Origin of the sequence: Streptomyces sp. NPDC001787 (assembly GCF_040297465.1) — a bacterium.
Taxonomy (GTDB): Bacteria; Actinomycetota; Actinomycetes; order Streptomycetales; family Streptomycetaceae; genus Streptomyces.
This window is the reverse complement of record NZ_JBEOZE010000032.1, coordinates 42,810-91,900: the sequence shown is the minus strand read 5'-3', so window position 1 is coordinate 91,900 and position 49,091 is coordinate 42,810. Positions and strand designations below refer to the sequence as shown.

Genomic DNA, 49,091 nt, shown 5'->3' with positions numbered 1-49,091 from the left:
GACTCTTTCGTGTCCGATTCCCGGTCGAAGCGGGTCAAACTTTTTTCGCTTTCCAGTTCTTCGCTTTCGCGTTTCCCTTTCCGGCGAGTCCGACTCTATCAGATCCTTTCGGGCCTGATTCCCAGTCAGCAGGGTTTGTCTTCCCGGCTGTTGGGCCGTTCCGACGCTCAAACTCTAGCGGATTCTCCCGGCGACTCATAATCGAGCCTCGAAATGAATTCCGGCATGCCGAAATCTTCCCGAGTGGGAGATCGTGCTGAGTTTTGGTTGCCGCGTTCGCGGCGGGATCGGCTGTCGCAGAACCGTTCCGGCCCCGTGACAACTCGAAGAACCTTACGGATCGGGTGGGGTCGTGTCAACCCCGCCCACGCGCACCGCCGGCGCCCCTCAGTCCAGGTCCGTGAGGCGACCGCCCGCGTCCGGCTGGGCGTGCTCCACGCGGCGCAGGAGGCGGATCAGCATCTCGCCCAGCACTCCGCGCTCGTCGCCGGAGAGGTCCTGGAGGAGGTCCTCCTCGAAGTCGGAGGCCATTCGCATCGCCTCCAGCCACTTCGTACGGCCCTCGTCGGTCAGCTCGACGATGACGCGGACCCGGTTGTTCTCGTCCCTGTCCCTCGTGACCAGGCCCTCGCCGGCCATGCGGTCGATCCGGTGGGTCATGGCCGCCGGGGTGAGGCCCAGGCGCTTCGCGAGTTCGCCGGGGCCCAGGCGGTAGGGCGTGCCGGCCAGGACGAGGGTCTTGAGGACCTCCCACTCCGCGTTGCTGATGCCGAGGGCGGCGACCTGTCGTCCGTACGCGACGTTCATACGCCGGTTCAGTCGGCCGAGGGCCGAGACGACCTGTTCGACCTGGGGGTCCAGGTCGCCGAACTCGCGCTGGTAGGCGGCGATCTGCTCGTCGAGGCTCGGCTCCTGGGGGCCGGGCTGCTCGGTGGTGTCAGACATGGCGGGCAGTATGGCATGCCCTTCATCACCATCGAAGTCCTTCAATCTACATTGTTAAGGTTCTAACTTTAGTGCTAAAGTCTTCGAGTCTGATTCCTTCAAGATCTTGAGGTAGGTGAGTGTGACCAGGGAGATGGGCGCAGCGCTGCGGCGGATCCAGGTGGGGAGCGCGCTGAGCGCGTTCGGCCTCGGGTTCACCGTTCCGTATCTGTACGTCTACGTGGCGCAGGTGCGGGATCTGGGTGCCGGTACGGCGGGAGTCGTGCTGGCGGTCTTCGCCATGGCAGCACTGGCCGTACTGCCATTCACCGGGCGGGCCATAGACCGGCGCGGGCCGCTGCCCGTACTGGTCCTCGCCTCCGGTGTGGCGTCCGTGGGTGCCGTCGCGCTGGGCTTCTCCAGCAGTGTCACCACCGCCGTACTGTCGGCGGCGATCCTCGGTGCGGGCACGGCGGTCATGCAGCCGGCGCTCGCCACCATGCTGGTCTGGTGCTCCAGCACCGCCACCCGTACCCGCGCCTTCGCCATGCAGTTCTTCCTGCAGAACCTGGGCCTCGGCCTCGGCGGACTCGTCGGCGGGCAGATCGTCGACACGAGCAGGCCCGCGAGCTTCACGCTGCTGTTCGGGATCGAGGCCGTGATGTTCGTCGTGCTCGGCGTCGTCGCGGGAACCGTGCGGATGGCCCGTCCCGCTTCGCTCTCCGGCGTCCGGCCGGGTGACGGGACCGCCGCCGCCAAGGGCGGGCTGCGGGCACTGCTCTCGCACCGGGCGATGGTCCAGCTGTGCGTGCTGGGCTTCGTGCTGTTCTTCGCCTGCTACGGACAGTTCGAGTCCGGGCTCGCGGCGTACGGGACCGAGGCCGCTGGGATCGAGCCCTCGACGCTGGGCATCGCGCTGGCCGCCAACACCGCCGTCATCGTCGTGGCGCAGTTCGTCGTGCTGCGGCTGGTGGAGCGTCGGCGGCGCAGCCGGGTGATCGCCTGGGTCGGGCTCATCTGGGCGTTCGCCTGGATCGTGGCGGGCTACGCCGGGCTGGGGCACGGCAGCCAGACCATGGCGACGGCCGCGTTCATCTCGACGTACGCCCTGTTCGGGCTGGGCGAGGCGATGCTGTCGCCGACCGTGGCCCCGCTGGTCGCCGATCTGGCCCCGGAGTCGATGGTCGGGCAGTACAACTCGGCGTTCGCCCTGTGCAAGCAGCTCGCGCTGGCGGTCGGTCCGGCGGTGGGCGGGCCGATGGGGGCGGCCCTGCACGGTCCGTACATCGTGACGTTCGTGCTGTTCTCGCTGGGCATCACCGCGCTGGCACTGCGGCTGGGCCGTCGGCTCACCCCCGTACAGGACCAGCCCTGGCTCGCCGCGGTGCCCTCACGGGTGGTGGCCGTGTCCGTGCCGGAGACCGAGCCCGCCGTGGCTCCCGCCGCCGCTCACTGAGGCAGCGCGAACTCGCACCAGACCGCCTTGCCGCCGCCCGGTGTGCGGCGGCTGCCCCACGACGAGGCGATCGTCGCGACGATCGAGATGCCGCGTCCCGCCTCGTCGGCCGGTTCGGCCCGGCGGCGGCGCGGCAGGTGGTCGTCACCGTCCGTCACCTCGATGATCAGCCGGCGGTCCGTGCGGCGCAGGCCCAGGCGCATCGGCGGGGTCCCGTGCTGGAGCGAGTTCGCGACGAGTTCGCTCGCGGCGAGAACGCCCAGGTCGCACAGTTCGACCGGGAAGCGCCAGGACGTCAGGACTCCGGTGGCGAAGGCGCGGGCCCGCGGGGCCGCCTCTATGCCGCCGAGCAGGTCGAGCGCGGCGTTGTGGAACAGCTCCGCGTTCGACCCGGTGCGGGCGGGGTGCTGGACCACCAGGACCGCCACGTCGTCGTCATGCTCCGCGGTCACGCCCAGGGAGCGGATCAGGCGGTCGCAGACCACCTGCGGCGAGCCCTTGGCGCCGGACAGCGCCCGTGCCAGAGCGGCTACTCCTTCGTCGATGTCCTCGCTGCGCCGCTCGACCAGACCGTCGGTGTAGAGGACCGCGGTGGAGCCGGGCGGCAGCGCGATCGTGTCCGACGTATGGACCCAGCCGCCGGTGCCGAGCGGCGGTCCGGTGGGGTCCGCCGCCCGGTGGACCGTGCCGTCCTCGTCGCACACCAGGATCGGGAGATGGCCCGCGGAGGCGTAGACGAGCCGGCCCTCGTTGGGGTCGTGGACCGCGTAGACGCAGGTCGCGATCTGGCTGGCGTCGATCTCCGCGGCGAGTCCGTCGAGGAGCTGGAGAACCTCGTGGGGCGGGAGGTCCAGGCGCGCGTACGCCCGTACGGCTGTGCGCAGCTGGCCCATGACGGCGGCGGCGCGGACCCCGCGGCCCATCACGTCCCCGATCACCAGAGCGGTGCGGCCGGCGCCCAGGGTGATGACGTCGTACCAGTCGCCGCCGACGGCCGCGTCCGTGCCGCCGGGCTGGTACGTGGCGGCGATCCGCAGGTCGTCGGGCTGCTCCAGCTCCTGCGGGAGCAGGGAGCGCTGGAGTGTGACGGCTGTTTCGCGGTGGCGGCGCTCGCTGGTGCGGAGCCGTTCGGCGGCCTCGGCGTGGTCGGTGACATCGGCGGCATACACCAGCACGCCTCCCACGCCCTTGCCCGCGCCGTCCTTCTCCTTCGCCCGCTCCTTCTCCTTCGCCCGCTCGTCCGTCCTCGGCTGCTCCTTCGCCTTCTTCCTCTCTCCCGCTGCGCCCTCTTCCGTGCTCTCCCCGTCCCGGGCGGCCACCGGGGTGCAGGTCACGGTGTACGAGCCGCCGTCCGCGGTCCTGCGCGACTTGACCGTGCGGGGCGTGCCGCTGCGGAACACCTGGTCCATCAGCGGCAGGACGCCGACCTCGGCGAGCTCGGGCATGGCCTCGGCGGCGGGGACTCCACAGGGGCGGGGGCCGAACGCGGCCTCATAGGCGTCGTTGACGTACACGACGCGGTGGTCGGGGCCGTGGAGGAGGGCGACGGGCGCGGGGAGCCTGCCGAGGATGTCGCGGGCCGACAGATCGTCGAGGGCGAGAGGGTGGGCGGCCCCGGGGGCCGGGGTGCCTTCGCAGGACGGACCGGAGGGCGTGGCGGACCCGCCGGAGGGCGGGGCGGACCGGCTCTCCGGCTGTGCGTACTCGGCTCGGGCCGCGGGCACGGGACTGCGGTCGTCCCGCGCGGCGGCGCGACGCTGCGTTCCGGGAAGGCGGGCGCTCCAACGCGTGAAGTTCACGGAATTTCTGGCCTCGTGTGTCGGTCTGGTCCGCTCGGGCGGGCTGCTTCTTCTGCCTGGGTCGGGGGTACCGGGGGCCGGACCCCCCAGAAGGCGCAGCCGGGCCTCATCGTGCTGCTGGTGCGTCGGTGCTGGTCGCTGTCGCTCTGCCGGCCGGGGTCACTCTGTGCAGGTGTGGGCCCACCTATGGTCACACGTCCAGTGTGACCGACCGTACTGACAGTGGCTGTTCAGCCGGACGTACTCGGCGGTCCGTCGCCCGGGGAAGGGCTGCTTCCGGGGGATGGCGGGTCGGTGCCGCGGGCCGGCGGTCCGGCACCCGGGCGGGGGCGGCTTCCGGTACCGCCCGCCGCGATCTCGAACTCGGCCCGCGGGTGCTCCAGCGAACCGAGGGAGACGATCTCGCGCTTGAAGAGCCCCGCCAGCGTCCATTCGGCGAGAACGCGTGCCTTCCGGTTGAAGGTGGGGATCCGGCTGAGGTGGTACGTGCGGTGCATCAGCCACGCCGGGTAGCCCTTCAGCTTGCGGCCGTAGACATGGGCGACGCCCTTGTGCAGACCCAGCGAGGCGACCGATCCCGCGTTCGCGTGCCGGTACTCCGTGAGCGGCCGGCCGTCGATCGTCGCGAGGACGTTCTCGGCGAGGACCTTGGCCTGGCGCACCGCGTGCTGGGCGTTGGGCGCGGTTTCCGCGCCCGGACCGGCGGCGGTCAGGTCGGGTACGGCGGCGGCGTCGCCCGCGGCCCAGGCGTGTTCGCTGCCCTCGACGCCGAGCGTGGTGGTGCACCGGAGCCTGCCGCGTTCGGTGAGCGGCAGGCCGGTGGCGGCCAGGAGCGGGGCGGGCTTGACGCCTGCGGTCCACACGAGCGTGCGGGTCGGGAAGCGGGAGCCGTCGCTGAGGACGGCGACCCGGTCCTCGCAGGTGTCCAGGCGCGTTTCGAGGCGTACGTCGATGTTGCGGCCGCGCAGTTCGCGGACCGCGTACCCGCCCATCGCCTCGCCGACCTCGGGGAGGATGCGCCCGGAGGCCTCGACCAGGATCCACTTCAGGTCCGTGGCCTTGATGTTGTGGTAGTACCGCGAGGTGTAGCGGGCCATGTCCTCCAGCTCCGCGAGTGCCTCGACGCCCGCGTAGCCGCCGCCGACGAAGACGAAGGTCAGGGCGGCGTCGCGGATGGCGGGGTCACGGGTCGCGGAGGCGATGTCCATCTGTTCGATGACGTGGTTGCGCAGGCCGATGGCCTCCTCGACGGTCTTGAAGCCGATACCGAACTCGGCGAGGCCGGGAACCGGGAGGGTGCGCGATACGGAGCCGGGGGCGATGACGATCTCGTCGTACGGGATCTCCAGTGCTCCGGTGCCGTCCTCCTGCGTGGCGAGCGTGATGACGGTGGCGGTCCGCTCGGTGTGGTCGATGCTCTCGGCCTCACCGATGACGATCCTGCAGTGGTCCAGGACGCGGCGGAGCGGCACGACCACATGGCGCGGTGAGATCGACCCGGCGGCGGCCTCGGGCAGAAAGGGCTGGTACGTCATGTACGGCTCGGGCGTGACGACCACGATCTCCGCGTCGCCGCTCTTCAGTCTCTGCTTCAACTTCCGCTGGAGACGCAGCGCTGTGTACATCCCGACGTAGCCGCCGCCGACGACGAGAATGCGTACACCTGGCCGGGTGCCGGGGGTCGTTCCCCGGGTATCTGGAGCCATCACCACCCCATGACGCAACGGAGACAGGGGTTTGTCCACAGCCCCGGCAAATTGTGTGACCGGAGGATCCTGACGATCCATCGGGCTCGGCGTGCCTCCGGATGCGGCAGCCGCGCAGGTCAGGCCTTGCGGAAGGGGTGCCGGGATGGGGCGGAATCAGGAACCACCCGGCCCTTGCTCCGATCGGGGGGCGCTCCGTGCGGAACTACCCCCTTCTGAATTGACCCGGGCTCAACTATGTTCGTAACCCGTCGGGGTGTCGGGTTCGGATGACGTGTGATCCGCTCCCCGGCTGACACGGCGGGGAAGTCTCCGGGGGGAGACGTCATAACCGGGGGAAGTTATGCACATTCAGGATTCGCATTGGCAGGCTGCTGTCTCGTCCTCGGCCGAGGGCAACGGGCGGCTGAGCGCGGTAGGAGCGGTCGGAACCGTGAGTTCTGCCGGACCGGTCGGACCGGTCGGCTCGGCCGCGGCGGTCTCTTCGTCCGGAGGGACCGGCGTCACGGCGCGCTCGGCGCCGCTCCGCGTGGACGCACAGCGCAATCTGGAACATGTCCTGCGAGCCGCACGCGAAGTGTTCGGCGAGCTGGGGTACGGCGCTCCGATGGAGGACGTGGCACGTCGGGCCAGGGTCGGCGTCGGCACCGTCTACCGGCGGTTCCCGAGCAAGGACGTGCTGGTACGCCGGATAGCCGAGGAGGAGACCTCCCGGCTGACCGAGCAGGCGCGCACCGCTCTGGGGCTGGAGGAGGAGCCGTGGTCGGCTCTCTCCCGCTTCCTGCGGACGTCCGTGGCGTCGGGTGCGGGACGGCTGCTGCCGCCGCAGGTGCTGCGGGTCGGGGTCGACACGGACGAGCCGGGCCCGGCTCCCGTCCTGGGCACGGTGTCCGGTGACGCTGTCGAGGAGAGGCGTGTTCCGCAGCAGCGGCAGAGTGTGGGGCAGCCCGATCTCCGGGTGGTCCCGCAGCGCTCCGCCGCCGTGGACGGTCTCGACGACGACGACACGGGAGCGGCCGAACTGCTGGAGGTCGTGGGCCGTCTGGTCGACCGGGCGCGGGAGTCGGGTGAGCTGCGCGGTGATGTGACGGTGGCCGATGTGCTGCTGGTCATCGCCACGGCCGCCCCTTCGCTGCCCGACGCCGCCCAGCAGGCCGCGGCATCGACACGGCTGCTGGACATCCTGCTGGAGGGGCTGCGGTCCCGCCCGGCGTAAGGAGTACCGGTCCGGTCGGGTCCGCCCGGCGCTCCGTCCGGTCGGCGCTCCGTCCGGTCGGTCCCGTCGGTCCCGTCGGTCCCGTCGGTCGGTCCGAGCGGACTCCTCAATCGGTCCGAGCGGACTCGTCCATCGGTCCGGTCGGTCCCGTCCGGCCGGACCCGTCGGTCGGTCCTTCCGGACGGGCGGACGCTGACAGGTCCGGCCCGCGGCGGCTGAAATCGCCGTGAAGCATTCCCCGAAAGGGGGATGTCTAGTGCTCCCATTCGGGAAAACGCCCCGGATGAGTGGTTGGCGGGACTCAACGTTCGTCGCCTTCGGGCCGTGTGGCACTCTTGCTCGGAGTTCGGTCCGAAGGGTGCATACGGGGGCTTCCGCGATGAGCGGTGACGGGCAACAGGAAGAGTCGCTCGACGGGATCGCCACTGCGGCCGGGGGCACGGAGGCCGGTGGGCCGTCCATGGGGCAGGTGCCGAGCCAGACCCGCCCGGGACGCTCGTCGGACGGCGCCGAGGACAACGCCGAGGGCGGCACCGTCCTGCCCGGCCCGTGGCCCGCGCCGGTGGAGAGCACTCCGTCCGTCGACGACCGGCCCGTGACCGGAGGCCCCGTGACCGGCCCGGACAGCGCCCCCGCGGGTGGTGGTGCCGGGACCGGGTTCGCCGTTCCGCCCCAGCGGGAGGGCCGCGGCGGGGCCGGCGACGCCGGGCAGTCCGACGCCCAGCTGATCGAGGGCATGCGGTCCGGTGACGACCAGGCCTACGAGGAGCTGTTCCGGCGGCACTCGGGCGCGGTGCGCCGCTACGCGCGCAGCTGCTGCCGGGACACGCACACCGCCGACGACCTCACGGCCGAGGTCTTCGCGCGCACCCTCCAGGCGGTGCGCGGCGGCAAGGGACCGCAGGAAGCCGTCCGCGCCTACCTCATGACCGCTGTCCGCCATGTCGCCGCCGCCTGGACGAAGAGCGCGAAGCGGGAGCACCTGGTCGACGACTTCGCGGTGTTCGCCGCGCAGGCCGTACGTACGTCGGAGCTGTCGGACGACGACACCCTCGACCTCGGCGCCGATGTGCTGGCGATGCACGAGGCCGAACAGTCCATGGCCATGCAGGCGTTCCGCAGTCTGCCGGAGCGCTGGCAGGCGGTGCTCTGGCACACCACCGTGGAGGAGGAGTCGCCGAGCGAGATCGCCCCGCTGTTCGGCCTGACCGCCAACGCCACGGCCGTGCTGGCCAGCCGGGCCCGCGAAGGGCTCAAGCAGGCCTACCTCCAGGCGCATGTGAGCCAGGCGCTCGTGACGGGCGGCGACTGCGCCCAGTACGCGGACCGGCTCGGCGCCTACGCCCGGGGCGGGCTGCGGATGCGGGCCGAGCGCGGGCTGCGCAAGCATCTGGACGAGTGCGCGAAGTGCCGGATCGCCGCAGGCGAGCTGGACCATGTGAACGCCGGGATTCCGGCGCTGCTCCCGGTCGCGGTCATCGGATGGTTCGCCGTCGGGTACTCGCTCAAGGCCGCGGGCATCGTGGCGGGCGGTGCGGCGGGCGCGACCGGAGTCGGGGTCGCCGCCGCCGCGACCGGCAATGGCGCGTCCGGAGGTGCGGCCGGGGGTGCTGCGGCGGAAGGGCTCGGAGCACCGGCGAAGGCGGGGATCGCCGCGGCGGTCGCCGTCGCGGCGGCGGCCGGGCTGGCCTGGGCGCTGGTCGGCAACGACCAGCCGAAGCCGGCTCCGAAGCCGGTGGCCAAGCCGCCGGTGGTGGCACCCGCGGTGCCCGCTCCCCCGCCGCCGCCCGAGCCGAAGCCCGAGCCGCCGGCGGCGCCCGTGCCACCGGCACCGGCTCCGCCGCCCGAGCCGAAGCCGACGCCGAAGCCCACTCCGCCTCCGCCTCCGCCTGCGAAGGCCACGCCGAAGCCCGAGCCTCCGGCGCCGAAGCCGCCCGCGCCCACCCCGCCCCCGGCTCCCACTCCGACGCCGCCGCCCCCCGTACCGCCGGCTCCGACCGTCTACCAGGTCAGTGAGCTCGGCTACACCCTGCTCGGGGACCACGTCGATCCGGAGGTGGTGTTCGGCGAGAGCAGCTGGCTCTGGCAGCGCCCGAATCTGTCGATCGCGTCCACCCGGTACGCGCCCGGAGTGACCGTGCACGCCAATTCCTCGGTCACCATCCAGCTGAACCGGGAGTGCACCCGTTACGAGGCGATGGCCGGCATCGACGATCTGACGATGGGGCTCGGTTCGGTGCGCTTCTCCGTCTTCGCCGGGGACGGGGTCCGGCTGTGGCAGTCCCCCGTCATGGAGGGCGGCGATCCCGCCGTTCCCGTGAATGTCGGCATCGGCGGCCAGTCCACGATCCGGCTCGTCGTGGAGGCGCAGTCGCCGTTGGGCGGGGTGGCGCTGGCCGACTGGGCGGAGTCCAGGATCAGTTGCCGCTGAGCCCGGGGCGGTGAACCGGACGGCGTGCGGTCACGGCTGGCGGTCACGGCTGAAGGGTTCGCCCGGAGGGGACCACCCCGCCCGCCACCGCGCGTTGGCGCGGGGCCGCCGTGCCCGTCCAGCAGGTGCCCCGGCGTGCGAGGAGACGGCGCAGCCAGAGTTCCGTGGAGGCCAGGTCGGCCAGGCCGTCCAGGGGAAGGGGCTCCCCCTCGGAGGCGGCGCGCAGCGCCTTGCGCACGACACGGGCCTCGACCAGCCCCGCGTCGGCGAGCAGCGGGGCGTCGAACAGCGCCATCAGTTCGGGGAGCGCGGTGCGCAGGCCGATGCGGGTGGCCGCGGCCGAGGTGGCCTGGGAGGGCACTCCCCAGCCGGGCGGCAGGTCGTGGATGCCCGTGCCCGCCAGGACCCGGCGCAGGATCGCGGCCCGTGCGCCCGGTTGGACGCGGAGGGATTCGGGAAGGGCGCGGGCGGCCCGGACGACCTGGTTGTCGAGGAACGGGGCGTGGATGCGCTGGCTGCGGACCTCGGCGGCCTGCTCCAGGATGCGGTGGCCGGCGGCGCCGCGGGCGAGCGCGGCGCGGGCGCGGGCCTCCCCGGGCCGCTGCGCGGAGTTCGGCCGGATCGCCGCCTCCTGGAGGCGAACCGATACTTCTGCGAGTGCCTCTCCCGTCAGCCAGCGCGCCGCGGGCCCGGGGCGCGACCAGGCGAGGGCGGCGAGGGAGGCGTCGGCGGGGGTGTCGAGGTCGGGGGCGTACCGGTTGGCGTCGGGCAGCAGTCCGGCCGCCGTTTCGAGGCCGGTGCGGTACGACGTACGGGCCAGGCGCCGGGCCGCCCGGTAGAGGGCCAGCGGAACGAACAGGGAGTGCGCCGTGGCGCCTTCGGCCTTGGTGAGGGCGGCGACGGGGCGCAGCAGGTGCCGTCTGCGCCGGTCCATCAGCAGGTCGGCGAGGCGGGCCGGGTGCGCGTCCAGCACCTGCCGGGCGCCATGGCCGACGAGGTGGTCGGCGCTGCCCGCGGCGAGGCGGCGGCGGTGGCGCTCGGAGACGACGAGGGAGGGGGCCGGTTCGTCGGTGATCGGGCCGTTCTCCAGCAGACCGGCGTACGGCAGCGCTTCCTCGCCCGCCGGGACCACCACATGGTGCAGGCGCGGGTTGGCGGCGATGGCGCGGGCGCGTTCGAGTTCGTCCTCGTGGCCGCGGGTGGTGAGGTCGTTGAAGGTGACCGCGAGGAGCCGCTCCCCCGCCTCCGTGCCGTGGCCGAGGAGGGTGCCGGGCAGGCCGGGCAGTCCGGCGGCCAGCAGCGCGAGGGTGGCGGACGCGCTGCCTCCGGAGAGGTCGGCGCCGATGCCGGGCACGGGTGCGCCGCGGGCCGCGCGGCGTTCGGCGGGGCCCATGCCGGGGACCGGGCCGGGGTCGGGCGGCAGGGTCTCGGGGGCGTGGCGCGGGGCCGTGAGCCGGGCGCGTACGGCTTCGACGAGTGCGTCCCGTACGCCCTCCACGGCGTGCACCGGGTCGACCTGGGGTGCCGCGACGGCGAGCGAGGCCACGGCCTCGTATCCGGTGATCTCGCGCGAGCCCTCGCGCAGGATCAGCGCGTGCCCCGGTGGGACCCGCTTCACGCCGACGTACGGGGTGCCCTCGCCCAGCGCCTCCGGTGTCTCGGGGCAGGCGAGCAGCGCGGCCAGGTGTCCGATGTCGAGCTGGGCCTCGATGAGGTCGGCGAGGGGAAGGGCCGCGGTGGCGTAGGCGGTGCCGTTGGCCCAGGGGGTGTGGAAGACGGGGCGGGCTCCGGCCAGGTCCCCGGCCACGGTGATCCTGCGGCCGATCTGGACGACCGCGGTGTAACTGCCCGGCCAGGCGGTGAGATGCCGCATCGCCCCGCCGCGGGCGGCGAGCAGTCCGACGCGCAGCTGTTCGTCGGTGGCCCCGCAGCAACCGAGGACGGCGAGGCGGGTGGTGGGGGCGCCCTCGGGGGTCGGGGCGTTGATGACACGGATCTCGTCGGGCCGCCAGTCGCCCACCGCCCAGAGCGGATCCGGGTCCCCCCACAGGAGTTGGGACCCCACGGGGTGGACCGTGCGCCCCTCTCCGCCGGCACCGACCGCGCCCACGGTGCCGAAGCTCGCGGCGATACTGCTCCACCCCACCAACCAACGCATCGCCGCCTCCACAGGCTGTGGACAAAGCGGCGTACAGGGAGAACGGGACGCCGCTGCGGGACATGCTGCCACGACAACGGCCGGCCGGAGGGGGTACGGGCAGCGCACACCGGAAGGGCATGCGCCCCTGGCAAGGGCCCGGCAGCGCCTCCGGGGCGCGAACTGTGGCGTACCGGCAACGGAACGCGGGCTTCCGGGTGTTGCCGAGCCAGGGCGTCAGCCACGAATGGCCGGTACGGTGTTCCCGCCGCCCGGTTGACCACCCGGGCGGATGGTCGAAATCCAGCCATAGTCGGACCGTTGACCAGAGCCTCACCCGACCGTCGTCATTGAGCCAATCTCGGCGCGCGCCGCAACCGGCGATTGTCCGCTTTCACCCCCGCGCCGAGCGGCTCCACGCACAGCCCGGGAGGTGGGCCTCACCTCCCGGACCGGTCCGCCGCCCGCGGGGAATGGGGCGGCGGCATCCCCCAGCCCACTGAGTCCAGTCCAGCGGGCCGACCCACGCAGCATCCATGGAAGCGCTCCCGCGCCCGGCCGGGCCAGAGCGCACGGCCGGGCGCACGGCCACACACCAGGTGCACGCACGACCACGCCCGGCACACGGCCGGGAATCGAACACCGACCGCCCGCACGGACAACAATCCCGCCATAGGGACGCCCGCCCCTTAACGGTAGGGATGCGGCGAACTACGCTGGGTTTACTGATGTTCCCCGCAGGGCGGCATATTCCTCGGGGCTCGGCCACATGCGTGTGCGGCCGGAGTGACGGGGTTCGAACCTGGGGAGGCATCGGTACGAATGCCGCGCGCCGTCCTCGGTGACGCGGCGGCTGTCTGTGTGTCGAGGGGTGGCGCATGTCCAGGGAGCAACGCGGGCCGAACGAGAAGCTCGGCACGGTTCTCGCCCTCGCGGGAATCAGTAACGCCGGGCTGGCCCGGCGGGTCAACGACCTCGGAGCACAGCGCGGTCTGACACTTCGCTACGACAAGACCTCGGTGGCCCGGTGGGTCGCCAAGGGCATGGTGCCGCAGGGCGCCGCGCCCCATCTCATCGCCGCGGCGATCGGCGCCAAACTCGGCCGGCCGGTCCCGCTGCACGAGATCGGGCTCGCGGACGCCGACCCGGCGCCCGAGGTCGGGCTCGCCTTCCCGCGCGACGTGGGCGAAGCCGTGCGGTCGGCGACCGAGCTGTACCGGCTGGATCTCGCCGGGCGGCGGGGCGGCGGCGGAATCTGGCAATCCCTGGCGGGGTCGTTCGCGGTCAGCGCGTACGCGACCCCTGCCTCCCGATGGCTGATAACCCCCGCCGATCCGTCGGTGGCGCGGGATTCGACGGCCGCCCGTGCCGCGATCCTCGGCACGCAGAGCGCACACGGCGCACAGAGCGCGCAGAGGGCACACGGCTCGACGGCCGCGCCGGGCGTACCCGGCGCGCTGCTCGCGCACGGGGCGCAGGGGCTGTCCGTGCCGGTCGGGTCGGTGCCCGTGCAGCCCGGCCCGGAGTCCGCGGCCGACGCCTCACCGCTGCGGGTCGGCCACAGCGATGTCGCCAAGCTGCGCGAGGCGGCCCAGGACGCGCGCCGCTGGGACTCCAAGTACGGCGGCGGGGACTGGCGTTCCTCGATGGTCCCGGAGTGCTTACGGGTCGACGCCGCGCCCCTGCTCCTCGGTTCGTACACCGACGAGGTGGGCCGTGCCCTCTTCGGCGCCTCGGCCGAACTGACCAGGCTCGCCGGGTGGATGGCCTTCGACACCGGCCAGCAGGAAGCCGCCCAGCGCTATTACATCCAGGCCCTGCGCCTGGCCAGGGCCGCCGCCGATGTTCCGCTCGGCGGATATGTCCTGGTCTCGATGTCCCTCCAGGCGACCTATCGCGGCTTCGCCGACGAGGGGGTCGACCTCGCGCAGGCGGCCGTCGAGCGCAACCGCGGCCTCGCCACCGCCCGCACCATGAGCTTCTTCCGGCTGGTGGAAGCGCGGGCCCATGCGAAGGCGGGCGACGCACCGGCCGCGGGGGCCGCCCTCAAGGCCGCCGAGGGCTGGCTGGAGCGGTCCAGGGCGGGCGACGCCGACCCGTCGTGGCTGGGCTTCTACTCGTACGACAGGTTCGCGGCCGACGCCGCCGAGTGCTACCGCGACCTCAAGGCACCCCGGCAGGTGCGGCGCTTCACCGAGCAGGCCCTGTCCAAACCGACCGAGGAATTCGTCCGCTCGCACGGACTGCGGCTCGTCGTGTCCGCGGTCGCCGAGCTGGAGTCGGGCAATCTGGACGCGGCGTGCGCGGCGGGGACCCGGGCGGTCGAGGTGGCGGGCCGGATCTCCTCGGCGCGGACCACGGAGTACGTACGCGATCTGCTGCACCGGCTCGAACCGTACGGGGACGAGCCGCGCGTCGCTGAGCTGCGCGAACGTGCCCGTCCGCTGCTGGTGGCCCCGGTCTGATCCCGGCCTCCGCCCCGGTCCGCGGTGCGGGATGTGTGCCACGCCCTGCCCGGTCCGGGTTTGAGCCGGTTGTCAGTGGGTCAGTGCACTATCGGGGTGGGAGGTGGCCTGATGATGACGCACGCGGCGTACGACTGCGAAGTGCTGGTGATCGGTGGCGGGATCGTCGGTCTGTCGACCGCGTATGCGATCACGCGGTCCGCTCCGGGCACCCGGGTGACGGTGCTGGAGAAGGAGCCGGGCCCGGCCCGGCACCAGACCGGGCGCAACAGCGGTGTGATCCACAGCGGCGTCTACTACCGACCCGGTTCGCTCAAGGCCCGCTACGCGGTGCGGGGCGCCACCGAGATGGCCGGCTTCTGCGCGGAGCACGGCATCGCGCACGCGGTGACCGGCAAGCTGATCGTGGCGAGCGAGCGGTGCGAGCTGCCCCGGCTGCACGGCCTGGTGCAGCGCGGCCGGGAGCACGGACTGCCGGTGCGGGAGCTGGGCCCGGCGCAGATCGCGGAGTACGAACCGCATGTGCGCGGGCTCGCGGCGATCCGCGTCGGCACGACCGGGGTGTGCGACTTCGGGGCGGTCGCGGCACGGTTCGCGAAGGAGGTCACCGCCGCCGGCGGCATCGTCCGCTACGGGGCGGAGGTCACCGCGATCGACCGGCGTCCCTGGGGTGTGGCGGTGCGGACCGCGAGCGGTCTGGTGGTCCGGGCCCGGGTGCTGGTCAACTGCGCGGGGCTGCACTGCGACCGGGTGGCGCGGCTCGCGGGCGACGACCCCGGTGTGCGGATCGTGCCGTTCCGGGGGGAGTACTACGAGCTGGCCAGGCCGGAGCTGGTGCGCGGGCTGGTCTATCCGGTGCCGGACCCGGCGTTCCCGTTCCTCGGGGTGCATCTGACCCGGGGTGTCGACGGCTCCGTCCACGTCGGGCCGAACGCGGTGCCCGCCCTGGCCCGGGAGGGGTACGGCTGGCCGGTCGTGCGCCCCGGTGAGCTCCTGGAGACGCTGAGCTGGCCGGGGTCCTGGCGGATCGCCCGCAGACACTGGCGGTACGGGGCGGGCGAGGTGCACCGTTCACTGTCGAAGCGGGCGTTCACCCTGGCCGTGCGGAGACTGCTGCCCGAGGTGACCGAGGACGATCTGCGGCCGTCGCCCGCCGGGGTCAGGGCCCAGGCGGTCCTGCGGGACGGCACGCTGGTGGACGATTTCCTGATCCGCGAGGCCCCGCACACCGTGCATGTGCTGAACGCCCCGTCCCCCGCCGCCACGGCCTCGCTGCCCATCGGCAGGGAGGTGGCACGGCGGGCACTGCTGCGGGCACGCGGCACGGGGTGGAAGCCGCCCGCCGTAGAATCGGGTCATTGTGTCTGAGCAGCCTCTGAACCCCACGCCTGATGTCCCCGACGCCCATGACGTCGCGGACGCTCCTGACGTTTCCCGTGCCTCCGACGCGTCGTCCCCTGCGTCCGACGCGCCCCGTGCTCCGGGGGCGGCCGACGACGTGAGTGCGTCCGGCGACGTGAGTGCCGCGGGCGGCGCCAGCGCCACGGACGTCGTGAGTGCCGCGGACGACGTCAGCGCCGCCGACGACGCGGCTGCCCGGCGTGCGGCCTCCTTCGAGCGGCAGCGCAGGCTCCGTCAGGAGCCGCGCTTCCCCGGCGGGCCCGCCGCCGATCCGGCCGGTTCCCACCACGAACGCCGTATCCGCAGCTTCCAGCCGCGCCGCAGCCGGGTCACCACCGGTCAGGAGGAGGCCCTCCAGCGGCTGTGGCCGAAGTGGGGCCTGGACATCGACGGGCTGCGCGTCCTGGACACGGCCGAGCTGTTCGACGGACTGCCGGTCGTCCTGGAGATCGGCTTCGGCATGGGCGAGGCCACGGCGCAGATGGCGGCCGACGACCCGGGCACCGGGATTCTCGCCGTCGATGTGCACACCCCCGGCCAGGGCAATCTGCTCGGGCTCGCGGACCGGGCCGGCCTGTCCAACGTACGGGTGGCCAACGGTGACGCGGTCATCCTGCTGCGCGAGATGCTGAAGCCGGACTCGCTCGACGGGCTCCGGGTGTACTTCCCCGACCCGTGGCCCAAGGCGCGGCACCACAAGCGGCGGCTGATCCAGCCGGAGTTCCTGGACCTGGTGGCCCAGCGGCTCAGGCCGGGCGCCGTGGTCCACTGCGCGACGGACTGGGAGCCGTACGCGGAGCAGATGCTGGACGTCCTCACCGCGCACCCCCTCTTCGAGAACACCCGGGCGGACGGCGGATACGCCCCGCGGCCCGCGTTCCGCCCGCTGACCCGCTTCGAGGGGCAGGGGCTGGACAAGGGGCACGTCGTCCACGACCTGCTGTTCGCCCGCGTCTGAAGCGTCGGCGCCGCCGTGAGCGGCCGGGCGGCCGGACCACGAACCGGCGGCCGGACCACGAACCGGTGGCCGGGCCACGAGCCTGCGGCCGACCACGAACCGGCGGCCTGACCGTCGGCAGCCGGGCGGTGACCGGTGCGAACCGGCCGTGTGCCCCGGCGCGGATGGTCAGGTGTCAGTCCCGGTCGTTAGGGTCATGGGGTGTCCGACGGGTCCGTGCAGCACCAGCAGCCGCAGCCGGCCGTCCCGGTTCTTGAGGAGCGACGGCTCGGCGAGATCCTGGGCGCCGTTCCGGAGCGTGGCCAGTGGCGCTACCGGCCGCGCCGCGTCGGCATGGTGTGGCGGAGCAAGGCATTCCGCGCCGGTGCGGTGATCGTCGCGCTCGCGCTGTGCGGGCTGGTGATCCTGTCCCTGGTCCGTGAGCAGACCGGCTCGGAGGGATTCCTCGTCGGGCTGGGGCTGGCCGTGCTGCCCGTGCCGCTGCTGATGGCGGCCTTCCGCTGGCTGGACCGGGTCGAGCCGGGCCCCTGGCGCAACCTCCTGTTCTCCTTCGCCTGGGGTGCGTGTGCCGCCGCGCTCGTCGCGATCATCGCCAATTCGTTCGCGACGCGCTGGATCGCCACGGCCACCGCCGACCCGGCGGGCGCCGACACCCTCGGCGCCACCGTGATCGCCCCGATCGTCGAGGAGAGCGCCAAGGCCGCCGCCGTACTGCTGATCTTCCTGTTCCGGCGGCGCGAGTTCAGCGGCATCGTCGACGGCATCGTGGTCGCCGGATTCACCGCGACCGGCTTCGCCTTCACCGAGAACATCCTCTATCTGGGCAACGCCTTCGGCGAGGACCAGCAGCTGGGGGTGACGGGGCTCGGCTCGATGACCGCCGGGACGTTCTTCGTCCGGATCGTGATGTCCCCGTTCGCGCATCCCCTGTTCACCGTGCTCACCGGCATCGGCTTCGGCTTCGCCGCCGTGGGCGCGCGCCGCCACCGGGTCCGCCGGATCCTGCTGCCGGCGCTGGGCCTGCTCCTCGCGATGGGGATGCACGCCCTGTGGAACGGCTCCTCCGCCTTCGGCCCGTACGGCTTCTACGCGGTGTACGGGATCTTCATGGTCCCGGCGTTCGGGCTGGTGACCTGGCTGGCCGTCTTCATGCGCCGGCGCGAGCTGCGTACGCTCTCCGCCGAGCTGCCCGCGTACGCGGCGGCGGGCTGGCTGACCCCGGCCGAACCGCTCGCGCTCTCCTCGATGCGGGCACGCGGCATGGCCCGTGATCTGGCCCGCCACTGGCACGGCCACCCCGACCGGGCCCGCGGCCGGGCGGCGGCGCGGGCGGTCGCCGAGTACGAGTCCTTCGCGACGTCCCTGGCCGGGCTGCGCCGCAGGGCCCGCCTGGACTCGGCGGGCCCGGACTTCGCCGGGCGGGAGCGGGAGCTGCTGCACCACCTGTGGCAGCGCCGGGAGATCGCCGGTCCGGCTCTGACGTACGCGGCCCACGCCACCGGCCGACCGCACACGCACCCCCGCCGCCCGGTCGCGCCGTACGGCGGGCAGTTCCCGCAGCAGCAGTACCCGCACGCGTACGCATCTCCGGGCCCGTATCCAGGGCCGGGGCCGTATCCAGGGCCGGGGCCGGGGCCGGGGCCGTACCCGTACCCGGGGCCAGGACCGTACGCGGCGCCGGCTCCGCAGCCGTACGGGCACGCGGGACCGCCGTACGCGGGTCAGTTCCCGCCCCAGCAGTACAGGCCCGCACAGCAGGCGATCCCGCCCCAGCAGTACGACGGCACCAACCCGTATCTGCGTCCCCCGCAGTAGCCGGGCCGCCCCGCGCCCGGCCCGGTCGGCGGGACCGGCCCGCGTGCCGGACCGGTCCCGCCGTGGATCAGGCCGACGCCTCGGTGAGCGCGGCGATTTCCTGGTCCGTCAGGTGCAGGCCGGCCACCGCGACCAGCGCGGGCAGCTGCTCGACCGTGCGGGCGGAGGCGATCGGTGCGGCGACGGTCGGCCGCGCGGCCAGCCAGGCCAGGGCGACCGTGGCGATCTCGGCCTCGCGCTCCCGCGCGATCGTGTCGAGCGCCGCCAGCACCTTGCGGCCCTGCTCCGACTCCAGGTGCCGGCCCGCGCCCTCGGCCCGCGGGCTGTCGACCGACGTACCCGGACGGTACTTTCCGGTGAGGAAGCCCGAGGCCAGCGCGAAGTACGGGACGGCGGCGAGACCGCCGCGGGCCGCGGTGTCCTGGAGGGCACCCTCGTAGGTGTCGCGGGAGACCAGGTTGTAGTGCGGCTGGAGGGCGACATAACGGGCCAGGCCCTCGCGCTCGGAGAAGTCCAGGGACGCCTGGAGCCGCTCCGGGCTGATGTTGGAGGCGGCGATCTCGCGCACCTTGCCGTCCTTCACCAACTGGTCGAGGGCGGTGATGATCTCCTCGACCGGGACGGTCTCGTCATCGAAGTGCGTGTAGTACAGGTCGATGTGGTCGGTACCGAGCCGGCGCAGCGATTCCTCGGCGGCGGACTTGATGGTGGTGGCGGAGAGCCCCTTGTACGCGGGGTGGGCGCCGACCTTGGTGGCGACGACGATGTCGGACCGGTTGGCACGCGAGGCGAGCCACTTGCCGATGACAGTCTCCGACTCGCCGCCCTCGTTGCCGGGGACCCAGGCGGAGTAGGAGTCGGCGGTGTCGATGAAGTTGCCGCCCGCCGCGGCGTACGCGTCCAGCACAGCGAAGGACTGTGCCTCGTCCGCCGTCCAGCCGAAGACATTGCCGCCGAGGGCGAGGGGGAAGACCTGAAGGCCGGAGGAACCGAGCGGGCGCAGAGAAGTCACAGAAGTCATAGAGGGTTCAACGAGAGCACCCGGGGGCGCTATTCCATGACAACGGACCGGCAGCCCTGACGTCGGGGGGTGTGCGTCAGGGCTGCCGGGGTTCGGGGGCGCCCGGTGAGGGCGCGGGGGGAGCGCGGTGCGGGTGCGGGGGCCCGGAGCCTGCCGGGTGACCTCCGCCCGGAGATCACCCAACGGGTTCTCAGACCGTGAGCCCCTTGCTGCGCAGCCAGCTCATCGGGTCGATGGCGGAGCCACCCGGGGTGTGGACCTCCAGGTGGAGGTGGGCGCCGGTGACGTTGCCGGTGGCACCGACACGGCCGATGGTGTCGCCCGTGCTGACCTTCTGACCGGCCGACACGTTCATCGAGGACTGGTGGCAGTACCAGATCTCCGTGCCGTCATCGAGCACCAGGACCGTGCGGTAGCCGTACGCGCCGGAATATCCGGCGGACTTCACGGTGCCGCTGTGCACGGCCTTGACCGGGGTGCCGCTCTGCGCCGCGAAGTCGAGGCCGGTGTGGTGGCCGGAGGACCACATCGTCCCGGACTGACCGTAGGTCGAGGTGATGCTGTACGAGGACGTCGGCAGCGCGTAGCTGGCGGCGAGCTTGGCGAGGCGCTCGGCCTCCGCCTTCTTCTTCGCCGCTTCCTCCGCCTTCTTCTTCTCGGCGGCGGCCTTGGCCTCGGCCTTGTCCTGCTGCTTCTTGGCCTCGGCGGCGGCCTTCTCGGCTGCCGCCCTCTCCTCGGCGGCCTTGGCCTCGGCGTCGGCGCTGGCCTGCTGCTGCTCGGCCTGCTGGAGGATGCGGGCGCGCAGTGCCTCGCCCGGGTCGGTCGTGCCCTGCTCCGCCTCGGCGTCGGTGATGCCCGCGGAGGTGAGCGGTGCGGTCGCGACCGGCTTCTTGTCCTCGTCGTCGGACAGGAAGGAGCCCACACCGGGAAGGGACTTGGCGTCGGGGAGACTGGCCGCGAGGGAATCGGGAAGAGATATGGAGACCGGCGGCTTGCTCTGCGCGGTGGCCATGCCGCCCGCTCCGACGGCCGCGATGACACCGACGCCGAGGACGGTGGAGCTACGGGCGAGTCCCCGCTGCTTGGCTACGCGGTGCCTGCCGCGCACGGGCCGGATGGACTCCTCGGTGGGATTCCATTCCTCCCAGGTCCTGTCCGCGTCACCGAAGTTGCCGGTGGCGAAGGGTGACGGGGCCTCGGGGGCAGGCTTGTTGGACGCCACGTGGGCGCACTCCTTTCCTTCCTTCTCGCCTACCGGGTTAGCTGACGGGTTCGGAGCAGGAAGGTCTCCTACGGGCCCCTCCGTCTCTGACGAGACACAGGTGTCCGATTCACCCCATGTAGGTGGTTCCCCGGTTCCCTTGCGGGATTCGGCGCTCGCGCACGGTGCCGCCTCTTGCGACGACTGGGACGACCGCGCTGCGTTATCGAACGTTAATAGACGGACGGGTCCTATTCCAAGCTCTTCCGAGTGATCGTTCGCGACTTCGGCCTGGACTTACAGGACGCAACCGTCCCGAATCGGACGAGCAGAGCACGATTCGATCACTAGTTGATTTCTGACGTCGCATCAAACGTTATGCGGAGCGGTGTCCTTCGATTACGGACGGTGGTATCGCCCGGCAACCGGAGCGCCCGCACGTCCACATGTCACGCCCGTCCGTCCGCATGTCACGCCGGCGCCTCGCGCCCGCACGTCCCGCTCATTCATCGCCCCGGCCCACGATCCTCACGGTCGTCCGGCGCTCCGGCTGTCCCTCAGCGGGCCTTCCCACCGCGAGAAGTGCCATGTCGTCAGTGGACCGGCCGCCGGTGTGCAGCCGGACATCGTCGGTGAGCGCGGAGAGCAGTTCCTCGGGCCCGGGAAAGATCCGGCCCCGCAGCCTGGCCGCCGGGTCGTAGAAGGCCCCGGAGGCGTCCCGCGCCTCGGAGAGGCCGTCCGTGAACAGCAGCAGGGTCGCCCCGGGCGGCAGTCCCCACTCGTCGGCCCGGTCCGGCCACGCACCCAGGTTCATCCCGAGCGGCAGCGCGGGCACGGTCGGCGACAGCACCTCCAGCGCTCCGTCCGCGTGCAGCAGGATCGGTTCGGGGTGCCCCCGGTTGACGATGCGCAAGGAGAGGGAACCGGGCGGGATCTCGACGAGCACCGCCGTGATGAACCCTTCCATCGCGTCGAGCCCGCCGCGCCGGGTCCCTTCCCGTGCCAGCGCCCGTTCCAGCCGCTGGGCGACCCCCTCCAGCGAACGCTCCTGCTCGGCGGCCTCCCGGAACGCCCCGATGATCACCGCCACCGCCTCGACCGCGTCGAGCCCCTTGCCCCGTACGTCCCCGAGCACCAGGCGTACGCCGTGCGGGGTGTCCGCCACGGCGAACAGGTCACCGCCGACGAACTCGTCCGCCTGGGCCGCCTCGTACCGTGCGGCGACATGCAGTCCGCCGATCCGGTCGTCCGGGGTCGGCAGCACGGCCCGCATGGCGGTCTCCGCGATGAAGCGCGCCGACGCCAGCTGCTCGTTGCCGCGCCGCACGACACCGTTGATGACGAGCGCGAGCACCGAGGCCGTGAGCACGGTGATCAGTTCGGTGACCGGAGCGGCCCGGGTCAGCGTCCCCGCGTACAGGTGCAGTGCGAAGACGGCCAGCACCGAGGCCACGCCGGTCCGCACGGTGCTGGCCAGGCTGAAGAACGGGGCGGCCATCAGGGGTGCCGCCACGAACAGCGGTACGGCGGTGAAGGTCGGCGGGGTCCCGACGTCGAAGAGCAGCCCGCCGCCGATCATCAGGGCGGGCAGCGCGCGTACGAACCGGCGGGCACCGACGCCCCCGGCCGGCCCCCGGTCACCGCGGCGGACCGGGAAACCGAAGGAGGAGACCCCGCGCACCGGGAAGGCCGAACGCCAACGGCTCCGGGCACGGGGCAGCCCGGCAGGTCTCCCGCGCCGCCTGTCCCGCTTCCCCACCTGTGCACTCCTGCCCGGTCCGTCCACGGCTGCGGACGGTACCGCGCCCCGTCCAGGCTTGCCGGAGCCGCGCCGTGCGGCGACTCCTCATCGGCCAAAGGGGGGAGCGTGCGGGGCCGGGGCCTCCGGAGGTCAGTCGGAGAGCCGGTGTTCCGCGTAGATCGTCAGCGCATCCCGTACGAAGGCGGCGGTGCCGTCCCCGTACCGATCGTAGTTCTTCGCGAACCGCGGATCGGCGGCATACATCTCGGCCAGCCCCGTCACATACGTCCTGCTCGGCGCTTCCGCGTCCGCCAGCCAGGCACAGTGCCGCCGCGCGATGTCCTGCACCGCCCCGCTGTCCGCGCCGAGGCCGTCCTCCCTGGCCCGCCCGTAGTCCCGGGCGATGGACTCGTGCACCGCCAGGTGCGCCCTCTGCCCCGCCGCGCCCAGCGAGCGCCACCACCGGTCGCCGCGCTCGTACGCGTCACGGCCCCAGCGCTCGGTCACCTCCTGCTCGTGGACGGTGTGATCGAAGCCGTCGAGCACTTCTTCCGCCATGAGTTCCCTCCCCTCCTCCGTCTTGTGGAGAGTGGTCCGCACCGACGCGATCTGCCGCCCGATGCGCTCCTGTTCCCGCTCCAGCAGCCGCAGATGCGTCCGCAGAGCCACGGCCGTGTCCCGCTGCCCCTCCAGCACGTCCTTGATCGCGGGCAACGGCAGCCCCAGCTGCCTCAGCAGCAGGATGCGCTGGAGCCGGACGAGGGCGCCCTGGTCGTAGTAGCGGTAGCCGTTGCTCCCGACCCTGCTCGGCGTGAGGAGACCGAGGTCCCCGTAATGCCGGAGCGTGCGGCTCGTGGTGCCGGCCTTTCTGGCGATTTCCTGGATGGACCACTCCATGCGGGAAAAGCTAGATCTTTACGTTGCGTCAAGGTCAAGCCGGCGGATTCGGCACACGCGGCCCCCACGACTACGGCGGATCCGGCACACGGTCCGGAAACGACTCGGGCCCGGCACGCTGTATGCGTACCGGGCCCGGTCCTTCAGTAGCGGGGACAGGATTTGAACCTGCGACCTCTGGGTTATGAGCCCAGCGAGCTACCGAGCTGCTCCACCCCGCGTCGTTGAATGCAACTCTACGGCATGCCGGACGCGCTCCTGACCACCTGGCACGTCAGACCTCCAGCACGATGGCGTTCTTGGCCCGGTCGAGAGCTTCCTCGGACGCGGGAGAGCCCGCCTCGCCGCGCCCCTCGACGAGGGCCTGGTTGACCGTGACGAACGGACGCATCCGCTCCTCGTACCGCGCGAACGCGAGCGTGTGGTCACCGTCCGCCCGCGCCAGTTCGTCCGCCAGCACCTGGGCACCGACCAGCGCCAGGCCGGTGCCCTGCCCGGAGAGCACGGACGCCCCGTACCCGGCGTCGCCCAGCAGCACCGCCCGCCCCCGCGACCAGCGGTCCATCCGCACCTGGGCCACGGCGTCGGCGTAGAAGTCGGGCGCCTCGCGCAGCGCCTTGAGCAGCCGGTCGTTCTCCCAGCGCAGCGGCGCCATGCGCGCGGCGACCAGCGCCCGGTACGCCTCCTGGGTCCGGGCCCCCGGCCCGAGCGGCCCGCCCTCGAAGCCGAAGGTGACCCGGAGTTCGGTGTTGTCGCGCACCGGGTAGATGCCGTACCCGGCCGCCCCCTCCCGGAGCCACACCTGCCAGTTGTCGAGGCCCAGGAAGTTGTCCGCGCCGAAGATGGCGATGTGCATGTCCAGGTGATGGATGAACCGCTCCTCGGCGCCGAAGGCCAGCCGCCGCACCCCCGAGTGCAGCCCGTCGGCCCCCACCACCAGGTCGAAGGTGCGTGGAGCGGCGCGCTCGAAGGTGACGCGCACCCCTTCCTCGGCGTCCTCCAGCGCGGTGATGCTGTCCCCGTAGAGGAACTCCGCCCCGTCCCCGACGCGTTCGTGCAGCATCCGTACGAAGTCCTCCCGGAGCACCTCGATGTCGCCGTTGCCGAGCCGGCCGCTGCTGAAGGTGGACTCCGTGGAGCGGTGTATCTCGTTGCCGTCCCCGTCGAGGACGGACATGCCCCGCATCCTGGTGCGGGCACCGCGCGCCCGGTCCAGCAGCCCGAGCCGCCCGACGACATCGAGGGCGACGCCGCGGATGTCGATGGCCTGACCGCCCCGGCGCGGAGCGGGGGCGCGCTCCACGACGGTCACGGTGCGGCCCTGCTCGCCCAGCAGCCGGGCGAGCGCCGAGCCGCCGATACCGCTGCCGGAGATGAGGACGTTCTTCACGGTGGAACCCCTTCGGTCGTGTGGCTGTTCGCACCACCGGTTCGTACGGTGTACGCGCCCTGAATGTACGGCGTACGCGCACGCCTGCCAAGTGCACTTTTCCGCACCTGAACTAGTGCAGGGACGACGCCCTCCGTCTTCTCCCCTGCTAGTCTCTGCACTAGTACAGATCCAGTGCCCGAGAAAAGAACAACGCCACCTGCGAGAGATACGAGAGACAGAGGAGGAGCAGGGCATGACCGCGGACACCCAGCCCCCGTACCGGCGCATCGTCGGTGAGATCCGCCGCCGCATCACCACCGGCGAACTCGCCCCGGGCGACCGGGTGCCCTCGACCCGGCAGATCGCCAAGGACTGGGGCGTCGCCCTGGCCACCGCGACGAAGGTGCTCACCACGCTGCGTCTGGAGGGGTACGTGGAGACCCGCCCCCGGATCGGCACGGTGGTGGCCGCGGGGCACGCGCCCGCGACCGCTTCCCCTTCCCCTTCCCTTTCTCCTCCCGCGTCCCTCCCGAGTGCCCCCGGCGCCCCCTCCGTCTCCGTCTCCGTCTCCCCCTCCCCCTCCCCCTCCCCCGACCATGAGCTGACACGCGAGCGCATCGTGCGCGCGGCCATGCACATCGCCGACACCGAGGGCCTGTCCGCGCTCTCCATGCGCGGCGTCGCGGCGCGTCTCGGGGTCGCCGCGATGTCCCCGTACCGGTATGTGAAGAGCAAGGACGACCTGGTCCTGCTGATGGCCGACGCGGCCTTCGGCGAGGAGACGTACCCCGCGACACCTCCCGAGGGCTGGCGCGCCCGGCTCGAACTGTGCGCCCGGACCCTCTGGACCGTGTACCGCCGGCACCCGTGGCTGGCCCAACTCGCGCCACTTTCGCGCCCGTTGGTGCTGCCCAACCTGATGGTCCACGCGGAGTGCGCGCTCAGCGCTCTGGACGGCCACGGGCTGGAGCCGGCCACCATGATGGACGTCCATGTGCTGCTCTACAGCTATGTCCAGGGCCTCGCCGTCAGCGTGGAGCAGGAGGCCCAGGCCGAGGCGGCCACCGGGCAGAGCGAGGACGAATGGATGGCCGGTCAGGTGGAATCCCTTCGCGCCCTCGCCGGATCGGCCCGCTACCCCGTCTTCGCGAAGGTCTCCACCGCCCTCGCCGACGGCTACGACCTGGACCTGGACCTGCTGTTCGAGTTCGGACTGGGACCGCTGCTCGACGGCTTCGCGGGCATCGTCGAGGGCCACCGCCCGGGGTGATCGGCCGCCCCAGGAGATCGGCGGTACCCAGCAGCTCGGCGGTACCCGGAGGACCGGCCGCGCCCGGGTGATCGGCCGTGCCCGGGGAGCCGGAGAATTGCGGGACCCGTCGTCCGGCGGGAGCCTGGTGATACAGCCTTGCGGTGTCCGACGACGCCCGCGGCTCTCGGGGTGCCGAAGCGCCGGCGTACGACCGACCGGTCACCGACAGACGGCAGGGGGAAGCAGCCGGGTGTGTGTCGCGGTCCGCGCCACCCCGAGGAGAGGGCCATGGACGGTGCCACGCTCGAAACCATGAGAACCGCGTTGCGCGGGCCGGTGATCGGTCCGGAGGACCCGGACTACACGCAGGCACGCACCATCTACAACGCCATGATCGATCGTCGGCCCTCGGCCGTCGTGCGGTGTTCCGACGCGGCCGATGCCATGGCCGCCGTGGACTTCGTACGGGAGCACGGTCTCGAAGTGGCCGTCATGGGCGGCGGTCACAGCGGTGCGGGCCTGTGCCTGGTGGACGACGGGGTCACCATCGACCTGTCGCCGATGCGCGGCGTGCGCGTCGACCCGGCCGCGAGGACGGCAGAGGTCGGCGGTGGCGCCCAGCTCGGCGACCTCGACCACGCCGCCCACGCCTTCGGCCTCGCCACCCCGGCGGGCATCATGTCGACGACCGGCGTCAGCGGCCTCACGCTCGGCGGCGGGCACGGCCACCTCACCCGGGCGTACGGGCTCACCGTGGACAGTCTGCTCTCCGCCGATGTGGTGCTCGCCGACGGCGGCTTCGTCACCGCGAGCGCGACCGAGAACGCCGACCTGTTCTGGGCGCTGCGCGGCGGGGGCGGCAACTTCGGCATCGTCACCTCGTTCCGCTTCCGGCTCCACCCGGTGGACACCGTCGGCGTCGCGATCACGCTGTGGCCGCTCGACCTGATGCCCGAAGTACTGCGGTGGTACCGCGAGTTCCTGCCCGAGGCGCCGGACGAACTGAACGGCTTCTTCGCCACGCTGACCGTCCCGCCGGGCCCGCCCTTCCCCGAGGAGATCCACGGCCTGCCGATGTGCGGTGTCGTCTGGTGCTCGACCGGCGACCCCGACGGTCTCGACGAGGCCCTGGCCGCCGTGAACGAACCGGGCCCGTCCGCCTTCCACTTCACGACACCGATGCCCTACCCCGTGCTCCAGACCATGTTCGACGAGCTGATCCCGAAGGGCCTCCAGTGGTACTGGCGCGGGGCCTTCTTCGACCGGATCACGGAGGAGGCGATCGACGTGCACGCCAAGTACGCCGGGAACCTCCCCACCGACCTGACGACCATGCACCTCTACCCGGTCGACGCGGCGGCCGGCCGGGTCCCCCCGGACGACACCGCGTGGGCCTACCGCGACGCCGTCTGGTCCGGGGTCATCGGCGGCATCGACCCCGACCCGGCCAACGCCTCGGCGATCCGGCAGTGGGCGGTGGACTACTGGGAGGAACTGCACCCGTACTCCATGGGCGGTGCGTACGTGAACTTCATCGGCGCGGGGGAGGGACAGGAGCGCGTGCGGGCCACCTATCGCGACCACTACGACCGGCTGGCCGAGATCAAGCACAGGTATGACCCGCACAACCTGTTCCACGCCAACCAGAACATCGAACCGGCCGGGTGAGCGGGGCACTGTACCGGCCGGGTGAGCCTGGCACCGTACCGGCGGGAGAGCCGGCGGCAGCGGCCGGGTGAGCGGGCGAGAGTACCCGCTCACCCGGCCGTACGCCGGGGCGTCAGCGCGTGCCCGCGTGCGCCGGGGCGGAATCCCGTCCGGCGAAACGGCCCATCAATTCGTCCGCTTTGGCGCGGTACTCCCCGACCGCCGCCATCTTGATGCCCTCGTACCCGCGCACCACGTCGGGCAGTGCCGCGACCTCCACGGCCGACGGAAGATCCGCCGGGCTCAGCGTGCGGCAGATCTCCGTGATCATCGCCTCGTACTCGGTGATCAGCGCCCGCTCCGTACGGCGTACGGAAGCCGCGCCGAACAGGTCGAGCCGGGTGCCCCTGACATGGCGCATCGCGGCGAGGAGCCGGAACGCCGGCTTGAACCACGGGCCGAGCACGATCTTCCGCTCCATGCCCAGCGCCCGGAGCGCCGGCGGGTGAAGGCGGTAGGACATCCGCGCGCCCTCCCCGAAGCGGTCCTTCACCTCCTGCTCCACGGCGGGGTCCAGCGAGAGCCGCGCCACCTCGTACTCGTCCTTGTACGCCATCAGCTTGTACAGGTGCCGGGCCACGGTCCCGGTGAGTTCCGCCGAGCCGGGCACCCTCTCCTCCTCGGCCCGCCGCACCCGCTCGACGAACCGGGTGTAGCGGGTGGCGTAGGCGGCGTTCTGGTACGCGATGAGGTCGGGCACCCGGACGTCGAGCAGCCGGGCCAGCTCCGAGCCCGGCGCCGCGCCGACCTGGGCGATCAGCCCGGCCGCGACGGCGGACACGGACGGCCGGGGAGCCTTCGGCCCCTCCGCCGCCGCCAGGGCCTCGGCGAACCCCGCGGGGTCGGCGATGGCCAGACGGCCGTAGCGGAAGGCCTTCAGGTTCTCCTCGACCTTCACCCCGTTGAGGGTGATCGCCTCCTCGACGGCCTCGGCGGGCAGGGGCAGCGCGCCGGACTGGTGGGCCGCGCCGGTGAGCAGCAGGTTGGCGTACTGGTCCGCCCCGAGCAGGGTGTTGGCCAGGTGCCGGGCGTCGAGGAACACGGCCGTGCGCGTGGCCTCGCGGATACGGTCCCTGATCGGTCCGGCGGCCGGGAACGACGCCTGCGGGTCGATCACCATCTGACCGGTGGGGACCTCCGCCGTGGAGACGACGGCGACCGTACGGGAGGGGGCCGCCGCGGCGAGGTTCCCGGCGTCCGCCGCGACGAGCAGGTCGCAGCCGAGGTAGAGGTCGCACTCCGCCTCGGCCGCCTTGCCGGCCTGCGGGGTGGGCTCGTCGGTGATCTTGATGTCGGAGACGACCGCGCCCCCCTTCTGCGCGAGCCCGGTCTGGTCCAGGGCCCTGACGTGGCGTCCGGCGAGTGCGGCGGCGGTGCTCAGGATCTGCGCCAGGGTGACGACACCGGAACCGCCCACCCCGGTGATCCGTGTGGTGTGCGAAGCGGTGGGCCGGTGCGCGGGCTCCGGCAGGCGGGCGGCGTCGGGCATCGGGACGGTCCGGGCCGCCGGAGCCGCACCGGACTTGCCGGGAGCCGCACCGGACTTGTCTGAGGCCGCACCCGCCTTCCCGGGGGCCGCACCGGACTTCCCCCTGGCCGGGACGACGGTGAGGAACGAGGGGCAGTCGCCGGCCAGGCACGAGAAGTCCTTGTTGCACGAGGACTGGTCGATCCGCGTCTTGCGGCCGAACTCCGTCTCCACGGGCTGGACCGACAGGCAGTTGGACTTACGGCCGCAGTCGCCGCACCCCTCGCACACCCGCTCGTTGATCATGATCCGTTCCACGGGATCGGGGGCGAGCCCGCGCTTGCGCTTGCGGCGCAGCTCGGTGGCGCACTCCTGGTCGTGGATCAGCAGGGTGACGCCGGGGACGGCCGCGAGGGTCTCCTGTGCCTCGGTCAGCCGGTCCCGGTGCCAGACCCGTACCCCCTTGGGGAGCTTCACCTTCCGGTACCGCTTCACATCCTCGGTGGTGATGATGATCCGGGCGACCCCCTCCGCGAGGAGTCCCCCGGCGATGGCGGGCACCGTCATCACACCGGCCGGCTGCTGCCCGCCGGTCATGGCGACCGCCGAGTTGTACAGCAGCTTGTACGTGACGTTCACCCCGGCCGCGACCGCCGCCCGGACGGCAAGGCTCCCGGAGTGGTGGAAGGTGCCGTCGCCGAGGTTCTGGATCAGGTGGTTCCGCTCCAGGAACGGTTCCATGCCGATCCACTGGGCGCCCTCGCCGCCCATCTGCGTCATGCCGATCACCTCTCCGGCCTGGGCCGGGTCCATGAGCGTGACCATGGCGTGGCAGCCGATACCGGCGCCGACGGTCGACCCCTTCGGAGCCTTGGTCGACAGGTTGTGGGGGCAGCCGGAGCAGAAGTACGGGGTGCGGGTCACCAGCGGCAGCAGCGACAGGAGCGCACGCCCGCCCTTGGCGGCCCCGGCTCCCCCGAGCTGCGGGTCCGTGGACCGCGCGCCCCCGGTCCGCACACCGAGGGCCGCCAGCGTGGGTGCGAGCCGTGCGGCGATCGTGTCGGGGTCGAGCTCTCCGTCCAACGGGAACAGGGCGCTGCCGTCCGCGGCCCGCTTCCCGGAAACCGTCGGCATGGCCTCGGAGCCGTAGAGCAGATCCTTGACCGCCGTCTCGATCAGCGGGCGCTTCTCCTCCACCACGACGATGTGGCGCAGCCCGGCCGCGAACCGTTCGACCACCGTCGGTTCGAGGGGATGGATCATGCCGAGGTGCAGCAGGCGGACGCCGTGCCGGGCGAGTCCGGCGTCGTCGAGTCCCATGCCGGTCAGCGCCTGGCGCAGGTCGAGATAGGTCTTGCCGGGGGCGATGATCCCGACGCGGTCGTCCGGACCTGTGCGGGTGATCCGGTTGAGGCCGTTGACGGCGGCGTAGCGCCGGGCGATCTCCAGGCGGGCGCCGTCCCTGCTCCGTTCCAGTTCACCGAGGGCCGGCTGCACCATCCGGGCGGCCACGGCGTGCCGGACCGGGGTGCCGTCGACGTAGAGATCCGGCACCACCGGCGAGACGCGCCCGGCGCCCACGTCGACCGTGCCGGAACCGTCGGCGACCGCGGTCACGATCTTCAGCGCGACCCACAGTCCGCTGACCCGCGACATGGCGACGCCATGGAGCCCGAAGTCGAGCGCCTCCTGCGGATCGGAGGGGTAGAGCGTGGGAATCCCGAGGTCGGCCAGGAGCAGTTCGGAGGCACCGGGCACCGTCGAGGACTTCGCGGCGGGGTCGTCGCCGACCAGGGCGAGCGCACCGCCATCGGGGTGCGTACCCATCAGGTTGTTGTGCCGCAGGGCGTCCGACGCCCGGTCCAGTCCGGGCGACTTGCCGTACCAGATGCCCGTGATGCCGTCGACGCGCTTGTCCGGCTGCATGGCCGCGAGCTGCGTCCCCTGCACCGCCGTGGCCGCCAGTTCCTCGTTGACACCGGGCCGGAGGACGACGTCGTACTCGTCGAGCAGTTCCCGGCAGCGCTCCAGCTCCATGTCGTAGCCGGCCAGGGGCGAGCCCTCGTAGCCGGACACGAAGGCGGCGGTACGGCGCCCGGCCCGGCGGTCCGCCCGGCGCAGGTCGAGGGTCAGCCGGGCGAGCGCCTGGATGCCCGTGAGATGGAGGCTGCCCTCCTCGCGCACGTACCGGTCCTGAAGCGTCGGGCGCGCGGCCTTCGGCGTCTCCGTACGGTCGTCATGGTCGGATCGGTCCGTACGGGCGTCATGGCCGGATCGGTCCGTACGGTCGTCACGGTCGGATGGGTCCGTACGGTCGTCACGGTCCGTACGGTCGCCGAGACCGGCGTGACCCGTGCGGTCGTTGTGGTCCGCGTGGTCTGTGCGGTCCTTCTTGTACTTCTTGTCCTTGTGGTCCATGTGCTTTCCTCCCGCGATGACATCGGCGGTCAACGGCGTACGGGCCGTGCGAGAGGGGGCCCGGCGGACGGCGGACTCACCGCCGGCCGGGCCCCTGTGCACGTGTCGTACCGGAATACAGCTGTGCTGCTGAACGGGCGGCCACCCCGGGCGTCGTCCGGCCCGGCCCGGGTCACGGCCCGCCCGGTCTAGGCGGCGGCCCGGGTCGCGGTCAGCAGCTCGTACAGCGCCGCGCTCAGGGAGTCCTCGCAGGTTCCCTCGGCGCTGCTCCACGCGATGTGTCCGTCGGGCCGGACGAGGACGGCTCCGTCCGCCGGGATACCGAGCTGTTCCAGTCCGGTGCCGTCGGTGCTGACGATGTCCCGGCCGACCACGACGGTGTGCGACGGCACGCTCTCGGCCACCGCCGCGAAGGCGTCGGCCCAGACCCCGCCGGCGGGACCGACGATCAGCGTGAAGCCGGGGATCAGGAGGTCCAGCGTCGACACCCGGGCGTCGGCCCGTTCGACCCAGGCGTGCGGGAGCCGGGCGCCGCGCACCGCGGACGGGCGGAAGTCGGTGGCGGAGGGCGGGGCGTCCGTCGCTTCCGGCCGGCCGGGCCCGTAGACGTAACCGATCTCCTGGTTGAGCGCGTCGAAGTGCGGCCGCTGGACCGGGATGGCCGCCGCGAGCCGCCTGCGCGCTTCGGCCGCCACCTCCGGGTCCGGGCTTTCGAGACGCGCGGCGATGTCGCCGGTGTCCGGTCCGATGCCCGCGTCAGCCATCTTGAGCGCGTTGCCCACGCTGTGGCGTGCGTTGTCCAGGGCGACCGGGCGGCGTTCGCTCTCGTAGCTGTCGAGCAGGTCCTCGGGCGCCCACCCGTTGATCACCGCGGCGAGCTTCCAGGCGAGGTTGTCCGCGTCGGCGAGGCCGGTGTTCATGCCCAGCCCGCCTGTCGGGGGGAACTGGTGCGCGGCATCGCCCGTCAGGAAGACACGGCCGCTGCGGTAGTGCTTCGCGGTCCGCGCCGCCATGGTCCACGGCCCCACGGCCCGGATCTCCACGTCGAGTTCGTCCACGCCGACCGCGTCGCGGATGATCTGCGCGCACCGCTCGGGCGGATAGTCGGCCGGTGACTCGGTGGCCGGGTCGAAGCTCCGCTGGAAGGTCCACCGGCGGTCGCCGTCCATCCCGATGAAGACCCCGGGGGAGACCGAGTTGATCGCCCAGATCAGCAGCGCGGGATCACGGCTCGTCCAGGGGGACAGGTCCGCGTGGAAGTAGATGTTGAGCTGGTGGCCCAGTACCGGCGGCCCTTCGAGCCCGATCCCGAGCGCGTCGCGGATCACGCCGGTCGCACCGTCGGCCGCGACCGCGTAACGCGCCCGGAGCGTCTCCTGCCGCTGCCCGCTCTCCACCGCCACCTCGACGTCGCCGCCCCGGTCGGTCACGTCGAGGACGGTGGTGTCGTAGCGGAGCGTGGCCATGCCCTGGGCGAGCACCGCGTCCAGGAGGTGCTGCTGCACGCGGTCCTGGGCGCAGGAGGTGAGCACCTCGGGGGACGCGTCGATGCGGCGCAGAATGTCCTCGCCGGGGCCGTCGGCCAGGTTGATGCGGCCGAGGTCGCGCCCGGACAGGGTCTGTTTCCACCGGATGTTGTGCGTCCACTCCGGGTCGACCGCGTCCCTGAGCACCGCGTCCGTGACGCCCCAGGCCCTCAGCAGCTCCATGGACCGGGTGTTGACGACGTGGGCCCGGGGGTGCGGGTTGACACCGGAGTACCGCTCGCACACGACGCTGCGTACGCCGTGCCGGCCCAGTACCAGCGCGGTGGCCAGCCCCACGGGGCCGGCACCGACGATGAGTACGGGGGTGTCGGTGACGGTCATGACTGCTTGACCAGTTCCGCGAAGGGCTCACCCGACTCGAAGCGGCGGACCAGTTCGTCCGGATCGAATTCGACCCCGATCGGGTTGTCGGCGAAGGCCCCGGAGCGGAACCACGCGTCGAGCTCCGCCTCCGTGGCGAAGTTGTCGATCTGCAGCTCGATGTGGTTGCCGTCGGGGTCGGCGAAGTACATCGACGTGGTCGGCCCGTGGTTGATGCACCAGAACGGATGGACCCCGTCCGCCTTCAGCCGCCGGTAGGTGCCGAGCAGGTCATCCAGTGTGTCGTAGGTGAAGGCCGCGTGGTGCAGACCGGTGTGCGACTCACCCGGCCGTTCCGAAGCCCCGGTACCCACGAGCGCGATCCGATGGTGCTCGTCGTCGTAGGTGAGGAAGGCGATGAAGCCGTTGGAGAACGTGACGCGGCCTTCGAGGACCCGTACGTACCACTCCGTCATCTCTGGAACCTGACCGGTCCGGAAGACGATGTGGGCGAGTTTGCCTGGAGAAGCCATGACGGCAACCTCCTCATCGAGGGCAGAAACAGCCTTCTTGGCTGCCATACAAGAGGAGCATAGGGACGCTCTTGTGTGGCAGTCAAGAGAACGGGGCGCGGGCCTCCCGTGGCGGGCACGCGAAATCCGCCGGTCACCGGCCGTCGAGGGCGGTCGCGGCATTCACGGCGTACGGGAGAGGGATGGCAACGCACGGAAAGCTCGCCGGGGCCCGGGGCGTCACGGGGGCCTCCGGCTCCATGGCTTCCGGCACCGGGCCTCCAGCGCCGGGGCTTCCGGCTCCAGGGCTTCCGGCACCGGCGCGCAGATCGACGCCCGGCGGCGCGGGGTGGACCCGGCGCGCGGGGGCGGCTCACGGCGCACGATCCCCGGTGGCGCGGGTCAGCACACGGCCCCACGGACCGGGCTCACGGCACACGCGGGGCAGGGCTCAGCGCGGGGCGGGTGCGCGCCGGTGCGCGCCGACGACGGCGCTCAGCGCGGCGCGGCGCGGCGCTCAGCGCCAGCGCGAGGTGGGGCAGCGCTCAGCGCGGGCGGCGCCCAGCGCGCGGTGGGTCAGCTCACGGCGCGCGCGGCGGCGGCGGCCACCAGCGCCTCGGTCAGCAGCTCGACGAGCTCACAGGTCTCACGGTCGCTCCTGCGCACACTGACCAGCAACCCCTCGAACAGCACATGCGCGGTGTCCGCGACGAGCCCGACGTCGGCCCCCTCGGGCAGCCGGGTCGCGATGGACGCGAGCAGGCGCTCCTCCAGCCACTCCTGCATCCGGGCATAGGTCTCGCCGAGCGCCTTCGACTCGACTATCCGCTCGTACGCCTCCCGGTGCAGCCCGCGATAGGGCTCCATGTCGGCCAGCAGGGCCACCAGCTCGCGCTGCGGATCGCCGCCGACCCCGGGGTCCGCCTCCACCCGGGCACGCACCTGCGCGAAGAAGCGGTCGATCGCCGCCGCGAACAGGTCGTCCTTGGTCGGGAAGTACCAGCGCACGGCATTGGCCGCGACCCCGGCCGCCCGGCCGACCTCGGCCACGCTGGTCGCCTTGTACCCCTTGGCCGCGAAGAGCTCCCACGCGTGCTCGACCATGGCGGCCTCGCGCTCGGCCCTGGGGATCTGCTGTCGGTTACGTGGCATGCCAAAGAGCCTATGCCGAATACCCCGACCCCCGGTCACGGCCGGTGAACACCCCTTGACGAGCGGACGCCCATCATCTTGACTCTGAAACAAGAAGACTCTTGCTTTTGAAACAAGAGCATCGGCCGGCCGGACAAAGGGGTTCGTGATGCGTCTGTACAGCACCGATCTGGGCATCGCCAGGGAGGACAGTCCCGGAGAACTGTCCCTGCTCGATCTGCCCTTCGCGGACCTGGACACGCTTCTGCGGGGCCCCGGCGTCGAAGCGGCCGGGCCGGCGCCGGTCACCGGCCGCACCCCGCTCGACCGGGTGAGGGTGCACGCACCGGTGGGCCGGCCGGGCAAGGTGCTCATCGTCGGCCTCAACTACCGCAGCCACGCGACGGAGGCGCTGGAGATGATCGCCTCCATGGGGCGGGGCCCTCTCGCCCTCCCCGAGGAACCGAACTTCCAGGTCGTGGCGGGGTCAGCCGTGATCGCGCCCGGCGCGGACATCGTGCTCCCGGCGGTCGCGGCGACCCGGGTCGATTACGAGGGCGAGGTGGCCGCGGTCATCGGACGTACCGCGACAGCCGTGTCCCCCGCCGACGCCGGACAGCATCTCGCGGGTCTGACGATCACCAACGACGTGACCGCCCGCGACATCCAGCGCCGTGCGATGTCCGGGGACCCGACCGCCTCCATCGGCGTCGCCAAGAGCTTCGACACATTCAAACCGCTCGGCCCGTGCCTGGTGACCCCGGACGAGTTCGGTGAGCCGCTCGACCTGCGGCTGCGTACCCGGGTCAACGGCGAACCCCGCCAGGACGACCGGACCAGCAGCTTCATCCACCGGCTGCCCGAGCTGATCTCGTACCTCTCGCACTATCTGACCCTCGAACCGGGCGACGTGATCTGCACCGGTTCGCCGAGCGGCGCCGGATTGTTCTCCGACAGCTTCCTGCGCCCCGGCGACGTGGTGGAGGTGGAGGTGGAGGGCATCGGAACGCTCCGCAACCAGGTCGCCGGGGCCTGACCGACCCCACGGACCGCCACCCCCGCCTCGTCACAGAAGCGACCGGAGGTACGAGGAGAGGCTTCAGAGGCAGGGGTTCACACCCAAGACCTCGGCGGAGCGGCCCACACCCGAGGCCTCACAGGTGAGGTTTCACACCTGAGACCTCACACCTGCTACCTCACAGGTGAGGTGTGAGCGACGGCATGAGGTCCTGGAAGGTACGGCCGTCCGCCGGGCTTCCGATGGCCGCCATCTCCCAACCCGTGCCGCTGCGCCGCACCTTGGCCATGATCTGGGCGGTGTGACGGCCGCCTCCGGTGAGGGTGTAACGGGCCAGTTCCTGCCCGTTGGTCTCGTCGACCAGCCGGCAGAAGGCGTTGTCGACCTCTTCGAAGGTCTGGCCGGTGAAGGAGTTCACGGTGAAGACGATCTGGTCGATGTGGACGGGGACGCGCTGAAGGTCCACGACGATCGACTCGTCGTCGCCGCCCTGCCCCGCGCCGCCGACGCGGTTGTCCCCGGTGTGGCGTACGGAACCGTCGTCACTCACCAGATGCTGGAAGAAGACGACGTCCACCGGCTGCTTCTCGGCGAAGAGCACCGCCGAGGCGTCCAGGTCGATCTCGCGGGCGGTGAGCCGGGCGAGGAACCCCTTGCGCGCCGCGGCCTTCCAGCCCAGTCCCATCCGTACGACGGTCAGGGCGCCGCCGTCGGACTTGCTGAGGCTGATCTGCTGACCCTTGGTCAGGTTTACGGACATGTGCCGCCTCTTCGTTGGTTCGGATGGGCCTCGTACGCATGCTTCGCACGCATGCTCGTACGCACGGACTTCGTACGCGTGGACTTCGTACGGTGATGCTGACAGGTTCAGACGGGCCGGGCAGGTCCGCCGCCCGTACCGTCACCCGGCCGCACGTCGGCACCGTCCACCGGCTGGGCCCGGATGACGCCGGGGGCTGCCGGCTGCGCCTGCGGGCCGGCGGCGGAACCCTCGGACTTCATCGCCTTGGCCTCGCTCTTGAGGATGCGCGCCGCCTTGCCCGCGTTGCGGGCCAGGTCCGGGAGTTTCTTCGCGCCGATGACGATCAGGACGACGATCAGGAGTATGGCGAGTTCGCTGATTCCGAACACCGGGATCCGCTCTCTTGAAGTGGCCGTGAAGGACGAGACACACGAGACGCACGGGACGGGTGCGGGGGCCGGGGCCGGGGCGCACGGAACGGAGGGCGCCGGAAGCGTGGGCCCGCACCCCGCGTCCGGCGCCCCGCGCCCTTCGGCTCGCCGCCCGCTACAACAGGTCAGACATTGACGCCGAAGTCCTTGGCGATACCGGCGAGCCCGCTCGCGTACCCCTGGCCGACGGCGCGGAACTTCCACTCGGCGCCGTTGCGGTACAGCTCGCCGAAGACCATGGCGGTCTCCGTGGCGGCGTCCTCGGACAGGTCGTAGCGGGCGAGTTCGGCGCCACCCGCCTGGTTGACCACACGGATGAAGGCGTTGCGCACCTGACCGAAGCTGTGTCCTCGGCTCTCGGCGTCATGGATCGACACCGGGAAGACGATCTTCGCCACACCGGCGGGTACGGCGGCCAGGTCGACCTTGATGACCTCGTCGTCGCCCTCGCCCTCACCGGTCAGGTTGTCACCGGTGTGCTCGACCGAGCCGTCCGGGCTGGTGAGGTTGTTGAAGAAGACGAAGTGCTGGTCGGAGAGGACCTTCCCGGCCTCGTCGACGAGCAGGGCGCTGGCGTCGAGGTCGTAGTCGGTGCCGGTGGTGGTGCGGACGTCCCAGCCGAGACCGACCAGTACGGCCGTCAGCCCCGGGGCCTCCTTGCTGAGCGAGACGTTGCCGCCCTTGGCCAGGCTGACACCCATGTCGTACCCCTATCCCGCGTATGTGCCGTGCAGAGGAGCCGGGTCCGTTGCCCGGGTCCCGGTAACAGTCTCAAAATCTACAGGACTGTAGAAGGAGAGGGGAGGGCCGACGGCCGGTACAGGGCTCTTCCGGCCAGTACGATGAACCGCCCCGCAGCGGTGTGCGGGCCACGAGGCGGGAGGGAGACGGCATGACCGACCGGAACCAGGACGGTGCCGCCCGGCATCCCCGCCGCCGTGGCCAGGGAGAGCTGGAATCGCTGGTGCTGGCGGCGCTGCGACAGGCCCCGGGCCCGGTGAACGCCGCCTGGGTGCAGGAACGGCTCACCGGCGACCTCGCGTACACCACCGTGATCACCATCCTCACGCGTCTGCACGCCAAGGGAGCGGTGGCCCGTGAGCGGACCGGCCGGTCCTTCGCCTGGACACCGGCCGCCGACGAGGCCGGGCTCGCGGCACTGCGGATGCGCAAGGTGCTGGACGGGGAGTCGGACCGCGAGGCAGTCCTGGCCAGTTTCGTCACCACCTTGTCCCCGGGGGACGAGGAGCTGCTGCGCGGCCTGCTCGCCGAGACGGCCGACGACGCGGAAGACTGACGACATGGGCGTGTTCGTCTTCCTGCCGCTCGTCCTGCCCCTGAGCGCGTGGCCCATCGCGCGCCTGGCCGAGCAGCATCTGCATCCGCGCGCCGCCACCCTGCTCCTGACGGCGGTCGCCGCCGTCCTCGCGGTGTGCAGCACGCTGTGCCTCGCGCTGCTGATGGTCGTCGGTACGGCGCAGCTGCCGGGCAACCCGTTGCCGGACGCCTGGTCGGATCCGGAGGTGCGCGAGGCACTGCCGTACGACGAGGTGGCGGGCAAGGTGGCCATCCCCGCCCTGATCGCCGTGCTCGCCTCGTGCGCGCGGACGGTGTGGCGGCACCATCGCGTACGGCGCCGGGCCGGCCAGGCACTGGCGTGGCTGCCCCCGAGGCCGGTGGCGGTGCTGCCGGACGAGACGCCGTACGCGTACGCGCTGCCGGGCGGCCGGCGCGACCGGATCGTGGTGACGACCGGCATGCTGGCCGGTCTGAACGCTCCGGAGCGCCGGGCGCTGTTCGCTCATGAGCGTGCCCATCTGTCCGGCCGCCACCACCGCTTCCTGCTGGCCGTGCAGATCGCCGCGCGGGCCAACCCGTTTCTGCGGCCGCTGCGTACCGCCGTGATCTACACGGCGGAACGGTGGGCGGACGAGGACGCGGCGGCGGCGGTCGGCAGCCGGCGCGCCGTGGCCCGCGCGATCGGCAAGACGGCTCTGATCTCACGCGGCGCGCCCGTCGCCACGCTCGCGGGTTTCGCGGCGGTCGGGCCGGTGCCGCGGCGGATGGCCGCCCTGCTCGGGCCGGCCCCCGCCGCACGCGTATGGCCCTCCGTGTTCACCACGGTGGGGCTGGCGGCCTGGGGAGCCGCGGCGGGCACGACCGTATCGGCGCTGTCCTCCGCGAATGCGGCGATCACGCTCTACCTGGTCCTGCACGCGGCGACACCGATGTAACCCGTGGTGCGGGGCGGAGCGGACGGCGCGACGGCCGGTACAGACTTCCGGCTACGGACCTACAGGGCTTCCAGGCCCAGGCCCCCTGGCCCTCCGGCTCCCCTGGCCTTCCGGACCCCGGCCTTCCGGCCCTCCGGGACTGCCGGACCACCCCGGGTCTTCCGGCCCTCCGGATCCCCGGCCCGCACGCCTCCCGGGCTCTCCGGTGCCTACAGGTCGAACTCGTGCGGCGGCAGATCGAGCGCGAAGCACGCCTCGCGGACGATCGCCTGCTCGGACTTGTCGAAGTCGCCGTCGGCGCCGCCGATGACGATGCCGATCTGGATGACGGCACGCGCCTCCGCGGGCTTCTTCTTCGCCTTGGCGATCTCCTGCATCACGCTGACCTTGCCGAAGGCGAAGTCGGCGGCGAGCTTGTTGAGGTTGTCGTCGAAGCGGCGCTGGAGGTCGTCCGCGGGGAAGTTCTGGAGCACCTCGTTGGACGCGATGAGCTGGGCGACGCGCTGCCGCTCGGACGGGTCGACGGAGCCGTCGGCGGCGGAGACGAGCGCGCACATCGCCATGCTGGCGTCCCGGAACGCGCCGCTCTTCAGGTCGTTCTTCTTCGCCATGAGCTGGGTCTGCATCGTCGACGCAGATTCCTTGAAACGGTCCCACAGGGCCATGAGAACTCCGTATGTGTAGGGCCGTCCGGACCGGATGGAGCGCCCGGACGACCGGTTTTTCTACATTTACGTAGAAGCTATCAGGGGTGACGAAACGGCCTCAGCCCTCGTCGCCCTCTTCCTCGTCGCCTTCGAAGAAGTCGCCGACCTCGTCGACGACCTCGGCCGCGACCATTCCGCCGACGACGCCGACGGCGAGTCCGGCCGCGCCCGCCGCCACGACCGTGCCCATACCCGGTCCGGAGCGCCGGCCGTGCTCGTCGCCCTGATGATGCTCACCGTGGTGATGTCCGGCGTCGCCGAAGTGGCCGCCCCGGTACGGATCCTGGTGCCCGTACGCCCCATGGGAACCGTACGAGTCCCGGTGCTCCACCAGCCGGCTCATCCAGGCATCGATCTCGGCGTTCCAGTCACGGTGCCCGACGTCCTGGTGACTCACGGTGAACCGGGTGATCACGTCCTGCCCCTCGGTGAAGAGGCCACCGCGCTTGTCCGCCTCCAGGACCACCTCCATCCCGCCCGGGTTCGCGAGGAAGGTCACCTCGATCTCGTTGACCGCGTGCGCGTAGCGCGCCGAGGGTGTGAGCTCGACCTCCTGGTAGAAGGGCAGCTGCTGGCCGGTACCGCGGATCCGCCCCAGCTCCAGATCGGCGGACCTGAAGCCGAAGCCGCTCTGCCCGAAGGCTTCGAGCACGGCTTCCTGCACCGGCAGCGGACGCACCGCGAGCGGGTCCAGGTCACCCTTGTCCCTGGCCCCCGCCACCGACAGTTCGGTACGCACACCGAGGACGATCCCGAGCTGCTGACCGTGGAGTTCGGTGACGGGCGTCTCCCACGGCAGCGTCATGCCGAAGGGAACACTGCGCTCCTCCCCCGCGGCGAGGCGGAAGTTCCCGCCGACGGCGACGCGGTCGAAGACCACGACGCCCTCGTGCTCACCGTCCTCGTGCTCGGCCTCCACCCTGGCGACCAGCTCCAGGGTGATCTGCTCAATGGTGAAGTCGGCGTCGCCGCCCCTGAGATGGACCTGCCCGGCAAGGCTTCCGCCGGGCAGCACCGTGCCCGCGTCGAGAACCGTGTCCACCGTGGGCCCGCCCACACCGAGCGAGCCGAGCAGCCGTTTGAACACCATCGTGGCGTTCACTCCTTCTTTCTCTGCGTGCGGTTTCCCGCGCCGCCTACTTGGAGGCCGTGTCCAGGGCGGCCAACGCCTGCGCCCAGCGCGCGTACTTCAGGTCGGCCAGATCGGCGACCGACGTGACGCCGAACGCCTCCTGGAGCAGCTCGCCGTCCCGGTCCGAGACGCCCTTCAGGGCGGACACGGGGGCGGCGAGGATCTCCGGCAGGCCCTTGTCCGCCCACGCCTTGTCCAGCACCTTGTCCAGGTCGATCGAAGCCATGACGGTCCTCCTACGGAATGCGGATGGATGGTGCGCGCGACGGTCCAGGAACGGCGATCGGCCGGCGACCGGCCCGGTCGCGCGCACGGCGAAGCAGGAAGTCCGAGCCGTCCCGGACTTCATCTACACGCCTGTAGAAGCATAGGGCCGCAAGGCGGCGGCCGAGACGGATTCCGGAGACCCAAGGGCACTCAACTCACCCCCGGCGCAAAGAGAACAGCCCCTCCCGAACACGCGGGAGGGGCTGTTCTCGTTCCGCCCACGGAGGGCGGGGCAAAACCGGAGCCCGGCGACGGCACGATCCCCCCTCGCCGATGAACCGCTGAGCACCGAAGTCACGCCGTGGTGGTCACCTTGGCCTTGCGCAGAGCCAGGAAGAGGGCCAGCACCCACCCCAGGAACGTCGCGCCGAAGAGGACGTTGATGACCAGGACCAACCACCGGTTATCCGTCTGGCGGTTGAAGGCGATCAGGGACGGCAGCAGGTAGACCGCCGCTCCGAGAACGCCCAGAACCAGGGTCACCAGTATTTCCATGAGTCTCCTTCGACAGGTCGGCCGGATCGGTCAGCGTATCCGGCGGACATGACCTCGCCCGGTCCGACGAACAGTCAATCGCCGCGATCCACAAGGGATCAGGCATGAACCGGACCGGACACGCAGCGGACCACGACCCCTCCGCGGATTCCTCCCGACCGGCCGAGGAACGGGCCCTGCCCGATGAAGAAGGACCGCCTCGACCTCATGGTCCCCGTACGCGCGGAAATGGCCCCACCCTGGGCGGGCAGATCGACGCCTTTACCCGAGTGATTCCTCCGGCGTGCGATCCACGTGCGCTCGGAGCTGATGAATTGCGGCGGCACGGTCGAGGAAGTCGCGCCAGGTGGTCATGGCGCCATCCAGGTCGAGGCCGAGAACACCCTCCCCGCCCGGCACCGCGCGCGGCCGGAGGACCAGATCAAGCGCCAGTGCGCCCCGCGCCGTGGCAGGCCCGGGGATGTCGCGGCCCTGGTGGCGTTTCTCGTGGGCCCCTCCGCCTCGTTCATCACGGGGCAGTCCGTCCACGTCGACGGTGGCTGGCTGGCTGCTGCTGCTGCTGCTGCTGCTGCTGCTGCACTGAGACCACCAACAAGCAAGGAGACAAACCGAAATGATGGAACGAGTCCGCGCCGTCCTCGTCACCGCCGACGACACGATGCTGGTCATCCGCCGCACCAGGCCCGGCATCCCCGAATACTGGGTGCTCCCCGGCGGCGGCGTCGAACCCGGCGACGCGTCCCGGGAGGCCGCCCTCCACCGGGAGATCCACGAGGAGATCGCGGGGAAGGCCGACATCATCCGCCTCCTCCACACGACGGAGTCGGACGACGAGCGCCAGCTCTTCTACCTCACCCGCATCACGACCTGGTCCTTCGACGACCGCACCGGCCCCGAGTTCAGCGCCGAAGGCCGCGGCGAATACGCACTGGAGGAGATCCCGCTGACCCTGGAGGGGCTCGACGCCATCGACCTCAAGCCCGAGGAGATCGCCCACGTCCTACGAGGGGCCATCAGCGCCGGAAGCCTCGGAGCCGAGGCATAGCTCTGATCCCTCGCGTACTTCCACACTCCACCAGGGCCGGCACCGAGATGATCTACGAAGAAGCGCCCCGCCCGGCCGAAACCGATCGGGGCGCTCCACCACAGGTCAGGGGGCTTCCCCTGCCCCGCTCTCGGTAGGCCGTGTGGGACTCGAACCCACAACCAACGGATTAAAAGTCCGCTGCTCTGACCAATTGAGCTAACGGCCCCTGGCACATCACCCCCGAGCATAGCCCCCGGGAGCCCGGCAGCCGATCCGGTATCGGGTGCCGGGGGCTGTCGTCCCGGGCGGAGGGCGGTCAGGATGCGGTCACTGCGGGGATTCGTGGGGAATCGTGCGCCGGTGATCCGGGTCATCGGCGCTGCCGGTGGTTCCGGAGGCGCCGGGGCCCTCGGAGGTGGCAGGTGCGCCGGGGCCCTCGGAGGTGGCGGGGGGCCCCGGGGATGCCGTCGGTCGCTGGGGGCTGCGCGGTGCCGGCGGGTTTCAGGAACCAGTGCCTGGCCGAGGCCAGCCACCACGTCGCCGCGAAGCCGAGCACCACCAGGACCGCGATCGGGGCGTAGTTGAAGGTCTCCGGGGTGACCGGGGACACCTGGGGCAGCATGAACAGCACCGTGATGATCACGACCCAGGTCACCGCGACGATGCCGACCGGGCGGGACCAGCGGCCGAGGTGCCAGGGGCCCCGGGCGAAGTCGTCGCCGCGCAGGAGGCGGAGCAGGGTGGGGATGACGTAGGCGATGTAGAGGCCGATCACCGCGATGGAGGTGACGGCGGCGTACGCGGTGACGTTGATCAGGTACGGGAGGCCGAGGGCCAGGGCTCCCAGTGCGGCCAGCCAGACCGCCGCGACGGGGGTCCGGGTGCGCGGGCTGACCGTGTGCCAGACGCGGGAGAACGGAAGGGCGCCGTCGCGGGAGAAGGCGTAGATCATGCGGCTGTTCGCGGTGACCGAGGCCATGCCGCAGAAGAGCTGGGCCCCGATCACGACCAGCAGCAGGAGTTTGCCGGTGGTGGCGCCGAGGGCGTCCAGCAGGATCTGGGCGGGCGGGGCGCCGGTCGGGGACGTGAGGGCGCCCTCGTACGACTGGATGGCGAAGGTGAAGCCGAGCAGGAGGACGAACCCGGCGATCCACGAGGTCCAGATGGACTGGACGATGCCGCGCGGCCCGGCCACGGCGGCGTCGTGCGTCTCCTCCGTCATGTGCGCCGAGGCGTCGTAGCCGGTGAAGGTGTACTGGGCCATCAGCAGGCCGATCATCACGACGTAGAAGCCGCTGCCCCACCCCGTGTTGTTGACGAACTCGGTGAACACGTACGACGCCGACCGGTGCGAGTCCGGTACGAAGGTCAGGGCGCCGACGATGACGGCCACCCCGACGACGTGCCACCAGACGCTGACGCTGTTGAGGAACGCCACGATGCCGACGCCGAACGTGTTGAGGAGGCCGTGCAGCACCAGGATCGCGGCGAAGAGCAGGATCGTCCGGCCGGGCGTGACCTCGAAGCCGAACTGGAGGTTCAGATAGGCCCCGAGGAAGGACGCCGCCCCGAAGTCGATCCCGGCGGTGACGGCGACCTGGCCGAGCACGTTGAACCAGCCCGTGAACCACGCCCAGGCCGCCGCCGAGCGCGGCGGGGCGAGACGGTGGGCCCAGAAGTACAGGCCCGCGGAGGTCGGGTACGCCGAACAGATCTCCGCCATCGCCAGCCCGACGAACAGCGTCATCAGGCCGACCCCGACCCAGCCCCAGGTGATGACGGCGGGTCCGCCGGTGTTCATCCCGAACAGATACAGCGTCAGACAGCCGGAGAGCACCGAGATGATCGTGAACGAGACGGCGTAGTTGGAGAAGGCCGACATCCGGCGGGCCAGGACCTGGGTGTACCCGAGTTCGGCCAGCCGTGCCTCGTCCGACCCTGGGGAAGGCGGCGATCCGGGGGAAGCCGGCGGTCCGGACGGGGGCGGTGACGCGGATGGTGCCGGCGGTTCGGACGAGGCGGACAGGGCGGGTAAGGCGGATGACGCGGGCGAGGCGGGCGGTTCGGACGAGGCGGATGACGCGGGCGAGGCGGATGACGCGGACGGTCCCGGTGGTCCCGCCTGTGGCGCGGGTGAGTCGTTTGTCATGCCCCCAGCGATTCCCTCACCGGGGGCATGACATGCGTACGGCGTGCCCCGGGCCCTGCCCGGCACGTCCCGGCCGGCCCCGCCCCCTCCGGGCGCACGGGACCGGGCCGGCCGGAGGTCCTCAAGGCCGTCCCGCAGTCCCTGGCGGGCGAGCCTCTAGAACACGCCCTTGTACACCTGCCAGCCGGACGCGATCTGCGTCCGCCCGCCGAATGTCCCGTTGCCCCTGCCGTCGGTGCGGAACAGCCGGCCGGACGTGTCCCGGGTGAGGAGATCGGCCTTGCCGTCGCCGCTGATGTCCCCGACGCCGACGACCGCGTCGTACGAGGCGCCCCATTTCTTGGCGATCAGCACCCGGGAGCCGAACTGGCCCGAGGCCTTGCCGTAGTAGCGCCACACGTTCTTCGACTTGTCCGTGGCCAGCAGATCGCCGTGCCCGTCACCGTTCAGGTCGCCCACACCCACGATCCTGGTGTACGTCCACTTCGAGCGGATCTTGCGGCCCGGGGCCAGGGTCGCGTTGCTCCTCGCCGGGAACAGGTACACATCCCCGGTCTTCTTCTTCCAGCCCAGCAGATCGGCCCGCCCGTCGCCGGTCAGGTCACCGGGGGAGGTGAGCGTCCGGTACGCCTGGAATCCCGTGCCCAGCTTCGTGTACGGGGACTTCGGCGTCAGCGCCTTCCCGCAGCCGGGCCGATAGCCGCGCAGCGTGCCGTCCGCCATCCGTACCAGCACGTCGTTGCACCGGTCGTTGTCGAGATCGCCGAAGGGAACCGCGAGGGCGGACGTCGGCCAGCCCGAACCGCTGGTCTTCCCGGAGAGCTTCCCCGCCCCGTCGCCGCGCTGCAGCGTGAACGAGCCCTTGGAGTTCAGCGTCAGCACGTCGGCGAAACCGTCGCCCGAGTGGTCGCGGAGCACCGCGGACCCGCCGGTCAGCCGGATCGCCCCGGTCGTCACCGCCGCCCCCGCGCCGTCCGCCGGACGCGCGGTCAGGGTCCAGGTGTAGACCCCGTTGGGCAGCAGGCCGCCCGCCGCCGTACGGCCGTCCCAGGACGCGGCGAGGGAGTGGTCGGCCGCCCCGCCCGAGCGGGTGGCCACCGTACGGCCGGTCGCCCTGCTCCGGAGGTCGAGTGTCCAGGACCCCACGGGCCTGGACAGCCACCACTGGCCGCGCCAGGCGACGGGAGTGGCGTCCGTCTCGGCCGTCGCCGTCACCACGCTGTACGTGGAGGTGAGCGGGGGAACCGGGGCCCCGGCGCGCAGCACCCGGATCCCGTCGTTCGCGCGGAAGGCGATGTCGCCGGTACGGACGTCGAGCGAGGGCAGGCGTCCGGGACCGAGCGGATACCGCACGGCCGTGGCCCCCCGCACGTCGTACCGGGTGACCTGGCCGCCGTCCGCCACCAGTACGGCCCCCTGGCCCAGCCGGGCCTCACCGTACTGGGCGATCGGGTCGAGCGAGGTGTGCTGCCGGGTACGCGTGTTGTACACCCCGGCGGCCTCGTGCGGGGCGCCGGGGACGTAGCACCGCCAGAACAGCCACTCCCCCACCGCCTGGATGCCGCTCACGTCGGTGCAGCCGCTGCCGACGGTCGCCGTCGTCAGTTTCGCCCCGGTGCGCACCTGCCGCGCCGTCAGCGTCATCTTCCCCGCGACCGGCGGGGCGGACGTCCACAGGGTGTCGCCCCACAGGGCCGCGGGAGTGTCGGGCTCGTCGCGGACGACGGTGCCGTTGTCGATGTCGATGACCCGCAGCCTCCGCGGGGCATTGTCCTTCGGCCTGCCGCTGATCAGGACGAGGTTTCCGGAGGCGCCCCGGACGAGGGCTCCGTCGATGCTGCCGCCCGGGGCGGCCACGAGGCCGGTCGGCCACTGCGCGCCCGGGAAGGTCCCCTTGCCGTCCACCACGGAGAGCGCTCCGTGGTGGTCCGGTGTGGCGCTGACATGGACGAGACGCCCGTCGCCGGTGGCCACGAGTTCGGGGCAGTACGTCTGCTTGCCGCCGCAGGTCTTCAGGCTGCCCTGGAGGCTTCCGCGGTCCGTACGGGGCCCATGGCCCGGGGCCGCGGAGGTGAGCCCGTACGTGTAGGCCGCCGTGCGCTCGTCCCCGTACTCGACCGAGGTGACCTGCCCGTCGTCCACCAGCAGACGCTGGGTGGCCATCGGCACGGGGGCGATCGGGAGCACCTTGGCCACCCGTACCTCGCCGGAGGGCTGCGCCGTGATGGCCTGGAACCCGTAGTCCAGGGCGGATGCCCCGCCCATGACGACCATCCCGCCGTCCGGGCGCGTCGCCAGCCGGTCCTTGACCGCGCGGGCCAGGAGTTCGCGCTCGGGCGAGCCGTCGAAGGGCGCCGCGGAGATACGCCACTGGGCGGCGTCCATCTTCTTGGGACCGTAGGCGGGATCGTGCCGGGCGACGATGAGCGAGTCGCCCACCGCGCCGAGGATCACCGCCGACCTCCCCGGCATCCTGGCCACCTCGAACGAGTCGTCGAACTTCCCGGCCTCGTAGAGGCGTACGCCGTTCTCCCGCCCATGGACCACCATGCGGTTCCCGGCGACCACGGGCGTACCGAGCGTGTCCTCGGGCAGCAGGATCATATGTGCCGTGGCGAGGTCCACCCACCCGTATCGGGTCCGCTCCTCGCCGGGCACCGTGACAGCGCTCAGGAATCCCCGTGCCCCGGCCCGTTGCCCGCTGTCGATCTCCGCGCCTTCGGGCACTCCCGTCACCGGACGGTCCACGGTGGTGGTGCCGTCCGCGGTCAGCAGATGCAGCCCGGTCGCGGGCCCGCCGCCGGGCCGGGACCCGACCTGGGTGACGACCGTCTCGCCGACGGTCATGACGTAGCGCTGGCCGGACGGGACGGTGACCCTCGTCTGGTCGGCGCCGGGCATGGCACGCAGCGAGACATCGCCGCCTCCGACGGCCGGCAGCGCCACCGTGTCCGAACCGCTGCCGAAGAACTCGACCGGGTCGACCTGCGGATCGTTGCCGCGCGCGTCGACCGGCCGGGTCCTCGATCCGTCGTACGCCGTCCACTCCAGCCGGCGTTCGCCCGGACCGGCGCCGAGGTGGAGGAAGCCCGTCGGGCCCGCGTTCATCACGCTGCTGACGCCCGGTGTCGTCCGCATCTCCACCGGAATCGTGATGTCGGCGGGTGCGACGGCGGCGGGGACGGAGACGGCGGCGCCGGCCGCAACGGCGTTCGGCACCGCTCCGGCGTTCGGCGCCGCACCGGCCCCGGCCGCGAGCACCACCAGAGTCACCAGCGCCGTGCCGCCACGTGGATGTCGAACCACGAAAAGAGCCCCCTCGTCCCGAAGAAGTCGAGGGGGCGTGCGGCATCGCGCGGCCCGACACGGCGAACGCGGTGAGCACAACGGACGCGACGAGCACGGCGAACGCCGTGAACACGACGAGAACGATGAATCAGGCAACGACCGCACGCCCGTGGAGGGGAGGCCGCAACCCCCCGGCCACGCCCCGCCCCGCATTCGCGTGCCTGTCCGCGCCCCCCAGACAAGTCGCCGGATATTAACAGCTGTTCCGCTTGTGTGGAAAAAGAAAAGAAAGCGGGCCCGTCCGTGAAGGACGGGCCCGCTTCAGCAGGTCTGCCGAGATCAGGTCTGCCGAGTCGCTGAGCCGCGGCTCAGCAGGTCAGCGGTACGCGATCAGCCGTTGCGCTTCCAGCGCGGCTTGTCGTCGCGGCGGCCGAACGAACCGGTGTTGGTGCCGGTGTTGGCACCACGGTGGTCATCACGGCGGCCGGTCGGACGGTCGCTGCCGCCGGAGCGGAAGCCACCCGAGGGGCGGTCGTCGCGACGGTCACGGTTGAACGGACGGTCGCTGCCGCCGGAGCGGAAGCCACCCGAGGGGCGGTCGTCGCGACGGTCACGGCTGAACGACGGACGGTCGTTGTCACGACGCTCGAACGAACGACCACCACGGTCGCCACCACGGTCATCACGACGGTCACCGCCACCGGAGCGGAAGCCACCGGACGGACG

35 protein-coding genes, 2 tRNA genes, 2 pseudogenes and 1 riboswitch are annotated in these 49,091 nt (G+C 71.9%); of the genes and pseudogenes, 14 read left to right on the top strand and 25 right to left on the bottom strand.

Annotated elements, in window-relative coordinates:
- Positions 1-387: 387 nt before the first annotated feature.
- On the bottom strand, positions 388-945 hold the full coding sequence (locus ABT170_RS32715; protein ID WP_266932375.1) for a MarR family winged helix-turn-helix transcriptional regulator: 558 nt from the start codon (positions 943-945) through the stop codon (positions 388-390).
- 133 nt (positions 946-1,078) lie between these two features.
- Between ABT170_RS32715 and ABT170_RS32710 the strand changes: the two genes are divergently transcribed.
- Positions 1,079-2,380, top strand: coding sequence for an MFS transporter (locus ABT170_RS32710; protein WP_329944963.1), 1,302 nt, complete (start codon positions 1,079-1,081; stop codon positions 2,378-2,380).
- Here the strand turns inward: ABT170_RS32710 and ABT170_RS32705 are convergent.
- Together ABT170_RS32705 and ABT170_RS32700 are read right to left on the bottom strand one after the other, a co-directional pair.
- Positions 2,374-4,179, bottom strand: a complete 1,806-nt coding sequence (locus tag ABT170_RS32705) for an ATP-binding SpoIIE family protein phosphatase (RefSeq protein WP_351873439.1) — start codon at positions 4,177-4,179, stop codon at positions 2,374-2,376. The two genes, ABT170_RS32710 and ABT170_RS32705, sit on opposite strands and share 7 nt — an antisense overlap.
- A 230-nt stretch (positions 4,180-4,409) precedes the next feature.
- A complete protein-coding gene (locus ABT170_RS32700; RefSeq protein ID WP_329944930.1) occupies positions 4,410-5,885 on the bottom strand; it encodes an NAD(P)/FAD-dependent oxidoreductase in 1,476 nt (491 codons plus the stop codon).
- Positions 5,886-6,228: 343 nt separating this feature from the next.
- On the opposite strand from ABT170_RS32700, the gene ABT170_RS32695 reads away from it, so the two are divergent.
- Together ABT170_RS32695 and ABT170_RS32690 are read left to right on the top strand one after the other, a co-directional pair.
- On the top strand, positions 6,229-7,101 hold the full coding sequence (locus tag ABT170_RS32695) for a TetR/AcrR family transcriptional regulator (protein WP_329944929.1): 873 nt from the start codon (positions 6,229-6,231) through the stop codon (positions 7,099-7,101).
- A 379-nt stretch (positions 7,102-7,480) separates the two neighbouring features.
- Positions 7,481-9,532 (top strand): sigma-70 family RNA polymerase sigma factor, encoded by a 2,052-nt coding sequence (locus tag ABT170_RS32690; protein WP_329944928.1) that lies wholly within the window; start codon positions 7,481-7,483, stop codon positions 9,530-9,532.
- Between the two features lie 43 nt (positions 9,533-9,575).
- Here the strand turns inward: ABT170_RS32690 and ABT170_RS32685 are convergent, their stop codons facing one another.
- Positions 9,576-11,690: an asparagine synthase-related protein gene (locus tag ABT170_RS32685; protein ID WP_329944927.1), complete on the bottom strand. Its 2,115-nt coding sequence runs from the start codon at positions 11,688-11,690 to the stop codon at positions 9,576-9,578.
- 857 nt (positions 11,691-12,547) lie between these two features.
- Here ABT170_RS32685 and ABT170_RS32680 point away from each other — a divergent pair.
- The 4 genes from ABT170_RS32680 (at position 12,548) to ABT170_RS32665 (ending at position 18,308) form a co-directional block, all read left to right on the top strand.
- Positions 12,548-14,134: an NsdA family TPR-like regulatory protein gene (locus tag ABT170_RS32680; protein WP_329944926.1), complete on the top strand. Its 1,587-nt coding sequence runs from the start codon at positions 12,548-12,550 to the stop codon at positions 14,132-14,134.
- A 111-nt stretch (positions 14,135-14,245) separates the two neighbouring features.
- Complete coding sequence (gene lhgD / locus ABT170_RS32675) at positions 14,246-15,502, top strand: L-2-hydroxyglutarate dehydrogenase (protein WP_329944925.1); 1,257 nt, start codon at positions 14,246-14,248, stop codon at positions 15,500-15,502.
- Positions 15,495-16,493, top strand: a complete 999-nt coding sequence (trmB, locus tag ABT170_RS32670; protein WP_502970598.1) for a tRNA (guanosine(46)-N7)-methyltransferase TrmB — start codon at positions 15,495-15,497, stop codon at positions 16,491-16,493. Before lhgD ends, trmB begins: the two co-directional genes overlap by 8 nt.
- 201 nt (positions 16,494-16,694) lie before the next feature.
- Complete coding sequence (locus ABT170_RS32665) at positions 16,695-18,308, top strand: PrsW family intramembrane metalloprotease (protein WP_351873432.1); 1,614 nt, start codon at positions 16,695-16,697, stop codon at positions 18,306-18,308.
- 67 nt (positions 18,309-18,375) lie between these two features.
- On the opposite strand, the gene ABT170_RS32660 is transcribed toward ABT170_RS32665, so the two are convergent.
- From ABT170_RS32660 to ABT170_RS32635, 6 genes are all read right to left on the bottom strand, one after another.
- Entirely contained in the window at positions 18,376-19,320 is a 945-nt protein-coding gene (locus ABT170_RS32660) for an aldo/keto reductase (RefSeq protein WP_329944923.1), read from the bottom strand.
- A gap of 199 nt (positions 19,321-19,519) precedes the next feature.
- Positions 19,520-20,551, bottom strand: coding sequence for a M23 family metallopeptidase (locus tag ABT170_RS32655; RefSeq protein ID WP_329944922.1), 1,032 nt, complete (start codon positions 20,549-20,551; stop codon positions 19,520-19,522).
- 11 nt (positions 20,552-20,562) lie between these two features.
- Positions 20,563-20,715: riboswitch (cyclic di-AMP (ydaO/yuaA leader) on the bottom strand.
- A gap of 317 nt (positions 20,716-21,032) precedes the next feature.
- Entirely contained in the window at positions 21,033-22,289 is a 1,257-nt protein-coding gene (locus tag ABT170_RS32650) for a PP2C family protein-serine/threonine phosphatase (protein WP_443034335.1), read from the bottom strand.
- Positions 22,290-22,421: 132 nt separating this feature from the next.
- The gene (locus tag ABT170_RS32645; RefSeq protein WP_329944921.1) at positions 22,422-23,168 is read right to left on the bottom strand and encodes a MerR family transcriptional regulator; all 747 of its coding nucleotides are present in this window, start codon (positions 23,166-23,168) and stop codon (positions 22,422-22,424) included.
- Between the two features lie 147 nt (positions 23,169-23,315).
- Positions 23,316-23,389, bottom strand: a tRNA-Met gene (locus tag ABT170_RS32640).
- A 53-nt stretch (positions 23,390-23,442) separates the two neighbouring features.
- Complete coding sequence (locus tag ABT170_RS32635) at positions 23,443-24,558, bottom strand: FAD-dependent monooxygenase (RefSeq protein WP_351873428.1); 1,116 nt, start codon at positions 24,556-24,558, stop codon at positions 23,443-23,445.
- Positions 24,559-24,793: 235 nt separating this feature from the next.
- Here ABT170_RS32635 and ABT170_RS32630 point away from each other — a divergent pair, with 235 nt between their 5' ends.
- Positions 24,794-25,810, top strand: a complete 1,017-nt coding sequence (locus ABT170_RS32630; RefSeq protein WP_351873425.1) for a TetR/AcrR family transcriptional regulator C-terminal domain-containing protein — start codon at positions 24,794-24,796, stop codon at positions 25,808-25,810.
- Positions 25,811-26,080: 270 nt separating this feature from the next.
- Entirely contained in the window at positions 26,081-27,460 is a 1,380-nt protein-coding gene (locus ABT170_RS32625) for an FAD-binding oxidoreductase (protein WP_351873422.1), read from the top strand.
- Between the two features lie 112 nt (positions 27,461-27,572).
- On the opposite strand, the gene ABT170_RS32620 is transcribed toward ABT170_RS32625, so the two are convergent.
- From ABT170_RS32620 to ABT170_RS32605, 4 genes are all read right to left on the bottom strand, one after another.
- Positions 27,573-31,385, bottom strand: a complete 3,813-nt coding sequence (locus ABT170_RS32620) for an indolepyruvate ferredoxin oxidoreductase family protein (protein ID WP_351873419.1) — start codon at positions 31,383-31,385, stop codon at positions 27,573-27,575.
- 188 nt (positions 31,386-31,573) lie between these two features.
- Complete coding sequence (locus tag ABT170_RS32615) at positions 31,574-33,253, bottom strand: FAD-dependent monooxygenase (RefSeq protein ID WP_351873416.1); 1,680 nt, start codon at positions 33,251-33,253, stop codon at positions 31,574-31,576.
- A complete protein-coding gene (locus tag ABT170_RS32610; protein WP_329944915.1) occupies positions 33,250-33,765 on the bottom strand; it encodes a VOC family protein in 516 nt (171 codons plus the stop codon). The genes ABT170_RS32615 and ABT170_RS32610 overlap by 4 nt, the downstream gene beginning before the upstream one ends.
- A 555-nt stretch (positions 33,766-34,320) precedes the next feature.
- Positions 34,321-34,896, bottom strand: coding sequence for a TetR/AcrR family transcriptional regulator (locus ABT170_RS32605; protein WP_351873413.1), 576 nt, complete (start codon positions 34,894-34,896; stop codon positions 34,321-34,323).
- Positions 34,897-35,044: 148 nt separating this feature from the next.
- Here ABT170_RS32605 and ABT170_RS32600 point away from each other — a divergent pair, with 148 nt between their 5' ends.
- Positions 35,045-35,911, top strand: a complete 867-nt coding sequence (locus ABT170_RS32600) for a fumarylacetoacetate hydrolase family protein (RefSeq protein WP_351873410.1) — start codon at positions 35,045-35,047, stop codon at positions 35,909-35,911.
- 160 nt (positions 35,912-36,071) lie between these two features.
- Here ABT170_RS32600 and ABT170_RS32595 read toward each other — a convergent pair whose 3' ends face one another.
- From ABT170_RS32595 to ABT170_RS32585, 3 genes are all read right to left on the bottom strand, one after another.
- Complete coding sequence (locus ABT170_RS32595) at positions 36,072-36,653, bottom strand: TerD family protein (protein WP_329944912.1); 582 nt, start codon at positions 36,651-36,653, stop codon at positions 36,072-36,074.
- Positions 36,654-36,760: 107 nt separating this feature from the next.
- Positions 36,761-37,024, bottom strand: a complete 264-nt coding sequence (locus ABT170_RS32590; protein WP_351873407.1) for a twin-arginine translocase TatA/TatE family subunit — start codon at positions 37,022-37,024, stop codon at positions 36,761-36,763.
- 167 nt (positions 37,025-37,191) lie between these two features.
- Entirely contained in the window at positions 37,192-37,767 is a 576-nt protein-coding gene (locus tag ABT170_RS32585; protein ID WP_329944910.1) for a TerD family protein, read from the bottom strand.
- 191 nt (positions 37,768-37,958) lie between these two features.
- On the opposite strand from ABT170_RS32585, the gene ABT170_RS32580 reads away from it, so the two are divergent.
- Together ABT170_RS32580 and ABT170_RS32575 are read left to right on the top strand one after the other, a co-directional pair.
- Positions 37,959-38,363 carry a BlaI/MecI/CopY family transcriptional regulator gene (locus ABT170_RS32580; RefSeq protein WP_329944909.1) on the top strand — a complete coding sequence of 135 codons (405 nt, stop codon included), beginning with the start codon at positions 37,959-37,961 and terminating at the stop codon, positions 38,361-38,363.
- A gap of 4 nt (positions 38,364-38,367) precedes the next feature.
- The gene (locus ABT170_RS32575; protein WP_329944908.1) at positions 38,368-39,300 is read left to right on the top strand and encodes a M56 family metallopeptidase; all 933 of its coding nucleotides are present in this window, start codon (positions 38,368-38,370) and stop codon (positions 39,298-39,300) included.
- 209 nt (positions 39,301-39,509) lie between these two features.
- Here the strand turns inward: ABT170_RS32575 and ABT170_RS32570 are convergent, their stop codons facing one another.
- The 4 genes from ABT170_RS32570 to ABT170_RS32555 form a co-directional block, all read right to left on the bottom strand.
- The gene (locus ABT170_RS32570) at positions 39,510-39,965 is read right to left on the bottom strand and encodes a tellurite resistance TerB family protein (RefSeq protein ID WP_329944907.1); all 456 of its coding nucleotides are present in this window, start codon (positions 39,963-39,965) and stop codon (positions 39,510-39,512) included.
- A gap of 100 nt (positions 39,966-40,065) precedes the next feature.
- A complete protein-coding gene (locus ABT170_RS32565) occupies positions 40,066-41,097 on the bottom strand; it encodes a sporulation protein (RefSeq protein ID WP_351873444.1) in 1,032 nt (343 codons plus the stop codon).
- Between the two features lie 46 nt (positions 41,098-41,143).
- The gene (locus ABT170_RS32560) at positions 41,144-41,365 is read right to left on the bottom strand and encodes a hypothetical protein (protein WP_351873402.1); all 222 of its coding nucleotides are present in this window, start codon (positions 41,363-41,365) and stop codon (positions 41,144-41,146) included.
- Between the two features lie 335 nt (positions 41,366-41,700).
- A complete protein-coding gene (locus ABT170_RS32555; RefSeq protein WP_329944905.1) occupies positions 41,701-41,901 on the bottom strand; it encodes a superinfection immunity protein in 201 nt (66 codons plus the stop codon).
- A gap of 309 nt (positions 41,902-42,210) precedes the next feature.
- Between ABT170_RS32555 and ABT170_RS32550 the strand changes: the two are divergent.
- Together ABT170_RS32550 and ABT170_RS32545 are read left to right on the top strand one after the other, a co-directional pair.
- Positions 42,211-42,384, top strand: a pseudogene (locus tag ABT170_RS32550) (hypothetical protein); the annotation flags it as partial.
- A 130-nt stretch (positions 42,385-42,514) separates the two neighbouring features.
- Complete coding sequence (locus ABT170_RS32545; RefSeq protein WP_329944903.1) at positions 42,515-42,946, top strand: NUDIX hydrolase; 432 nt, start codon at positions 42,515-42,517, stop codon at positions 42,944-42,946.
- 134 nt (positions 42,947-43,080) lie between these two features.
- On the opposite strand, the gene ABT170_RS32540 is transcribed toward ABT170_RS32545, so the two are convergent.
- From ABT170_RS32540 to ABT170_RS32525, 4 genes and pseudogenes are all read right to left on the bottom strand, one after another.
- A tRNA-Lys gene (locus ABT170_RS32540) sits at positions 43,081-43,154 on the bottom strand.
- A gap of 144 nt (positions 43,155-43,298) precedes the next feature.
- Entirely contained in the window at positions 43,299-44,810 is a 1,512-nt protein-coding gene (locus tag ABT170_RS32535; protein WP_351873398.1) for an amino acid permease, read from the bottom strand.
- A gap of 423 nt (positions 44,811-45,233) precedes the next feature.
- Entirely contained in the window at positions 45,234-48,383 is a 3,150-nt protein-coding gene (locus ABT170_RS32530) for an FG-GAP-like repeat-containing protein (RefSeq protein ID WP_351873395.1), read from the bottom strand.
- A 372-nt stretch (positions 48,384-48,755) separates the two neighbouring features.
- Positions 48,756-49,091: pseudogene (locus tag ABT170_RS32525) on the bottom strand (DEAD/DEAH box helicase); the annotation flags it as partial.

Excerpts from the sequence above, each read along its gene's own strand:
- ABT170_RS32715 (WP_266932375.1), bottom strand. The coding sequence starts at position 945 with ATGTCTGACACCACCGAGCAGCCCGGCCCCCAGGAGCCGAGCCTCGAC.
- ABT170_RS32710 (WP_329944963.1), top strand. The coding sequence starts at position 1,079 with ATGGGCGCAGCGCTGCGGCGGATCCAGGTGGGGAGCGCGCTGAGCGCG.
- ABT170_RS32700 (WP_329944930.1), bottom strand. The coding sequence starts at position 5,885 with ATGGCTCCAGATACCCGGGGAACGACCCCCGGCACCCGGCCAGGTGTA.
- ABT170_RS32695 (WP_329944929.1), top strand. The coding sequence starts at position 6,229 with ATGCACATTCAGGATTCGCATTGGCAGGCTGCTGTCTCGTCCTCGGCC.
- ABT170_RS32690 (WP_329944928.1), top strand. The coding sequence starts at position 7,481 with ATGAGCGGTGACGGGCAACAGGAAGAGTCGCTCGACGGGATCGCCACT.
- ABT170_RS32685 (WP_329944927.1), bottom strand. The coding sequence starts at position 11,690 with ATGCGTTGGTTGGTGGGGTGGAGCAGTATCGCCGCGAGCTTCGGCACC.
- ABT170_RS32680 (WP_329944926.1), top strand. The coding sequence starts at position 12,548 with ATGTCCAGGGAGCAACGCGGGCCGAACGAGAAGCTCGGCACGGTTCTC.
- lhgD (WP_329944925.1), top strand. The coding sequence starts at position 14,246 with ATGATGACGCACGCGGCGTACGACTGCGAAGTGCTGGTGATCGGTGGC.
- ABT170_RS32645 (WP_329944921.1), bottom strand. The coding sequence starts at position 23,168 with ATGGAGTGGTCCATCCAGGAAATCGCCAGAAAGGCCGGCACCACGAGC.
- ABT170_RS32630 (WP_351873425.1), top strand. The coding sequence starts at position 24,794 with ATGACCGCGGACACCCAGCCCCCGTACCGGCGCATCGTCGGTGAGATC.
- ABT170_RS32625 (WP_351873422.1), top strand. The coding sequence starts at position 26,081 with ATGGACGGTGCCACGCTCGAAACCATGAGAACCGCGTTGCGCGGGCCG.
- ABT170_RS32620 (WP_351873419.1), bottom strand. The coding sequence starts at position 31,385 with ATGGACCACAAGGACAAGAAGTACAAGAAGGACCGCACAGACCACGCG.
- ABT170_RS32615 (WP_351873416.1), bottom strand. The coding sequence starts at position 33,253 with ATGACCGTCACCGACACCCCCGTACTCATCGTCGGTGCCGGCCCCGTG.
- ABT170_RS32610 (WP_329944915.1), bottom strand. The coding sequence starts at position 33,765 with ATGGCTTCTCCAGGCAAACTCGCCCACATCGTCTTCCGGACCGGTCAG.
- ABT170_RS32605 (WP_351873413.1), bottom strand. The coding sequence starts at position 34,896 with ATGCCACGTAACCGACAGCAGATCCCCAGGGCCGAGCGCGAGGCCGCC.
- ABT170_RS32600 (WP_351873410.1), top strand. The coding sequence starts at position 35,045 with ATGCGTCTGTACAGCACCGATCTGGGCATCGCCAGGGAGGACAGTCCC.
- ABT170_RS32595 (WP_329944912.1), bottom strand. The coding sequence starts at position 36,653 with ATGTCCGTAAACCTGACCAAGGGTCAGCAGATCAGCCTCAGCAAGTCC.
- ABT170_RS32585 (WP_329944910.1), bottom strand. The coding sequence starts at position 37,767 with ATGGGTGTCAGCCTGGCCAAGGGCGGCAACGTCTCGCTCAGCAAGGAG.
- ABT170_RS32580 (WP_329944909.1), top strand. The coding sequence starts at position 37,959 with ATGACCGACCGGAACCAGGACGGTGCCGCCCGGCATCCCCGCCGCCGT.
- ABT170_RS32575 (WP_329944908.1), top strand. The coding sequence starts at position 38,368 with ATGGGCGTGTTCGTCTTCCTGCCGCTCGTCCTGCCCCTGAGCGCGTGG.
- ABT170_RS32570 (WP_329944907.1), bottom strand. The coding sequence starts at position 39,965 with ATGGCCCTGTGGGACCGTTTCAAGGAATCTGCGTCGACGATGCAGACC.
- ABT170_RS32565 (WP_351873444.1), bottom strand. The coding sequence starts at position 41,097 with ATGGTGTTCAAACGGCTGCTCGGCTCGCTCGGTGTGGGCGGGCCCACG.
- ABT170_RS32560 (WP_351873402.1), bottom strand. The coding sequence starts at position 41,365 with ATGGCTTCGATCGACCTGGACAAGGTGCTGGACAAGGCGTGGGCGGAC.
- ABT170_RS32555 (WP_329944905.1), bottom strand. The coding sequence starts at position 41,901 with ATGGAAATACTGGTGACCCTGGTTCTGGGCGTTCTCGGAGCGGCGGTC.
- ABT170_RS32545 (WP_329944903.1), top strand. The coding sequence starts at position 42,515 with ATGATGGAACGAGTCCGCGCCGTCCTCGTCACCGCCGACGACACGATG.
- ABT170_RS32535 (WP_351873398.1), bottom strand. The coding sequence starts at position 44,810 with ATGTCGGCCTTCTCCAACTACGCCGTCTCGTTCACGATCATCTCGGTG.